This is a genomic window from Streptomyces sp. Wb2n-11 (genome assembly GCF_001049855.1).
GTDB lineage: Bacteria > Actinomycetota > Actinomycetes > Streptomycetales > Streptomycetaceae > Streptomyces > Streptomyces altiplanensis.
The window spans coordinates 2,325,050-2,380,778 of the sequence record NZ_CVPB01000001.1; the positions used below are offsets into that span (position 1 = coordinate 2,325,050).

52 protein-coding genes, 2 pseudogenes and 1 riboswitch (1 of these 55 only partly in view) are annotated in these 55,729 nt (G+C 71.6%); of the genes and pseudogenes, 22 read left to right on the forward strand and 32 right to left on the reverse strand.

Annotation, left to right across the window (positions count from 1 at the left end; genetic code table 11):
- Positions 1-314: 314 nt before the first annotated feature.
- The 4 genes from BN1555_RS10225 to BN1555_RS10240 all read right to left on the reverse strand — a co-directional run bounded on the left by BN1555_RS10225 (position 315) and on the right by BN1555_RS10240 (position 7,316).
- On the reverse strand, positions 315-3,536 hold the full coding sequence (locus BN1555_RS10225) for an SAV_2336 N-terminal domain-related protein (RefSeq protein WP_093799087.1): 3,222 nt from the start codon (positions 3,534-3,536) through the stop codon (positions 315-317).
- Positions 3,537-3,543: 7 nt separating this feature from the next.
- Positions 3,544-4,575, reverse strand: a complete 1,032-nt coding sequence (locus BN1555_RS10230; RefSeq protein WP_093799088.1) for an AAA family ATPase — start codon at positions 4,573-4,575, stop codon at positions 3,544-3,546.
- 160 nt (positions 4,576-4,735) lie between these two features.
- On the reverse strand, positions 4,736-6,844 hold the full coding sequence (locus BN1555_RS10235; protein WP_255305966.1) for a VMAP-C domain-containing protein: 2,109 nt from the start codon (positions 6,842-6,844) through the stop codon (positions 4,736-4,738).
- 7 nt (positions 6,845-6,851) lie between these two features.
- Entirely contained in the window at positions 6,852-7,316 is a 465-nt protein-coding gene (locus BN1555_RS10240) for a CU044_2847 family protein (protein WP_093799089.1), read from the reverse strand.
- 136 nt (positions 7,317-7,452) lie between these two features.
- Between BN1555_RS10240 and BN1555_RS10245 the strand changes: the two genes are divergently transcribed.
- Positions 7,453-7,635 (forward strand): DUF6104 family protein, encoded by a 183-nt coding sequence (locus BN1555_RS10245; RefSeq protein WP_003961784.1) that lies wholly within the window; start codon positions 7,453-7,455, stop codon positions 7,633-7,635.
- A 9-nt stretch (positions 7,636-7,644) separates the two neighbouring features.
- Here the strand turns inward: BN1555_RS10245 and BN1555_RS10250 are convergent, their stop codons facing one another.
- On the reverse strand, positions 7,645-8,511 hold the full coding sequence (locus BN1555_RS10250; protein WP_093799090.1) for a hypothetical protein: 867 nt from the start codon (positions 8,509-8,511) through the stop codon (positions 7,645-7,647).
- Positions 8,512-8,661: 150 nt separating this feature from the next.
- Between BN1555_RS10250 and BN1555_RS10255 the strand changes: the two genes are divergently transcribed.
- Entirely contained in the window at positions 8,662-9,564 is a 903-nt protein-coding gene (locus BN1555_RS10255) for a DUF4097 family beta strand repeat-containing protein (RefSeq protein WP_107081071.1), read from the forward strand.
- A gap of 1 nt (position 9,565) precedes the next feature.
- Complete coding sequence (locus tag BN1555_RS10260; protein WP_093799091.1) at positions 9,566-10,594, forward strand: PadR family transcriptional regulator; 1,029 nt, start codon at positions 9,566-9,568, stop codon at positions 10,592-10,594.
- Between the two features lie 94 nt (positions 10,595-10,688).
- Here the strand turns inward: BN1555_RS10260 and BN1555_RS10265 are convergent, their stop codons facing one another.
- The 8 genes from BN1555_RS10265 to BN1555_RS10300 form a co-directional block, all read right to left on the reverse strand.
- On the reverse strand, positions 10,689-10,967 hold the full coding sequence (locus BN1555_RS10265; protein ID WP_093799092.1) for a hypothetical protein: 279 nt from the start codon (positions 10,965-10,967) through the stop codon (positions 10,689-10,691).
- A 16-nt stretch (positions 10,968-10,983) separates the two neighbouring features.
- The gene (locus tag BN1555_RS10270) at positions 10,984-12,114 is read right to left on the reverse strand and encodes a WXG100 family type VII secretion target (protein ID WP_255305970.1); all 1,131 of its coding nucleotides are present in this window, start codon (positions 12,112-12,114) and stop codon (positions 10,984-10,986) included.
- Between the two features lie 71 nt (positions 12,115-12,185).
- Positions 12,186-12,593 carry a hypothetical protein gene (locus BN1555_RS10275; RefSeq protein WP_093799094.1) on the reverse strand — a complete coding sequence of 136 codons (408 nt, stop codon included), beginning with the start codon at positions 12,591-12,593 and terminating at the stop codon, positions 12,186-12,188.
- Positions 12,594-12,733: 140 nt separating this feature from the next.
- Positions 12,734-13,285, reverse strand: coding sequence for a Clp protease N-terminal domain-containing protein (locus BN1555_RS10280; protein ID WP_093799095.1), 552 nt, complete (start codon positions 13,283-13,285; stop codon positions 12,734-12,736).
- Positions 13,285-13,494 carry an RNA polymerase sigma factor sigma-70 region 4 domain-containing protein gene (locus BN1555_RS10285; protein ID WP_093799096.1) on the reverse strand — a complete coding sequence of 70 codons (210 nt, stop codon included), beginning with the start codon at positions 13,492-13,494 and terminating at the stop codon, positions 13,285-13,287. Before BN1555_RS10285 ends, BN1555_RS10280 begins: the two co-directional genes overlap by 1 nt.
- A gap of 32 nt (positions 13,495-13,526) precedes the next feature.
- Positions 13,527-14,930 carry a cellulase family glycosylhydrolase gene (locus BN1555_RS10290; protein WP_093799097.1) on the reverse strand — a complete coding sequence of 468 codons (1,404 nt, stop codon included), beginning with the start codon at positions 14,928-14,930 and terminating at the stop codon, positions 13,527-13,529.
- Between the two features lie 84 nt (positions 14,931-15,014).
- Entirely contained in the window at positions 15,015-15,986 is a 972-nt protein-coding gene (locus tag BN1555_RS10295; RefSeq protein ID WP_176710012.1) for a zinc-binding dehydrogenase, read from the reverse strand.
- Positions 15,987-16,151: 165 nt separating this feature from the next.
- Positions 16,152-17,387 (reverse strand): NAD(P)-dependent malic enzyme, encoded by a 1,236-nt coding sequence (locus BN1555_RS10300; protein WP_093799098.1) that lies wholly within the window; start codon positions 17,385-17,387, stop codon positions 16,152-16,154.
- 523 nt (positions 17,388-17,910) lie between these two features.
- On the opposite strand from BN1555_RS10300, the gene BN1555_RS10305 reads away from it, so the two are divergent.
- From BN1555_RS10305 to BN1555_RS10315, 3 genes are read left to right on the forward strand one after another with little or no spacing between them, the layout of a single operon-like run.
- Complete coding sequence (locus BN1555_RS10305) at positions 17,911-18,867, forward strand: ABC transporter substrate-binding protein (protein ID WP_093799099.1); 957 nt, start codon at positions 17,911-17,913, stop codon at positions 18,865-18,867.
- A gap of 45 nt (positions 18,868-18,912) precedes the next feature.
- On the forward strand, positions 18,913-19,884 hold the full coding sequence (locus BN1555_RS10310; RefSeq protein WP_093799100.1) for an amino acid ABC transporter permease: 972 nt from the start codon (positions 18,913-18,915) through the stop codon (positions 19,882-19,884).
- Between the two features lies 1 nt (position 19,885).
- Positions 19,886-20,647 carry an amino acid ABC transporter ATP-binding protein gene (locus tag BN1555_RS10315; protein WP_093799101.1) on the forward strand — a complete coding sequence of 254 codons (762 nt, stop codon included), beginning with the start codon at positions 19,886-19,888 and terminating at the stop codon, positions 20,645-20,647.
- A gap of 63 nt (positions 20,648-20,710) precedes the next feature.
- On the opposite strand, the gene BN1555_RS10320 is transcribed toward BN1555_RS10315, so the two are convergent.
- Positions 20,711-21,481 carry a class I SAM-dependent methyltransferase gene (locus tag BN1555_RS10320; protein WP_093799102.1) on the reverse strand — a complete coding sequence of 257 codons (771 nt, stop codon included), beginning with the start codon at positions 21,479-21,481 and terminating at the stop codon, positions 20,711-20,713.
- 86 nt (positions 21,482-21,567) lie between these two features.
- Between BN1555_RS10320 and BN1555_RS10325 the strand changes: the two genes are divergently transcribed.
- A complete protein-coding gene (locus BN1555_RS10325; protein WP_093799103.1) occupies positions 21,568-22,197 on the forward strand; it encodes a CGNR zinc finger domain-containing protein in 630 nt (209 codons plus the stop codon).
- Here the strand turns inward: BN1555_RS10325 and sodX are convergent.
- Positions 22,101-22,526: a nickel-type superoxide dismutase maturation protease gene (gene sodX, locus BN1555_RS10330; protein ID WP_093799104.1), complete on the reverse strand. Its 426-nt coding sequence runs from the start codon at positions 22,524-22,526 to the stop codon at positions 22,101-22,103. The genes BN1555_RS10325 and sodX overlap by 97 nt on opposite strands.
- Before the next feature lie 144 nt (positions 22,527-22,670).
- Here sodX and sodN point away from each other — a divergent pair, with 144 nt between their 5' ends.
- The gene (gene sodN / locus BN1555_RS10335) at positions 22,671-23,066 is read left to right on the forward strand and encodes a superoxide dismutase, Ni (protein WP_093799105.1); all 396 of its coding nucleotides are present in this window, start codon (positions 22,671-22,673) and stop codon (positions 23,064-23,066) included.
- 490 nt (positions 23,067-23,556) lie between these two features.
- On the opposite strand, the gene BN1555_RS10340 is transcribed toward sodN, so the two are convergent.
- The 3 genes and pseudogenes from BN1555_RS10340 to BN1555_RS10350 all read right to left on the reverse strand — a co-directional run bounded on the left by BN1555_RS10340 (position 23,557) and on the right by BN1555_RS10350 (position 26,914).
- A complete protein-coding gene (locus tag BN1555_RS10340; protein ID WP_255305971.1) occupies positions 23,557-24,837 on the reverse strand; it encodes a winged helix DNA-binding domain-containing protein in 1,281 nt (426 codons plus the stop codon).
- 143 nt (positions 24,838-24,980) lie between these two features.
- Complete coding sequence (locus tag BN1555_RS10345; protein ID WP_093799106.1) at positions 24,981-25,862, reverse strand: SDR family oxidoreductase; 882 nt, start codon at positions 25,860-25,862, stop codon at positions 24,981-24,983.
- A gap of 93 nt (positions 25,863-25,955) precedes the next feature.
- Positions 25,956-26,914, reverse strand: a pseudogene (locus BN1555_RS10350) (DMT family transporter).
- A gap of 92 nt (positions 26,915-27,006) precedes the next feature.
- Here BN1555_RS10350 and BN1555_RS10355 point away from each other — a divergent pair.
- Positions 27,007-27,645, forward strand: a complete 639-nt coding sequence (locus BN1555_RS10355; protein ID WP_255305972.1) for a TetR/AcrR family transcriptional regulator — start codon at positions 27,007-27,009, stop codon at positions 27,643-27,645.
- 367 nt (positions 27,646-28,012) lie between these two features.
- Here BN1555_RS10355 and BN1555_RS10360 read toward each other — a convergent pair whose 3' ends face one another.
- Both BN1555_RS10360 and BN1555_RS10365 read right to left on the reverse strand, forming a co-directional pair.
- A complete protein-coding gene (locus BN1555_RS10360) occupies positions 28,013-28,762 on the reverse strand; it encodes a DUF6304 family protein (protein ID WP_255305973.1) in 750 nt (249 codons plus the stop codon).
- 10 nt (positions 28,763-28,772) lie between these two features.
- Entirely contained in the window at positions 28,773-29,390 is a 618-nt protein-coding gene (locus BN1555_RS10365; protein ID WP_093799107.1) for a dihydrofolate reductase family protein, read from the reverse strand.
- Between the two features lie 140 nt (positions 29,391-29,530).
- On the opposite strand from BN1555_RS10365, the gene BN1555_RS10370 reads away from it, so the two are divergent.
- On the forward strand, positions 29,531-30,106 hold the full coding sequence (locus BN1555_RS10370; RefSeq protein ID WP_093799108.1) for a TetR/AcrR family transcriptional regulator: 576 nt from the start codon (positions 29,531-29,533) through the stop codon (positions 30,104-30,106).
- Positions 30,107-30,120: 14 nt separating this feature from the next.
- Here the strand turns inward: BN1555_RS10370 and BN1555_RS10375 are convergent, their stop codons facing one another.
- The 3 genes from BN1555_RS10375 to BN1555_RS10385 all read right to left on the reverse strand — a co-directional run bounded on the left by BN1555_RS10375 (position 30,121) and on the right by BN1555_RS10385 (position 33,379).
- Positions 30,121-30,711 (reverse strand): GNAT family N-acetyltransferase, encoded by a 591-nt coding sequence (locus BN1555_RS10375; protein WP_093799109.1) that lies wholly within the window; start codon positions 30,709-30,711, stop codon positions 30,121-30,123.
- Positions 30,712-30,838: 127 nt separating this feature from the next.
- A complete protein-coding gene (locus BN1555_RS10380) occupies positions 30,839-31,882 on the reverse strand; it encodes a family 2 encapsulin nanocompartment cargo protein polyprenyl transferase (protein WP_176710265.1) in 1,044 nt (347 codons plus the stop codon).
- An 81-nt stretch (positions 31,883-31,963) separates the two neighbouring features.
- A complete protein-coding gene (locus BN1555_RS10385) occupies positions 31,964-33,379 on the reverse strand; it encodes a family 2B encapsulin nanocompartment shell protein (RefSeq protein WP_093799110.1) in 1,416 nt (471 codons plus the stop codon).
- 254 nt (positions 33,380-33,633) lie between these two features.
- Here BN1555_RS10385 and BN1555_RS10390 point away from each other — a divergent pair, with 254 nt between their 5' ends.
- Together BN1555_RS10390 and BN1555_RS10395 are read left to right on the forward strand one after the other, a co-directional pair.
- The gene (locus tag BN1555_RS10390) at positions 33,634-34,224 is read left to right on the forward strand and encodes an N-acetylmuramoyl-L-alanine amidase (protein WP_176710013.1); all 591 of its coding nucleotides are present in this window, start codon (positions 33,634-33,636) and stop codon (positions 34,222-34,224) included.
- Between the two features lie 22 nt (positions 34,225-34,246).
- A complete protein-coding gene (locus BN1555_RS10395) occupies positions 34,247-35,176 on the forward strand; it encodes a 1-aminocyclopropane-1-carboxylate deaminase/D-cysteine desulfhydrase (protein ID WP_093799111.1) in 930 nt (309 codons plus the stop codon).
- Here the strand turns inward: BN1555_RS10395 and BN1555_RS10400 are convergent.
- Positions 35,155-35,729 (reverse strand): annotated as a pseudogene (locus tag BN1555_RS10400) (Na+/H+ antiporter); the annotation flags it as partial. The gene BN1555_RS10395 and the pseudogene BN1555_RS10400 overlap by 22 nt on opposite strands.
- Before the next feature lie 119 nt (positions 35,730-35,848).
- Between BN1555_RS10400 and BN1555_RS10405 the strand changes: the two are divergent.
- From BN1555_RS10405 to BN1555_RS10415, 3 genes are all read left to right on the forward strand, one after another.
- Complete coding sequence (locus BN1555_RS10405) at positions 35,849-36,109, forward strand: UBP-type zinc finger domain-containing protein (protein WP_093799112.1); 261 nt, start codon at positions 35,849-35,851, stop codon at positions 36,107-36,109.
- Positions 36,110-36,336: 227 nt separating this feature from the next.
- Positions 36,337-36,750: an ATP-binding protein gene (locus tag BN1555_RS10410; RefSeq protein ID WP_093799113.1), complete on the forward strand. Its 414-nt coding sequence runs from the start codon at positions 36,337-36,339 to the stop codon at positions 36,748-36,750.
- A 149-nt stretch (positions 36,751-36,899) separates the two neighbouring features.
- Positions 36,900-37,769 carry an RNA polymerase sigma factor SigF gene (locus tag BN1555_RS10415; RefSeq protein WP_255306390.1) on the forward strand — a complete coding sequence of 290 codons (870 nt, stop codon included), beginning with the start codon at positions 36,900-36,902 and terminating at the stop codon, positions 37,767-37,769.
- 38 nt (positions 37,770-37,807) lie between these two features.
- Here BN1555_RS10415 and BN1555_RS10420 read toward each other — a convergent pair whose 3' ends face one another.
- Positions 37,808-38,239 carry a hypothetical protein gene (locus tag BN1555_RS10420; RefSeq protein ID WP_093799115.1) on the reverse strand — a complete coding sequence of 144 codons (432 nt, stop codon included), beginning with the start codon at positions 38,237-38,239 and terminating at the stop codon, positions 37,808-37,810.
- Positions 38,240-38,312: 73 nt separating this feature from the next.
- Between BN1555_RS10420 and BN1555_RS10425 the strand changes: the two genes are divergently transcribed.
- Both BN1555_RS10425 and BN1555_RS10430 read left to right on the forward strand, forming a co-directional pair.
- A complete protein-coding gene (locus tag BN1555_RS10425; protein ID WP_093799116.1) occupies positions 38,313-39,281 on the forward strand; it encodes a diacylglycerol/lipid kinase family protein in 969 nt (322 codons plus the stop codon).
- A 317-nt stretch (positions 39,282-39,598) separates the two neighbouring features.
- A complete protein-coding gene (locus BN1555_RS10430) occupies positions 39,599-39,856 on the forward strand; it encodes a WhiB family transcriptional regulator (RefSeq protein WP_004937597.1) in 258 nt (85 codons plus the stop codon).
- Between the two features lie 166 nt (positions 39,857-40,022).
- Here BN1555_RS10430 and BN1555_RS10435 read toward each other — a convergent pair whose 3' ends face one another.
- The gene (locus tag BN1555_RS10435; RefSeq protein ID WP_093799117.1) at positions 40,023-41,489 is read right to left on the reverse strand and encodes a sensor histidine kinase; all 1,467 of its coding nucleotides are present in this window, start codon (positions 41,487-41,489) and stop codon (positions 40,023-40,025) included.
- A gap of 324 nt (positions 41,490-41,813) precedes the next feature.
- Complete coding sequence (locus tag BN1555_RS10440; protein ID WP_093799118.1) at positions 41,814-42,860, reverse strand: SIS domain-containing protein; 1,047 nt, start codon at positions 42,858-42,860, stop codon at positions 41,814-41,816.
- A 155-nt stretch (positions 42,861-43,015) separates the two neighbouring features.
- Here BN1555_RS10440 and nagB point away from each other — a divergent pair, with 155 nt between their 5' ends.
- Positions 43,016-43,801: a glucosamine-6-phosphate deaminase gene (gene nagB / locus BN1555_RS10445; protein ID WP_093799119.1), complete on the forward strand. Its 786-nt coding sequence runs from the start codon at positions 43,016-43,018 to the stop codon at positions 43,799-43,801.
- A gap of 89 nt (positions 43,802-43,890) precedes the next feature.
- Here the strand turns inward: nagB and BN1555_RS10450 are convergent, their stop codons facing one another.
- The 4 genes from BN1555_RS10450 to BN1555_RS10465 form a co-directional block, all read right to left on the reverse strand.
- A complete protein-coding gene (locus BN1555_RS10450) occupies positions 43,891-45,417 on the reverse strand; it encodes a glycoside hydrolase family 3 protein (RefSeq protein WP_093799120.1) in 1,527 nt (508 codons plus the stop codon).
- Between the two features lie 9 nt (positions 45,418-45,426).
- Positions 45,427-46,230, reverse strand: a complete 804-nt coding sequence (locus tag BN1555_RS10455) for a carbohydrate ABC transporter permease (protein ID WP_255306391.1) — start codon at positions 46,228-46,230, stop codon at positions 45,427-45,429.
- Between the two features lie 62 nt (positions 46,231-46,292).
- Entirely contained in the window at positions 46,293-47,321 is a 1,029-nt protein-coding gene (locus tag BN1555_RS10460) for a carbohydrate ABC transporter permease (protein WP_093799121.1), read from the reverse strand.
- Between the two features lie 128 nt (positions 47,322-47,449).
- Complete coding sequence (locus BN1555_RS10465) at positions 47,450-48,736, reverse strand: extracellular solute-binding protein (protein WP_093799122.1); 1,287 nt, start codon at positions 48,734-48,736, stop codon at positions 47,450-47,452.
- Positions 48,737-49,020: 284 nt separating this feature from the next.
- On the opposite strand from BN1555_RS10465, the gene BN1555_RS10470 reads away from it, so the two are divergent.
- The 3 genes from BN1555_RS10470 (at position 49,021) to BN1555_RS10480 (ending at position 52,359) form a co-directional block, all read left to right on the forward strand.
- Positions 49,021-49,785, forward strand: a complete 765-nt coding sequence (locus tag BN1555_RS10470; protein ID WP_093799123.1) for a GntR family transcriptional regulator — start codon at positions 49,021-49,023, stop codon at positions 49,783-49,785.
- Positions 49,786-49,945: 160 nt separating this feature from the next.
- Positions 49,946-52,159 (forward strand): carbon starvation CstA family protein, encoded by a 2,214-nt coding sequence (locus BN1555_RS10475; protein ID WP_093799124.1) that lies wholly within the window; start codon positions 49,946-49,948, stop codon positions 52,157-52,159.
- Positions 52,156-52,359, forward strand: coding sequence for a YbdD/YjiX family protein (locus BN1555_RS10480; RefSeq protein ID WP_093799125.1), 204 nt, complete (start codon positions 52,156-52,158; stop codon positions 52,357-52,359). Before BN1555_RS10475 ends, BN1555_RS10480 begins: the two co-directional genes overlap by 4 nt.
- A 54-nt stretch (positions 52,360-52,413) precedes the next feature.
- Here the strand turns inward: BN1555_RS10480 and BN1555_RS10485 are convergent, their stop codons facing one another.
- The gene (locus BN1555_RS10485; RefSeq protein ID WP_093799126.1) at positions 52,414-53,004 is read right to left on the reverse strand and encodes a Uma2 family endonuclease; all 591 of its coding nucleotides are present in this window, start codon (positions 53,002-53,004) and stop codon (positions 52,414-52,416) included.
- A gap of 95 nt (positions 53,005-53,099) precedes the next feature.
- Positions 53,100-53,241: riboswitch (cobalamin riboswitch) on the forward strand.
- Positions 53,242-53,379: 138 nt separating this feature from the next.
- Here BN1555_RS10485 and BN1555_RS10490 point away from each other — a divergent pair.
- On the forward strand, positions 53,380-55,729 hold the 5' portion of the coding sequence (locus BN1555_RS10490; protein ID WP_093799127.1) for a ribonucleoside-diphosphate reductase subunit alpha. Its footprint extends 62 nt past the window's final position; 2,350 of the gene's 2,412 nt are visible here — the first part of the coding sequence; its start codon is at positions 53,380-53,382; its stop codon lies off the right edge, out of view.

The window sequence follows — 55,729 nt, forward strand, 5'->3', positions numbered from 1 at the left end:
GCGCCGCTGTTCAGCGGTTTCCCGGCTCGTCGGTCGTCCACCAGGCTTCCGCCAGCTCCCAGGGCCGGTCGAGCACGCGGCCGACCGCCTCGGCCGTCCCCGGATCGTCCATGACTCGTAAAGTCCGCAGGTCGACGTCGGTGAGGTCGGGCGCGGCCGGAGTCCTTCCGGCGTCCCGCCCCTGGCCGGCAACCACGGTGTTCCTGTGCGACACGCCCGACTCCCTCCCGCCGGCACCCGTCCCGCACGGCCGCAGCGGCTGCCCAGTTCTTCCCGAGACCGGTGAAACAGAAACATGTTCGACTTCACTCCGGTCAACCGGCCCTTACCCCGGTGAACGGCCACCAGGGGGGCGCCAGTCGCCGCCGGTCCGCCCCGGCCGGCCACTGGTCGTCCGTCCGGGCCTCCGCCCCCCGGCCCGGCTCCCGCAGACGGCCGATCCGCTCCCGCGGCGCCCCGGCCTCCGCCCAGTCCACCTCGGCCAGGGACGCGATCAACCGCTGCCAGCGGTCGTGCGCCTGCTCGAACGCCCGGCGCGCGGCCCCGGTACGGCCCATGGACTCCAGTGTGCAGCCCTGGGCGTACAGCGCCCGCGCCGCTGTCCGGGAGCCCGGCCGGGCGCCGTGCGCGCCGTCGGCGTCGCGCTGCGCGTTCTCGTACGCCTGGAGTGCGTCGGACAGCAGTGTCGCGGCCGACACCTGGGCGAGTTCGAACCTCACCCTGCCCAGCGTCAGCCATGCCTGGGCCCGCACCCCTGCGTCCGTCAGCCGCTTCGCGGCCTCCTCCAGCAAGTGGCGGCCCTCGTACAGGTCCGGCAGGAAGCCGACCCGCTGGAAGCGGAGCGCCAGTGCGCTGCCGAGCAGCAGGTTCAGCCGGCTGCGGGCCGGGGAACGGGCGGGCATCGCGGCCAGGGCCTCGCGCAGGACGCTCTCCGCCCGGCCGACGGCGCCCTCGTCGGCCGTCCCCGTCTCGGCGGCGGCGCGGCGCAGCAGCGACTCGCCCCACTCGATGAGGAGTTCGCAGCGCCGGGCGCTGTCGGACGGTGCGAGGCCGGAAGCGGCCTCGTACGCCCGGTCGGCGGCGGCATGGTCGCCCGCCGCGTCGTGCAGCCGCGCCTGGGCGGTCAGGCAGCGCAGGCGCAGCGCCAGGTCCTCGCCGGCGGCCTGTCCTGCGCGGGCCAGGACCTCGGCGGTCTCCGCGTGCGGGGCGTCCGCGGCGCGCAGGGCCTCGGCCAGATCGAGGAGGGCGGGGCAGCGGAGGCCGTCGGGGGCGCCCTCGGCGTCCAGCGCCGCACATCCGGTGCGGAGTTCGCGTACCGCCTCCTCGGCCCGGCGCAGTACGAGCAGCAGCCTGCCCCGGCGCAGGTGCAGCGCCCTGCGGGACCCGGCGGGCCAACCGGAGGCGTCACCGGCGAGCGCGTCCAGGGCCGCCTCCAGGTGGGGTGCGTCGTGCGTCAGCCGCCACAGCGCGTGGTGAACGGCGGCGAGTTCCAGGCGGGCGTCGGCCCGCTCCCGGCTGTCTTCCGGGGCGCGGTCGCGGGCTTCGGCGAGCGTCCGTGCCGCGCGCAGGAGGAGTTCGCCCGCCCGGTCGGTGCCGCGCACGGCCGAAGTCCCGGCTTCCGCGAACAGCACCCGCCCCAGCACGACTCCGGCCCGCGCTCCCCCGGCCGCGTCGCCGGCCGGGGGGCCGGCCGGGGGGCCGGTGTCCGGCCCGCCGCCGTGGGCTCCGGTGCCGCGCAGCGCGGCCTCCGCGCGCTCGCGGGCGCGGCGGAGCAGGGACGGGTCGGCCTGTGCGCGCCACTGGTCCAGGAGGCGTTCGGCCTCGTCCAGCGGTACGGGGGTGACGAGGTCGGGCTGGTAGAAGCGCAGCACCCGGGCCGGGACGCGGGCGAACAGTTCGGGCTCGGCGCCCGCCGCGTCGTCCGCCTCGTCCGGCCCGCCCTCCCCGTCCGGGCGCCGGTCCTGCGGGAGGGCGGGGTCCGGTGCGGCGCCGCGCTCGGAGAGCGTGGCGGCGGCGAGCGCCGAGAAGTTGCGGGCGCCCTTGCCGAAGTTGCGTTCCACGTACGAGGAGCAGTGCTTGAGCACGAGCGCGGCCGCGTCCTGGCCCAGCGAGTTCAGCAGCAGCTCCTGCACCCCGTCCGCGTACACGTAGCAGGGCCGGGAGCCGGGCCCCGGCAGCTGCCTGAGCAACCCGCCGAGCAGCACTTCGGCGAGCTCCATCGGGCCGGTGTCCGGCAGCATGGCGCGCTGCACCAGCTGCATGACGGGCAGGGTGAGGGGCGCCGCCGCGAGGTGGACGGCGAGGCGGACGCCGCCGGGCGACGCGTTCGCCCGGAAGGCGCGCAGCAGTTCGTCCGCGCTGCGGTCGGGCGGGAGGGGCGGTGGCACGGCGGGGAAGGCCCGCTCCTCGGCGGCGGCCTCCGGTTCGGGTGCGTCGGCCCAGGCCGCCCAGCCGCGCACCGTACTGCCGCCTTGGTCGGACAGCAGCCGCGCCCAGGACGCGAACGCCTCGGGGGTCGGCGTGAGCACCGGCACCGGCCTGGCCGTCGCCCCCAGCGGCTCCCACGGCTCCTCGTCCGGAACGAACGCGGTGCGCCCGCCGGACACCGCGGACCGCACCAGGAGCCCCGGCTCGGCGGGCAGTGCGGTACGGGCCCACAGGCGGGGCGGCAGCGGCTGCACGACGGCCAGCGGGGAGCGGCGCGGCCACTGGCGGATGAGCCGCTGGGCGCGGCCCTGCTGCCACAGCGGGCCGACGCAGTCGCTGACGACGAGGGTGAGCCTGCGGCCCGTGGGGTCGTGGAACTGGTCGGCGGGGCGCAGCCGGGTGTGACCGCCGGGCCCCGTCGTGGTGCCGATGAGGGGCGCGCCGCCGGCCCCGGCGTCGTACAGCTGGTGGACCTGGACGTCCCGGAAGACACCGGACTGCTGGCATGCCTGCCGCAGCTCCTCGACCATGCGCTCCCAGACGGCCATCGCGGGCCCGGTGTCCATGAGCAGCTGAATGTCCACGCGGTGGCGGCCGGAGGGGCGCAGCACCGGGCTGATGACACCGGACATGGCGCTGCGCTCGGCCGTGGCGTCCTCGTCGAGGCGCCCGCCGGCGGCCGGGGGCACGGCGGCGGCGCGGTGGCGCAGGGGGCGCAGGGCGCGTTGCAGGCCCAGCAGTCCGGGCAGCGCGGCGGCCGCGGGAGCGCGTACGGGGAACCCTGGCCCGGCAGCCCCGGCAGCCCCGGCGGCGCCCGCGGTCCGGCTCCTGCCGCCGGGTGCGTAGAGCGACACGGGGCCGGGGCCCCGGGCCGGACCCGGCCCGTCGGAGCCGGCGCCGGAATCCGGGCCGGTGCCGGCCGGGTCGGGCCGGGCCGCCCGCCCGGCCCCGTCCGCGTCCCGGTCCTCCTCCGGGGGGCCGCCGGGGACACCCGGCGGCGTACGGTCCGGCGGAAGCCACCGGGCCAGCCAGACGGCGTCCGCGATCTCCTCGGCCGTGGGGTCGAGGCCGCCGCTCCTCAGCCTGCCGACGAGTTCCCCCAGGTCCATCCGGTCCTCACCTCGGGCGGTCGAGCGGCCGCATGAGCATTTCGGCGATGCGTTCCCGCGTGACGCGCTCCGCGCGAGGGGCGTGCTGGGTGAGGTAGAGCGCGTTGAGGAGCTGGTCGGCGGCGATGACCTCGCCCGGTGCGCGGCCCAGGAACCGCTCGATCAGATCCCGTCCCTCGATCGCCGCGTCACTGCCGAGGTGCGCCTCGACCATGGCGGTGAGCTGTTCCTCGCCGGGCGGTTCGAGCTCCAGCTGGATGCAGCGGCGGAGCAGCGCGGCGGGGAAGTCCCGCTCGCCGTTGGAGGTGAGGACGATGAACGGGAAGGTCGTGCAGCGGACCCGGCCGCCGCGCACCGGCACCTTGCGGCCGTCGTCGGTCAGGACGTCCACGACCGGCTCGCGGTCGGCGATGCGCTCCAGCTCGGGGATGGCGAACTCGCCCTCTTCCAGGGCGTTCAGCAGGTCGTTGGGCAGGTCGAGGTCGCTCTTGTCGAGTTCGTCGACGAGCAGCACCCGCGGCTGTTCGGACGGCAGCAGCGCGGTGCCGAGCGGCCCGAGGCGTACGTACGAGCCAATGCTCGAGGGCGCCGAGGGGGCCGGGGCGGCCGCCCCCGGTCCGCCCTGCGCCCGTTCCAGCTGCACGTCCTGGAGGCGGCCGATGGCGTCGTAGCGGTAGAGCCCGTCCTGGAGCGCGGAACGGCTGACGATCGGCCAGCGCAGGACACGGCCGAGGCCGAGTTCGTACGCGACGGCCTGCGCCAGGGTGGACTTCCCGGTGCCCGGGTTGCCCGTCACCAGCAGGGGGCGGCGCAGGTACAGCGCCGCGTTGACCGCGTCGGCCTCGGCGGGCCTGGGGTGGTGGTTCTCCACCAGCCGGCGCTGGACACCGAGTCTGCGGGCGGCGCTCGGGTCGGTGTCCGCGGGGTCGGCGGCGTCCGGTCCCACGGCGGCGAAATCACGCCACGGAGGCGGGCCGGGTAACCGCTGGACTCCGTCGTGCGGCATTCCCGCGCCGCGATAGATCCGCCAGTCTGTCACTGAATTTCACCTCGCGGGTAGGTGGGAACGGAGCCGGATCCGACGGTCGTGCGGCTGTCGGGGCTGCCGAGGTTACCGCTCGAGTCCCGCTCTGCCGACCCGGATTCCGGCCCGGTCCCCGGGAACCGGCCAGGCATTCGAGGCATGCCCTGACGGGTCGTCATGTGCCGGGTCCGGACAGCTGCTGCGGCACCCTCAGCGGCACACCGTCGTACGGCGGGCGGTCGGGCGGGTCGAAAAGTACGGCCATGGAGCCGGCCCAGGCCGCTTCCGCGACCGTGTCGGGTGTCGCGTCGGGGTCCATGGAGATGATGCGCAGGGCACGTATGCGCCGGTGCAGTCCGTCCACGCCGTCGGCGCGTGCCAGCAGTTCGTCGGCGCGCGTCTGGAACTCCCGGCAGTCGCTGTGGTCCCGTCCGCATCTGCGCCACAGTGCGAGCGGGTGCCCGGCGGCGAGCGCGGCGGCCATCGCGTCGAGCCCGTCACCGCTGCCGACGGGCCCGCAGTACACGGGTACGGTGCCGTCCCCCGCGTCGGACAGCCTGGCGTACGCGGCCCTGCGGGACTCCCGGCGGGCGCCGGGGCCGTGTCCGGACGCGGGGACCTCGCCGCGCAGCGGCACGACGGTGAGCGGCCCGCGGACGGCGGCCTTCCAGCGGCGGCGCCATTCGGGGCTCGCGGGGCGGTCGCGGCGCCTGCGGTCCCGTATGACGACGATGCGGCGCTCCCCCAGCGCCATGCTGTGCTCGTCGAAGACCTCGTCCTCGGGCGACAGCCGCCAGGTGTCGAGGGGTTCGTCGAACAGCTCGCGCGGCAGCAGGGCCTCGACCGCCGCGAGGTGCTCCCCGCTGTCCCCGCGGCGCAGGGCGTCGGCGAGCGGTTCGCGCAGGGTCTCGCGGAGGCGGGAGCGGGGCACACCGCGGTCGTCGCCGTACAGCGGGCTGACGGTCCGCCCCTCGTAGAGGAGCTTGACGCGCCACGGGTAGCGGTCGCCGTAGTGCACCGGGTCGATCTCGACGAGCACGTCGGCGCGAGCCTGCCCGGCCGGGCGCTCCCGTACGGACCCGAACGTGAAGCCGGGATCCGAGCCGTCTCCCGGTCCGGGTGCGTCCTCCTCACGGAGGTCCAGGACCTGCGCGATCTCCTCGCGGATCGCCTGGTGCGCCGACTCGCCCTGTGTGGTGATCCACTCGCCGAGTCCGGTGAGAGCGGCCCGGTGGGGGCTTCCGGACCCGTCGCGGTCACGGCCCCGGTCACGGTCCCGGCTCGCGAGGTGCCTGACGACCTTGGCGGCGTACAGCAGCACCGCGTCGACGTCGAGGTCGTGCCCGCCCTCCTGGCCGCGCAGGTCGTACAGCAGACCGGCGCCGTCGCGCCAGGTGCGGGGGTCGTGTTCGATGGGTGACTGGTAATCGCGGTGCAGCACCCGGCGTTTGACGTCGTCCACGAGGGTCATGACCTCGCCGGGCCCGGTGGGCGGCGGCAGTTCGGCGAACCGGCCGAAGAGGTGCGCGCGCACGGCGGGGCCGAACCCGGGGGCGCCCTTGGCCCGCAGGCCGGCCTGCGCCCTGGTCCAGCCGCCGGACGTGGTGCTGCGGAACCGGCGCAGGTGGTGGCGGTCGTGCTCGCGCAGGACGGTGTGGAGGATGCCGCCGCCCGGCAGGTCGTGCAGCTCGCGCAGGGCCGTGATGGGTACGGCGGCCCCCTCGTGCTCCGCGCGCCCCTTGTTCATGCCGATGACGGCGCCGTGGACCAGGTCGACGACGGGGCCTCCCGAACAGCCCTCGACGGGCAGACTGCCGCGCAGCAGCAGCGCCTTGCCGTCGGTGGCGTGGGCCCGGCCGACGCCGTGCCGTATGCCGAGGTCGCCGGTCTCCCTGGACCAGCCGTGCAGACTCACGTCGGCGGGGACGGCCGGGGGCCGCTCGCCGAGCCAGACGCAGGCGGCGTCCCGCGCGTCCGGGACACGGACCAGTGCGATGTCGGGGAACTCCCAGTGGTACGGGGGCTCTTCGGGGTCGGCGGGCCGCGGCTTGGCGAGGACGACCTCGCCCGTGGTCACGCCGCCCTGCCACGTGATGCCCAGTGCGCGCTCTCCCCTCCACACCGCGGCCTCCCCCTTTCCCACGACATGGGCGCAGGTCAGCACCCAGCCGGGGGCGATGAAGAAACCACTGCCCCAGTAGTGGGCGCCGTGCGGGTCATACCCGCCTCCGGGCGCGGCGATGCGTACGAGCGAGGGGCGCACCATTTCGTCGAAGGGGTTCACGGCGCGCTCATGCCGCGCCGGGGGCGGACGGCCGGGGCACGGTCGCCGGCCCTGCGCCCGGCCCCGGCCCCGGATCCGGATCCGGATCCGGTCCCGCGCCCGGGGCCGCACCCGTACCCGGGGCCGTGCCCGCGCCCGGGTCCGCGACCGGTTCGGTCCAGGTCAGGGACACGGATACGGACGCCGTGCCTCCGCCGTCCGCGAGGACCCCGATCACCTTGCCGGACTGCGCGGACAGTTCGATACCGAAGGTCACGGCGACCTCGACGGGGGCGGGGGGGCGCAGCCCGGCGCGCAGCGACTGCACCACGCCCTGGACGACGTCGGTCAGCCCGCCCGCCATGGAGACGACCCGGTCGCCGATCCCGGTGTCCCGGAAGCCGCCGCCCCGGTCCAGTTCCTGCACCTCGCTGACACGGGCCCAGACGACGGTCCCGTCGTCGAGCCGAACCTGTGCGATCCCATTGGCCACAGCGTCCCCCGCTCCCCACGCGATGAATGGTGAAGGTTAATCGCTGCCGGGTACGAGCGCGAGGCCCCGGGGATCAGTGCCTATCCTGGCTTGGAACAACCGCTGTCCATCCCTGTCCACCCCACGGAGCAACACCTTGTACTTCACCGACCGAGGCATCGAGGAGCTGGAGAAGCGGCGCGGCGAGGAGGAAGTCACCTTCGAGTGGCTCGCCGAGCAGCTGCGTACGTTCGTCGACCTCAACCCGGACTTCGAGGTCCCCGTCGAGCGCCTCGCGACCTGGCTGGCCCGCCTGGACGACGAGGACGAGGACGAGTAGCCCCTCGCCTCACCGGTCGCGGGCGGGCGTCCGGCCGGCGCGCATCCGCTCGTACGCCAGGCCCAGCGTGCCCTGCGCCACCAGCACCGCCCCCGCGAACGCCCAGCCGCCGCTGCGCCGCCGCAGGCCCCACAGGGCGAGCGGGACGCCGGCCGCCAGCTGGGCCGCGATCAGCACGCGGATCCCGGGGCCGCGCGTCCAGGGGCCGGCGGGGGAACCGTCCTCGGCCGTGCCCGACTCCGTACGGACCGCGTCGCACCGGCCCTGCCACTCGACCGGTTCCGTGTCCGGCCGCGCCAGCGCCGCCTCCCGCAGCCGGGCGGCCGGTTCGCCGGGGGCCAGGCCCGCGGGGAGCGCGAGGCCCGAGCGGGACAGCACGGCGGCCACACCGAGCAGGCGGCTCCTGGCGTTCGCGTCGGGGTCGGGCCGGGTGAGCGCCTCCAGGGCCTCCATGTCGAGCACCGGATCGAGCCCGAGCCGCGCCGCGAACGTGCGCATCGCCTCGTCCTCGCCCGCCGGCGTGCCGTCCGCCAGCCATACGTAGCCGACCTGGCGCCGGAAACCCGAAGCGAGCGTGAAGCCGGCCCGGTCCGCGTCCCACCACAGGGCGAGGACCGGCCAGCTGACGCCGACGGCGAGCGCCGTGGCCCAGCCCGCCAGCACCCGGTCGACCGGCTCGCCGCCGTCCAGCCACGGCCTGCCCTCGGGTACGAGCACGCTCCACCGCTCCGCGGAGCCGCTCCTGCCGCTCCGGTCACCGGCCGGGGCCAGCAGCAGCTGTTCGCGCAGCAGGCGGGCTGCGGGGCGTACCGCATCGGGCTCGGCCCCGCACAGCAGCAAGGCCCCCGCGGGCCCGGATCCGGATGTCGCGTCCATGCCCTCACGCTAGGGCAATTTGCCCGCATTCGGCGCATATGAGTGAGCTGCCCGCGTCGATGTGCCCCTTGACTTCAGAGGCCCGCGATATATCGTGTTTATTCGTAGACGCGATATGTTGCGTCTGTCCGGTCAGATGGGGAGGGCAGCATGACAGAGCCGACGTGGGCGGTCGCCGAGCCGCGAAAACTCACCTTCGAGGACCCGGTGACGGCACTCAGCGTGCGCATCGTCAACGGGACGGTGAACGTCGTCGGCGTCGAGGAGGGTCCCGCCCGCCTCGAAGTGTCCGGGATCGAGGGCCCGCCGCTGACCGTGTCCCACCGGGACGGCACCCTCACCGTCGCGTACGGGGACCTGCCCCGGCACGACTTCCTCAAGCGGCTCGACCCCGAGAACCGGCAGCGCAGCGCGGTCGTCTCCCTCGCCGTCCCCGCCGGGACCTCCGTCGAGGTCGGCGTGATCGGCGCCGGCGCCGTCGTCTCCGGGATCCGCGGACGTACGACCGTGCGCGGCATCAGCGGCGACACCACCCTCGTCGGTCTCTCCGGCGCCGTCCGCGCCGACACGGTCTCGGGCAGCCTGGAGGCCCAGGGCGTCACCGGCAGCCTCCGCTTCCACTCCGTCTCCGGGAACCTGACCGTGGTCGACGGCTCCGGTTCCTCCGTACGGGCCGACTCCGTCAACGGCGACATGGTCGTCGACGTGGCCCCCGCCGGGAAACCCGCCGACATCACCCTGACCACGGTCTCCGGCGGGGTCGCCATCCGTCTGCCGCACCCGGCCGACGCGACGGTCGAGGCGAACACGGCGAGCGGCTCCCTCTCCAACGCCTTCGAGGGCCTGCGGGTCAGCGGCCAGTGGGGCGCGAAGAGGATCACGGGCAGGCTGGGCACGGGCGACGGCCGGCTGCGCGCGACGACCGTCTCCGGCGCCATCGCCCTGCTGCGCCGCCCGCCGGCCGGCCAGGACCCGCACGGCGCGGAGACCGACGGCGCCCCACCCGCGGACACCCCGCCCACCCACACCCCGGCCGACAAGAAGGTGCTCTGACATGCCTCCCGTCTTCGCCCACGGCCGTCTGCGCCTGTACCTCCTCAAGCTGCTCGACGAGGCTCCGCGCCACGGTTACGAAGTGATCCGCCTCCTGGAGGAGCGTTTCCAGGGCCTGTACGCCCCCTCCGCAGGCACCGTCTACCCGCGCCTCGCCAAACTGGAGGCCGAGGGCCTGGTCACGCACGCCACCGAGGGCGGCCGCAAGGTCTACTCGATCACCGACGCGGGCCGCGCCGAACTGGCCGGCCGCGGCGGAGAACTGGCGGACCTGGAGCTGGAGATCCGCGAGTCGGTCTCCGAGCTGGCCGCCGAGATCCGCGACGACGTACGCGGCGCGGCGGGCAACCTGCGCCGCGAGATGCGGGCCGCCGCGAGCGAGACCCTGCGCGACGCCGCGTCGCAGCCCAAGGGGAGCGGCCGCGAGGGCGCGTTCGGCGACGGGCTGGGCGACAGCGAGGCGTGGCGCGCGGCGAAGGAGGAGCTGCGCAGGGCGAAGCAGGAGTGGAAGGAGCAGGCGCGCCGCGCGAAGGACGAGAGCCGCCGCGCCCGCGAGGAGGCGCAGCAGGCGCGCCACCAGGCCCAGCAGGCCCAGGAGAAGGCCCAGGAGCAGATGCAGCGGATCGCACAGCGGGTGCAGGAGCAGGTGCAGGACCACTTCGCGCGGGGCGACTGGCCGAAGGGGGTGCGGGAGGGTCTCGCCGAGATCACCAAGGAGTTCGGTTTCTTCGGCGGCCGGCCGCAGCCCGGACCGGAGCGGGACGCGGCGCCGGGCGCCGGGCCGGTCACGGAGCCCGCCGAGGCCGAGGCCGCGCGTACGGACGCGCCCGCGGAGCCCGAGTGGGCCCAGGAGCCCCCGTCCGGCGACCCGGCCCGCGACCTGGAGCGCCTCCTGGACCGCTTCCGCGACGACATCCGCGACGCGGCCCGCGACCGGGGCGTGACGGATGACCAGCTCCGCGAGGCACGCCGCCACCTGTCCACGGCGGCGGCCCACATCGGCGCGGTCCTGCGGAGCCCGGAGGTCTAGGGCGCTTCCCGCGCGCCCCCCTCGTGCTCCTCGCGGGCGCCTTCCTCCGGGCCGTGGCACGGCCCGGAGGGGAAGCCCCGGGCGGCCGGCACGGCTAAAGCAGCTCGATGGCGGCGACCAGCGGGAGGGGCGCGACGGCCAGGACGAGGGCCGCCGTCGCGAGCCCCGGGCGGATGTCGCGCTTGGCCCGGAAGCCGAGGAACGCCGTGAGGGGCGGCAGTACGCACAGCACGAGGAAGCTCCAGTGCCAGCCCTCCTCCCCGGCGAGGAAGAACAGGAGCGCCAGGTACGCGGGGACGGTCACGAAGGCCCCGAGGCGGACCTTCGAGAGGAACGTCTCCAGGCTGTCGATGTCACCGTACGGGAAAGGCATGCGGGGTCCGTCCTCCCTAGACCGCGGCGTGGTCGTAGCCGCTGGAGGCTACCTCGGGGAAGCCGTCCGCCGCCGAGAAGCCGTTCACCGCCGCGGACATCACCAGGCCGAGCGCGGTCAGGGCCATCTGCATCTGGTTGAAGCTCTGCGCCGCGTCGGACCACATCTTCATGATCCGCAGCGCCTGCGCCGCGGCCAGGGCGAACATGGCGGCCGACGCCACCTGCCCACCGACCGGAATCAGGTTGGCGGCCTGGGCGGCGGCCAGGTTGACCAGCCAGGTGACCAGGGCGTCGCAGAACATGACCATGAAGGACTTCAGGAACTCGGCGAACTGGAACGCCAGTTGCGCCGCCTGCTTGTAACTGGTCTGCAGGGAGTCGAAGGTGTCCTTGAACTCGGCGAGTTTCTTCGTGAACTCGTCGAAGTACACCCGGGCGGCGTCCGAGGCGTTCCCGTTCCAGGTCAGGGCGGCGTTCCCGGTGCCCTTCCGCAGGTTCGCGGCCACCGCGTCGCAGAACCCGCCGAGGCTTCCCCATACGTCGGCGCAGTCGTTGTACTTGTTCCAGTCCCCGAGGATCCAGTTGTTCAGCTCGCCGAAGGGATCGAAGCCGAAGAGCAGCTTGGACGCCTCGACCGCCATGGCCGAGGGGCTGCCGAGGTCGAGGATGCTGCCGAGGGTCTTCTGGACCGGGTTCATGCTGTACTCGTCGGCGTGCCCCTGGCCGTACTGGACCAGCGGGTTGCCGCTTTCGGACGGCGTCTTCAGGAGGTCCGCGGCGCTGCTCGCGTCGGAGAAGTCGCCCGCGTTCCCGCCGTCCGGCGGGGAACCGGCTCCCTTGGACCCGGGGAAGGTGGCGTCCATCTTCGACGCCTCACCCCGGTCCGTCTCGCGGTAGTACTTCGCGGACTTGGACAGTTCCTGTGCCGAGGAGCCGAGAACCCTCTGCGCTTTCTGCAGAGCCTTCCTGGCTTCGCTCACGTACCTGTCGTGGTCGCCCGCGACCAGGTCCCAGAGCTGTCCGCCCGCCACCTTGTCGATCTGCGCGTTGCCCGTGAACGCGACAGCCTGCGTACTGCCGTCGGCGGCGCGTCCGACGAGCTTCGAAAAGCCGTCGATCGCGCTCGGCTCCACCCGAAAGCCCACCGTCTGCTCCTGCCCCTGGAAGGTTGGTGTGTGAGGGGGGCGCCGTCCCGCGCCCCGCGGCCGTCCGCCGCTCAGTACAGCGACCAGCCCCGGCCGTCGTGGCGGGACTTCTTGCCGCCGTCGCCCGGCGCAGCGCGACGCTCCTCGTCGATGCGGTTCTGCTCCTCGGCGATGCTCCGCTCGCCCTCGGCGGCGAGCGCCTCGCGTTCGGCCTCGGAGAGCGCCGCCCACCTCTCGGCCATGGGTGCCGCCTGCGCGACGAGCTGGTCGGAGTAGGCCGACACGTTCACCGCGTCCCGCAGGCCCGAGCGCCCCGAGAGGACTTCCCGGGCCATCTCCCTGAGGGCCTCACCGCCCCGTCCCGAGGCGAGCTCCTCCAGGGACTTGCGCAGCACTCTCGCCTGCGCGGGGTCCTGCCCGCTCATCTCAAGGAATTCGGATTCGTCGACCCGCCTGGTCGACTCCGGCCCCTCGGCCACGTGCCCTCCCGGTGCGTGGGTCACAACCTGTCCTGCTGACGTGCGGGTACGAAGCTACCCACTCACCGGCCACACCTCGAATGCGCTGCCGTCACAGAAGTGTCACAGGGCCCGTCCGCCGGACGGGCCCGGGGTGCTTCCTAAGCCGCCTCCGACAGCGCACGCTCCACCGCGCCGTACGTCGCGCCGTACTCCGTCAGTACGTCGGCCACCGGGCCCGGCTGCGTGGTCAGCGCCAGCAGCAGGTGCTCGTCGCCGATGTGCCGGTCGCCGCGGCCCAGCGCGACGCGCAGGGACTTCTCCAGTACGTCCTTCGCCTGCCGCGTGAAGGGGCGGCGCCCCGTCAGCAGGCCCCGTCTCGGACCGCGTCCGGCCCGCATCGCACCCTCGCCGTGCGCCTCCTCCACCTTCGAGACGATCTCCACGACGTCGATGCCGATCCCGGCGAGCGCCTCCTGGTCGGCCTTCGAGAGGCCGCCCCGGCGCCGCGCCTCGGCCAGCGCCCGTGCCACCGCTTCCCGGCGCCCGGTGATCCCCAGCGAGGTGAGGACGGAGGACGAGCGCGTGCCCTCCTGATCCAGCAGGGCCAGCAGCAGGTGCTCCTCGGTGACCGAGTCCGCGTCCGCCCGTTCCGCCCGGGTGACCGCGCCCTTCACCACGCCCCGGGCACTCTTCGTGAACCGCTCGAACATCAATGCCTCCCGTGCTTCTTGTGGACGGCCTGCCGGCTGACGCCCAGCTCGGACGCGATCTCCTGCCACGACCAGCCCTTGGCGCGGGCGCTTCTCACTTGCACGGCTTCGAGCTGCTCCAGCAGCCGCCGCAGTGCGGCGACGGCGCGCAGCCCGACCCGGGGGTCGTGATCGCCCGCGCGCTCGGCGAGATCCGTTGCGTCGGTCATGCATGTCAACTTACGTTGACGCACCGGGGTTGTCAACCATGGTTGACGCCACGGGGGGGGCGGGGACCGGCCGGAGCGACCGTCACGGAGATCCGCGCGCCCGGCCGGGCGTGGACACTCTCCCCTCGCACCCACGCCGCCCCGGTCGCCTCCACCCGCCAGTCACGGGCGCGCGACGGCAGCGACAGCTCGGTGACGCCGCGCCCCGAGGCGACGTACGACAGGCGGTAGGTGCGGGTCGCGGGGTCGTACGACTCCCCGCGCACCCGGCCGGCGACGGCGGGCGCGTACGGCGACGCCGTCTGCTCCTTGTTCGTACGGAACCCCCCCGCCCCGTCCACCGCGCAGTAGCCGCCGCCGTAGCACCACACGTAGCCCGCCCAGCCGGAGCTGTAGCGGTTCATGGAGGCGAGCGCCTCGCGGTGGAAGCGCCCCATGTTCGGGAGGGAGTTGTTGAGCGGGCCCCACTCCCCGACGACCACCGGAATGCCGTGCTCCTTCGGGTACGCCGTCACCGCGGCCTCGTACGACTCGATCCAGCCGGCCGCCGGGTCGTAGTCGGCGCCCGCCTCCATCGCGGTGTTGTAGAAGTGCGGGGCGTACACGACCCGGGGGTCGTCGATCCTCCCGAGGCCGGTCTCCACCCCCTCGCCCACGATCGGCGTCGGCTCGACGAACACCCAGGTGTCGCGGTCGACCGAACGCACCGCGTCCGCCAGCCGGTTGTGCATCGGTGTGATCTGGTCGCGCTCGATGCGGCGGGCGGCCGCGGGAAGGTCCTCGCCCTCCCTCAGCTCCCCCATCGGCTCGTTGATCAGGTCGTACCCGAGCACCGCCGGATGGTCCTCGAACCGGTCGGCGAGGACCCGCCACATGGCGGCCTGCGCGCGCTGGAGGTCCGGGTCCTCGTAGAGGTGGGTGAAGGCGCGCTGCACGGCCGGCTGGAAGTACTCGGAGAACCAGTCGTCGGGGCTGGGCGTGAACGGCAGCCCGTCGGTGCGCGTCGCCCACTCCGGGATGCCGCGGTGGCCGAAGGCGGGGCCGAAGACGTCCTGGTGGGCGTCGATCAGCACCTGGACGCCGTACTTCCCGGCCCAGTCCAGGATCCGCTCGATCCTGCGGAGGTACGCAGCGCTGTACTGCCCGCGCCGGGGCTCCAGGTCGTCCCAGAAGACGAGGAGGCGGGCGAAGTTGAAGCCGCGGGCGTTCAGGTCGCGGAAGTGCTTCTCGGTGATGGCGGAGAGCGCCTTGTCGCCGCGGTTCGCCTTGTCCTCGACGTTCCAGCCGCGCAGGGTGAGGACGCGCCCGCGGTCGTCGGTGAGCCGCGGGATCCCGTCGCCGCTGCCGCTCCCCCCGCCGGGGCCATGTTCGCGCGCGCCGGCCGCCGGGGCGAGGGCCCCGGCGACCAGCGCGACCGTACAGACAACTGCGCCCATTTTGCGGACAGTTCGCACAGGAAACCCTCCGGCACCACGTCGTCGTCGCGTGCCGGAGAGCACATCAGCAGAACCGGCGCCCCATCAAGGGGTCGTCAGCACGATCTTCCCGAAGAGGTCGCCGCCCGCCATCCGCTCGAAGCCCTCGCGGGCGCGGTCCAGGGGCAGCACCTCGTCGATGACCGGGCGTACGCCCGTCGCCGCGCAGAAGGAGAGCAGGTCCTCCAGCTCGTCCTTGGAACCCATCGTCGAGCCGACGACCCTGAGCTCCAGGAAGAAGATCCGGTTGAGCTCGGCGGACGGCGGGTTCGGGCCGCTCGTCGCCCCCGAGATCACCAGCGTGCCGCCGGGCCGCAGGGACTTCACCGAGTGCGACCAGGTGGCGGCGCCGACGGTCTCGATCACCGCGTCCACCCGCTGCGGCAGCCGCGCGCCCGGCTCGAACGCCTCCACCGCGCCCAGCTCGACCGCCCGCTTGCGCTTGGCCTCGTCGCGGCTGGTGGCGTACACCCGCAGGCCCGCCGCCCTGCCGAGCACGATCGCGGCGGTCGCGACACCGCCGCCCGCACCCTGGACGAGGACACTGTCGCCGGGGCGTACGCCGGCGTTGGTGAAGAGCATCCGGTACGCCGTGAGCCAGGCGGTCGGCAGGCACGCGGCCTCCGTGAACGACAGCTCCCTGGGCTTGGGCAGCACGTTCCACGCCGGGACGGTGACCTGTTCGGCGAAGGTGCCCTGGTACTTCTCGGTCAGGATCGACCGCTTCTCGCGCGGCCCCACGCCGTGCCCGGTCTCGCCGATGACGGAGTGCACGACGACCTCGTTGCCGTCGGCGTCGATTCCGGCGGCGTCGCAGCCGAGGATCATCGGCAGGGCTTCCTCGCCGAGCCCGACGCCGCGCAGCGACCAGAGGTCGTGGTGGTTGAGGGAGGCGGCCTTGACGGTGACGGTGGTCCAGCCGGGCTTCGCCTCGGGCGCCGGGCGTTCGCCCAGTTCGAGGCCGTTCAGCGGCTGGTCGCGGTCGATGCGGGCGGCGTAGGCGGCGAACATGACCATGACGATAGGGCGGCCCGCCGCGCGACGGAACCACGCACGGGTGTGACACGCGTCGCTCACACGAGCGGGGGCAGGGTGTGGAGCACCCGCACGCCCCAAAGGCGAGGGCCGTGCCGCGCCCCCTCACGGGGACACGGCACGGCCCGTCACAGGCGGAGCCGGTGGCTACCGTCGCGCGACACCCTCCGCGCGAGCCGCCGCCGCCACGGCCGCCGTGACGGCCGGAGCGACGCGCTCGTCGAAGGGGGACGGGATGACGTAGTCCGCGGCCAGCGCGTCGCCGACGACGTCCGCCAGCGCGTTCGCCGCCGCGATCTTCATGCCTTCGGTGATGCGGGAGGCCCGCACCTGGAGCGCGCCCGCGAAGATCCCCGGGAAGGCCAGGACGTTGTTGATCTGGTTCGGGTAGTCGCTGCGCCCGGTGGCGACGACCGCCGCGTACCTGTGCGCGACGTCCGGGTGGACCTCGGGGTTCGGGTTGGCCATGGCGAACACGAACGACTGCGGCGCCATCGAGGCCACCGCGGGCTCCGGCACCGTACCGCCGGAGACGCCGATGAAGACGTCGGCACCGGCCAGCGCGGACTCCAGCGAGCCGGTCAGCCCGGCCCGGTTCGTGATCTCGGCCAGCTCCCGCTTGACGTCCGTCAGGTCCTCGCGGTCCCGGCTGACGATGCCCTTGCGGTCCGCCACCGCCACGTCACCGAGCCCCGCCGCCAGCAGGAACTTCGCGATGGCGACCCCGGCCGCACCCGCGCCCGAGATCACCGCGCGAAGGTCGCCGAGCGTACGGCCGGTGAGCCGGGCGGCGTTGCGCAGCGCGGCCAGGGTGACCACGGCGGTGCCGTGCTGGTCGTCGTGGAAGACCGGAATGTCCAGCTCCTCCTGGAGCCGGCGCTCGATCTCGAAGCAGCGCGGCGCCGAGATGTCCTCCAGGTTCACACCCCCGAAGGACGGGGCGAGCCGCACGACGGTCTCGATGATCTCGTCCGTGTCGGTCGTCGCGAGCGCGATCGGGACCGCGTCCACGCCGCCGAACTGCTTGAAAAGAATCGCCTTGCCCTCCATGACGGGGAGCGAGGCCTCGGGTCCGATGTCGCCGAGCCCGAGCACCGCCGTACCGTCCGTCACGACGGCCACGACGTTCGACTTCCACGTGTAGTCGTCGACGAGCTCGGGCTTCTCGGCGATCGCGCTGCACACCTTGGCGACGCCCGGCGTGTACGCGAGGGACAGGTCGTCCTTGTCGCGCACGGGCACGGTCGCCTGAATGGCCATTTTGCCGCCGCGGTGCAGGGCGAAGGCCGGATCGAAGGGCTCCTCCGGAGCCCCTTGCGCACCGCTGTCCGCACTGCGGTCCGTACTGCTGTCGCTGCGAGGATTGACGATCTCCGCTGCCATGTGTCTGACCCCTTAAGTCTTCATCAATTGAGGGTGGCCGCTCCTGGTTGAGGAGGGGTGGGCGGGCACCGCGTCCGTTCCCTGCGCCGGCGGTTGGCCCGCCTTGACAGGGAGGAGGTACGTACGCGCGGGCGCGCCGCACACGCGCCCTGAGCCCCGGATGAGGGGTGTAAACGTCTTTTCTACCTGACCGAAGGCACCGCCGACGAGCCCGTATCGCTCAAGTGTGACGACTCATACACGCATGTGCGGACAAGTCCGTTTGGCGACACAATTAGCATCCACATGGCGAGACGGACCGGAAATTCTCCGGCCAGAAGGGCAGTAGCCAACAGAAGATCCGGCCTTGATGTACCGGCCTGTTGGGATTCGGAGGTCACCCGTTACCCGATTTTGACATGACTCAGCACCTGAATGGGCTAGTCCGAATGGCAAGATGCCGGTAATCGCACAAGGTCGAGACACCCGAAGGTGTGTGCCCGACCGCTCGGCCACTCCCTTTTTCCCGCCGGAGGAACCAACCATGACCGCAAGCTCCACCCCTCGCTCGGCCGCCAGGAAGTCCCGGATTGCCGCGGTCGGCGCGTTCGCGGTCGCCGGCACGATGCTGCTGACCGCCTGCGGTGATCAGACCGGCTCGGGCTCGGGTACCAAGGAGACCAAGGGCACGAAGTCGTCCAGCGCCCCCCTCTTCGACAAGCTGCCGAAGAAGTACCAGGACGCCGGAAAGATCAAGGTCGGTACGGACGCCGCCTACGCTCCGATGGAGTACGAGGAGGGCGGCAGGATCGTCGGCATCGACCCCGACATCGCCGCGGCCCTCGGCAAGGAGCTCGGCGTCGAGTTCGAGTTCACCAGCGGCACCTTCGACGGTCTCATCACGTCGCTGAACACCGGCCGCCAGGACATCGTCATGTCGGCCATGAGCGACACCAAGGCCCGCCAGGAGGGCCTGGACGACAAGGGCAAGAAGGCCGGCAAGGGTGTCGACTTCGTCGACTACTTCGAGTCGGGCGTCTCGCTGCTGGTCAAGAAGGGCAACCCGGAGAACATCAAGTCCCTCGACGACCTGTGCGGCAAGAAGGTCGCCGTCCAGCGCGGCACGATCTACGAGGACACCTTCAAGGACCAGGCCAAGAAGTGCGGCAAGAAGAAGCTTGAGATCGCGTCGTTCGACACCGACGCCGAAGCGCAGACCCGCGTGAAGATCGGCGGCGCCGTGGCCGACCTCAACGACTACCCGGTCGCGGCCCACATCGCGAAGACCGCGGGCGGCGGCAAGGACTTCGAGGTCGCCGGTGACCAGATCGGCGCCGGCCCGTTCGGCATCGCCGTCAACAAGAAGAACACGGAGCTCCGCGACGCGCTCAAGGCAGCTCTGGACGCGATCATCAAGAACGGCGAGTACGAGAAGGTCCTGGAGAAGTGGGACGTCAAGGACAGCGCCGTCACCGAGGCAACCATCAACGCCGGCAAGTAGATCACGGCGTTTCCCGCCTCAAGCGTTCACTGAAGGGCAGTCACTGTGACTGACAAGTTCGACAAGGCGCCCGCCGAAGAGCCCCCCGAGGACTCCCCGGTCGCCAAGAGTGCAGCCACCACCGCTGCCACCGCTCCCCCCGAGCAGATCAAGGCCATCCCGGTCCGCCACTGGGGCCGCTGGGTCTCCGGCGTGATCGTGGTCGCGCTGCTCGGCGCGCTGGCCTACGCCTTCGCGCAGGGCAACGTCCGATGGGACACGGTCGGGGACTTCATCTTCGACGACCGCATCCTGGGCGGTATGGGCCGCACGCTGCTGATCAGCGTGCTGTCGATGGCCATCGGCCTCGTACTGGGCGTCGTCTTCGCCGTCATGCGGCTGTCGAAGAACCCCGTCACCGGCGCGGTCGCCTGGCTGTACATCTGGTTCTTCCGCGGCACTCCGGTCTTCGTGCAGCTGCTGCTGTGGTTCAACCTCGGCCTCGTCTTCGAGTACGTCAACCTCGGGCCGGTCTACAAGGACGAGATGGTCGACGTCATGACGCCGTTCATGGTCGCCCTGCTGGGCCTGGGCCTGAACGAGGGCGCGTACATGGCCGAGATCGTCCGGGCCGGCATCCAGTCGGTCGACGAGGGCCAGACCGAGGCGGCGCACGCGCTGGGCATGAACAACAGCAAGACCATGCGGCGCGTGGTGCTGCCGCAGGCGATGCGGGTGATCGTTCCGCCGACCGGCAACGAGTTCATCAACCTGCTCAAGACGTCGTCCCTGGTGGCGGTCGTCTCGTACGTCGACCTCACGCGAGCGGCACAGAACATCGGCTCCACGTCGTTCGCCGTGATGGAGCTGCTGCTCGTGGCTTCGGTCTGGTACCTCGTACTGACCAGCATCTTCAGCGTCGGCCAGTTCTACCTGGAGCGGCGTTACGCACGGGGTTCGCTGCGGACACTGCCACCCACTCCGTGGCAGAAGGTCAAGGCGAACATGCTGTCCCTCACCAGCCCCAGGGGGGTATGACATGACCGCCATGGTGAAGGCCGAGGGCGTACACAAGTCCTACGGTGCCGCACACATCCTCAAGGGCATCGACCTGGAGGTCGCCCCCCGTGAGGTGTTCTGCCTGGTCGGCCCGTCCGGCTCCGGCAAGTCCACGTTCCTGCGGTGCATCAACCACCTGGAGCAGATCAACGCCGGCCGGCTCTCGGTCGACGGCCGGCTCGTGGGCTACCGCGAGAAGGGCGACAAGCTCTACGAGCTGAAGGACAGCGAGGTCGCGGCGCACCGCCGGGACATCGGCATGGTCTTCCAGCGCTTCAACCTCTTCCCGCACATGACGGCGCTCGAAAACGTCATGGAGGCCCCGGTCCAGGTCAAGGGCGAGGCGAAGGCGGTGGCCCGTGCGCGGGCCGAGCGTCTGCTGGACCGCGTCGGCCTGGCCGACAAGGCCGGGAACTACCCGTCGCAGCTCTCCGGCGGCCAGCAGCAGCGCGTGGCGATCGCCCGCGCGCTGGCGATGGAGCCGAAGCTGATGCTCTTCGACGAGCCGACGTCGGCGCTCGACCCCGAGCTGGTGGGCGACGTGCTCGACGTGATGCGCGGTCTCGCCGAGGACGGTATGACGATGATCGTCGTCACGCACGAGATGGGCTTCGCCCGCGAGGTCGGCGACGCGCTGGTCTTCATGGACGACGGCGTGGTGGTCGAGGCGGGCAACCCGCGCGACGTCCTGACCAACCCGCAGCACGACCGCACCAAGGCATTCCTGTCGAAGGTGCTGTAGCTGAACACGAGAGGGCGGTACGGACCGGATGGTCCGTACCGCCCTCTCGCGTGTCTGTCCCCGCTACTTCACGGCCAGCACCAGCACGTCCGAGGGCGAGCGCCACACGGCCCGCGCCTCCGCGAACCCGCCGGTCTCGCGCAGGGTCCGCGCGTGCCACTCGGCGCTCGGGGTGTCGCCGTCGGCGTGCTCGCCGTAGATCTCGAACCGCTTGGCGGTCGGCTCCGCGAGTACGGGGTCCTTGGCGGCCAGGGCCCACCACTCGGCCCAGTCCACCGCGCCCCCGGCCTTGGCCCGGTCCATCTGCGCGTGGCGGTGGGCCCGCTCGGCCGCGTTGATGCGCGGGGTGGTCCCGTCGATCATGTGGTCGGCGTTCATGAAGACGCCGCCGGCCCGCACCAGGCCGCCGAGCTGCCCGTACAGGGTGGTGAGCGGATCACTGTGCAGCCAGTGCAGCGCGGTGGCCGTGAGGACGGCGTCGTACGACTCGTGCGGCAGCGCACGGGTCCACTCCGGGTCCTTCAGGTCGGCCGTCACGAAGGTGACCCGCTCGTCCCCCTCGAAGTACCCCTGGGCGATGGCGAGCAGTGCCGGGTCGAGGTCGACGCCCGTACTGGTGGCCTTCGGGAACCGCTTGAGCAGCCGGTCCGTGATACTTCCCGTACCGCACGCCAGATCCAGCACCCTCGGCTCGGGGCCGACCAGCGCCTCGACCATGTCCAGCATCACCCGGAACCGCTCCTCGCGGTCGGGCATGTACCACTCCTGCTGCCGGTCCCAGCTCTCCTGCCAGGCCGCCCAGTCGGTTCCCGCCGCCGCGTCCGTCTCCGCCATCAGAACTCCTCCACTCCATTCCGTAATACCCTCGAAGCAGAACCACCCATTACGCAGACTTTAGACCGCCCCCGTAAGGACTACAAGTGGAACTGGCCTATTACTCGGACTATGCCGTGCGCCTGGTCAACAGCGAGGAGCCGGCCCGCAACAAGGACACCCTCACGTCGGTGGAGGCGGTCCGATCCCTCTTCGGCGGCAACACGTCGGCGGGCCGCCGCGCCACGGACGCGGACGTCACCCGCTTCCGGTCCGTACGGGCCCGCCTGCGCGCGGTCTTCGAGGCCGCGGACGCGGGCGACGAGACGCTCGCCGTCGACCTGCTGAACTCGCTCCTGCTGGAGTTCCCGGTCAGCCCGCAGATCTCCGGCCACGGGACGCTCAAGGAGGACGGCCGCCCCGACTGGCACATGCATCTCGCCGACCACCCGTCCAACGTGACCGCCGGTTACGCCGCCATCGCCTCGATGGGTCTCGCCTTCCACCTCACCGAGCACGGCGCGGACCGCCTCGGCCTGTGCCAGGCGGCCCCGTGCCGCAACGCCTATCTGGACACGTCCACCAACCGCTCGCGCCGCTACTGCTCCGACCGCTGCGCGACCCGCGCCAACGTCGCCGCCTACCGCGCGCGCAAGCGCCTGGAGACGGAGCGGTCGGCGAGCACGGGGCGCACGGCCGACACCAGCCAGGACAGCACCACCCCGACCGACCTCTGACGCCCGGCCCGGATCGGCCGGTACCGCGCCCGTACCCGCCCCAGCACCAGCTCGGCCGGCACCGCGCCGAAGGCCCGGCTGTCCACGACCTCGGCGTCCGGGTTGTCGCCGAGCACCCACCAGCCGGCGTCACGCCGCTCGGCCAGCCGCTTCACGATGAGCAGGTCCTGCTGGAGGGGGTGGCGCAGTACGGCCACATCGCCCGGCCGCAGCGTCGCTCCGTAGTGCACGAGCAGCTGATCGCGGTGCAGCAGCGTCGGCACCATGGAAAGGCCCGTCACCTCGGCCACCCCGAACCTCGCGGTCGGTTCCTGCCCCTGATCCACCATCCGGCACCTCCCGGTCCGATCCTCCACCGGTCCCATACTGACCCTGGACTTTTGACCTAAGCCCATGGGGGCACCCGCGAAAAGCCCTCCCCCACGGAGTAATGTCGCCCCTGAGAAGACGATCACGAGGAAGGAAGCTCTTACATGCTCTCCCGCCTGTTTGCCCCCAAGGTCAAGGTCAGCGCACACTGCGACCTGCCCTGCGGCGTGTACGACCCGGCCCAGGCCCGCATCGAGGCCGAGTCGGTCAAGGCCACGCAGGAAAAGATGCAGGCCAACGATGACGCGCACTTCCAGGCGCGCGCCACGGTCATCAAGGAGCAGCGCGCGGAGCTCGCCAAGCACCACGTCTCGGTGCTGTGGAGCGACTACTTCAAGCCCCCGCACTTCGAGAAGTACCCGGAGCTGCACCAGCTCGTCAACGACGCCCTCAAGGCACTCAGCGCCGCCAAGGCCTCGACCGACCCGGCGACGGGCCAGAAGGCGCTGGACTACATCGCCGAGATCGACAAGATCTTCTGGGAGACCAAGAAGGCTTGACCGGGCCCGGGCCGCCCGTCCCGCGCCCGCGCGGGACGCAGCGCCCACCCCTGTCCGCACCCGGTCCGCGGGCCGCCGTCCACGGCGGTCATGACGGAGCGGGTGCGGTCTTCTTTTTCCCGGCCGCGGGCGGGCATGGACCCGCAGTGTGATGACGGCGGACACATGGCCGGGTACGAGCTGGACCTGCTTCACGTTCGTCCCGCCTGCGATGAGGGCAGGCTCTTCGCGGCCCCGCACCTGCCCTGCCTTGCCCCGTACAGCCGCCGAACGGCACGAGCCACAGGCGGGAGCAGCCGAGGAAACCCCCCGCCACCTCCGGACGGACCACCGGCAGACCGCCGAACCGGCCTTGGCGGACCCCACCCGACGCGCCCTGTCCGGCCACGTCCTGCCGTCTCGACGAGCCCGGTCCGGAAGCCGTCGGGCAACGCCTTGAGTCGGATCAGGCGGTGATCGGGTGCCGGCACCCAGCGGCATCCAGCCGCGCTCACCGATGAGCGGCCGGCACTGCCGCGAGGCCCTCTTGCAGGTCCTTGACGAAGTACTCGGGAACCTCCAGTGACGGGAAATGCCCCCCGCTTCCGGGCGACCCCCATCGGACGATCTGCCGGTACCGCTCCTGCGCCCAGCCGGGAACCTGCCGGCGAGGACCGTGGTGATATTGCCTCCCCAGTCGCCGCCGTGGGCTACGAAGGTGCTGTAGCCGAGCCTTCCCATCAGTTCCACCCATGCGGCCGCGATCTTTTCGGTTCCCCATCCGGTGGTGGCCGGCTTGTCGCTGCAGCCGAATCCCGGTACGGCCCACGTCCTCCAGGTAGCGGCGGACGATCTCGCCCGCCCCGTCCTGTGCCCAGCCGCCGACGATCCGGCCGTTCCACCACACGGAGGGGCCGATGTTGCCCGCGCGGTCGAAGAGGCGGGGTGCGTGCCCGCCGAGGTACCAGTCGCGTGCGTGCCAGCCCATCGGGGTCGAGTCGAGGGCGGGCAGCAGCGCGGCCCACGGCGCGGGGGCGGGCGTCGGTTCGAGGTCGTCGGGGAGCAGCAGGCCGGTGCCGCCGCCCTCCAGGTCGGTCTCGACCGGGCGCAGTCCGGCCGGGACCCGCTTGACCTGGGTCTTGGTCCACCCGGTCCACCAGCGCAGATCGTCGGCCGTGCCGGGGCCGAAGGTGCGCAGCCAGCGCCTGGCCAGGTCGGTCTCGGCTTCCCGGGTGTCCAGTTCGGCCAGGCCGTCCGGACACCACCGGGTCAGGGGTGACCAGCGGTACTGGTGGGACGTCCACGATCCACCCGGCCGACCCCGTACCGCCAGCCCTTCGGCGGCGAGCAGGAGCAGCAGACGGCTGGCGACCTTCTGGCGGCCCTCGTACGCCTTGCCCTTCGACAGCACGATCTCGGTGCCCAGCCGGGGGTCGGCCGCCGCCAGTTCCGCGGCCGTGACCTCACCCCCGGCCTCCAGCGCCGCCAGCGCCGCCCGCTCGGCTCCCGCGAGCCACTCCTCGGTGCCGGCCGCGTCGGCGGCGACGCCCGTGGCGGCCAGGAGCTCCAGCAGCTTGCGGCGCTCGCGCGCGGCCACCGCGCGCGAGCAGGCCGCCTGGACGACCGGGGCGACGTCGAGGGAGGTGACGAACACCGTGCGGCGCATGCCGAGCAGCCGCAGCAGCGAGCGGTCCTCGTACAGCGCGCGTTCGACGTCCGCGACGCCGCCCGCCCTCATCCGTACCAGTGCGCCGAGATGGACGGACGACGGATCGGTGCCGTGCAGCGCCACCGGTCGCGCGCGACCTCCACCGGGTCGTCGGACCTTGCCTCCACCGCCAGCCGGTGCCGCCACGCCAGACGTGCCCTGCGCTCGGCCGTGTCCACCCGCGTCCGCGTTCGCATGGGACCGGACCCTAACGGACCCGGCCGCCCCTAATCGAGCAAGTGCCGGTAGCTGCCGGGGTTTTCGCGGAGGAACTCGGCGAAGTCGGTGGCCGGACGGCCGGTCAGGCGGGGCACGGCGTCGGATACGGCCTCCATCTCGCCGTTCGCGATGGCCTCGTACGACGACACCCAGCCCTCGACCTCCCACGGCTCGGCGCCGTACACCGCCCGCGAGGCGTACGCCTCCTCACGCGTCTGAGGTACGTAGGTGACCGGGCGTCCGGCGGCCCGGCTCAGCTCCGCCGCGATCTCGGCGAACGACAGGGCCCGGGGGCCGGTCAGGTCGTACGTGGCGCCTTCGTGACCGCCGCGGCCCTCGACCTCGGCGAGGAGTACGGCGGTCGCCGCGTCCGCGATGTCCTCGTGCGCGACGGCCGAGACGCGGCCTTCACCGCCCGGACCGCGGATCACGCCGTCCTTCCCCGCCATGGCGGGGAAAGCGGCCTGGTAGAAGCTGTCGCGCAGGAAGGTGTGGGGCACGCCGGTGGCACGGATGTGCTGCTCGGTGTGCCAGTGGTCGCGGGCGAAGGTGAACGTCGCGTCCGGTGCCGCTCCCAGGAACGACACGTACACGATCCGCTCGACGCCCGCCGCGACGGCCGCGTCCACAACGCTCCTGTGCTCGCGCACGCGGTCGGCGCTCTCGTGCGCGGAGACGAGGAAGAGCGTGCGGGCACCGTCCACGGCGGCGCGGACCGCCTGTGCGTCGCCGTAGGAGGCGGGCGGCGCCTTGACCGCGCCGGGCAGGTCGGGCAGCCGGGAGGGATCGCGGCCGAGGAGCCGCTGGGAGATGCCGGCGCCGGCGAGACGGCGTGCGACGCGGCCGCCGATCCCACCGCTCGCTCCGGTGACGGCGATGGCTGGAATCATGAGGATGTCCTTTGCTGCTGATTGCGCTTCCGCCGGTACGGCGGCGAACCGCCGGGCACGCCGGGCGGCGGTGGTGGCCGCCCCCTTACAGCGTCAATGGACTTCGGCCGGGGAGCATTCCTTCGCACGGTGACGGGCACCGTCACCATCACCGTCGCCACCTCCGCCCTTGCCTCCGCCTCCGCGTCCGTCTCCGTGTCCGCTCCGGACGATCACAACGGCGGCCAGGCCGGCCACCAGTCCCACGGCGGTCTGCGCGCCGAAGGGCTCGCCGAACACCAGGGCGCCCCAGACCGCGGTGACCGGTGCCATCAGGAACATGAGCGTGCTGACCGCGGTCACCCCGGAGCGCCGCAGGACCAGCCGGTACAGGCCGTACCCCCCGAGCGTGGCGAGCACCACGAGCCGGCCGACCGCCGGCCAGAACGACGGTTCGGCGGGCGGCAGCGCGGCGCCGGCGGCCGTGGCGAGGGCGGTGAAGAGGACGGCGCTGGTGGCGCAGTGGACGGTCATCGCCACCGAGGGCGCGGCCGGTGTACGGGAGCGTCCTTCCAGGAACGTCGCCGCGACCAGGGACAGCATGCCGAGGAACGGAATCGCGTACGCCCATGGAGCGACGCCTTCAGTGGCCCCCGCGTCGGCGTGACCATCGCCACGCCACTCACGCCGAGGCGCAGACCGAGCCACTGCCGTGCCGAGACGTACTGGTGCAGGAGCGGGCCCGCGAGAGCTCCCGCGACCAGCGGCTGGGTGCCGTCGCTCAGGGCGGTGGTGCCGCTGGAGACGCCCCGCTGGATCGCGTAGTAGACGGTGAGCGGGTAGCCGCTCCGGGAGAGCGCGCCGATCACCGACTGGCGCAGCAGGTCGCGGGCGGTCGGGCCGCGCCACGCGGTTCTGGTGGGGGTGACGGCGACCGCGGCCAGGACGGCGGCCGGCCGCAGGAAGCGCCACATCAGGATGGTCACCGCGTCGGCGCTTCCCGCACCGAGCCTGGCTCCGATGAACCCGGAGCTCCAGCAGAGCACGAATGCGCCGGACAGCGGAACGTTCACAGGAGCCACCACCTCTCGCGGGTATACAGGACGGTCTACCCCCACGGGGCGGCACTATACAGATCGGTATAGTGGGTGGATATGGTGGGGACATGAGCAGCAGCACCGTGAAGCCCCGCCGCATCGCCATGACCCTCGGCGCGCAGCGCGCCCTGGACGCGGCTTCGCGCCTCTTCTACGAGCGCGGCATCCACGCCGTGGGGGTCGACCTGATCGCCGCGGAGGCGGGCGTCACCAAGAAGACGCTCTACGACCGCTTCGGCTCCAAGGAGCAGATCGTCGTGGAGTACCTCGCCGCCCGGGACGAGCGCTGGCGGGCCTTCCTGGTCGAGCAGCTGGAGTCCGTACAGGATCCCGCGGACAGGATCCTGGCCGTCTTCGACGCCTCGCGCACGTGGGCGCGCGAGAGGAGCCCCAGGGGGTGCGGCATGGTCAACGCGCGCGCCGAGATCAGCGACCCGTCCCACCCGGCGTACGCGATCATCACCGGCCAGAAGAAGTGGATGCTCGCCCTCTTCACCGACCTCGCCCGGGGCGTCGGCGACAACCGGGGCGCAGGCAGCAATCGGGGCAAGGACCGGAGCGGAGACCGGGACGGGGCGGCCCGGCTGGGCGGCATCCTCACGCTGCTCCACGAGGGAGCGCTCGTCACACACGGCCTCGGCGTCCTCGAAGACCCCTTCACCCATGCCCGCGAGGAGGTGGAGCGCCTCGTCGGGGCCGGCGCGTAGCCCGGGGCGAGGCGCCACCAGCCGTCAGGAGAACGGCCTTGCGGGTACGGGGGCACCGTCCTGCCGGAACGGGAAGAGCCGACCTTCCGGACCGACGGCGACCGCCTCGGGGCCGGCCCGCCCACCCCGAGGACCGAGACCGTCGTCGACGGCGGGGCCGCTCCCCGGTCGGCGGTTTGGCCGACGGCCCGGTCGACGCACACGTCCGTTCCGCCCCTTACCGGGCCGGGGCTCCACCCCAGGCCCCGGACAGGCTCGACGGGGCCACTGCGGCAGTTCGGCAGGGCCACTGCGGCAGCTCTGCCCCTCCGGCCGCTCGATGACCGGGGTCACGGGGCCGGGGCCCCGGAAGGACACCCGCACCCGCCTAGCCTGCCGCCTCCGCGGCCAGGGGGTCCGACGGCCCGCAGCCGGACACCGCCCCCGCGGCTTCCTCCCGCACACACGGGAACGCACCGCGGTACCCCGTCCCGGGCCCCCGCGCCGGCCTGCGTTCGAAGTCCGGGCAGGCCCACGTCTCCTGGACGAAACCGGAGCGCAGGTCCCACAGATCGAACAGCTCCCGCTCGCCCCCGACCGCCCGGTACTCGTCCTTCGTCCTGCGGAAGCAGGCCAGGTTGCCGAACAACCCGCTCCCCGAGGGGTGGTAGTCGGAGAAGGCGCAGGAGATGCAGGCCCTCAGATACGCACCGGCCGGCAGGCGCCGCTGAATCACCGTCAGAGCGCGCTCGAAGTCGTTCTCGGCGCGCTCCGACGCGTACACCGCGCCGTCGAAGTGCAGCGCCAGTGCCAGGTGTTCGCGGTCGATGCCGCCCGAGGGAAGCGGCCGCCCGAGGGCGAGCAGACAGCTGAGGACGGCGCGGTGGACCCGCCCGTCGGCGTACACGGGTATCGGGATGTCCCACTCGAACACACAGTCGCACAACGAGCCGCCCGACAGGGTGAACCCCGCGCCGTCCGCCGGCAGCGCGGCCACCGGGTCGAGCGCGTCGAAGCTGTCACCCTCGAAGCCGACTCCCCTGATGCGGGTGCGCAACCGCTGTCCGTCCGCCGCGAAGGTGACGGCGACCGAACCCTCGCGGTCGCGGTACCAGCCGGCCCATGGCTCTCCTGTCATGACCCGGACTTTAGCCCGTACGTGCGCGGTCCCCCGAACAGCCCTGCGCCTGGCGCTTCTTGCTGTACGTCAGGACAATCGTGCCGTTGTCGAAGGTACGGGTCGATTCGAGCGCGAAGTCGAACACGCGGAACTCGGCGGAGAACACCGGGACGCCCGAGCCGGTCACGATCGGATAGACTTTGAGGACCAGCTCGTCGATCTCCTCCAGCAGCTGCGCGGCCAGATTCGCCCCGCCCGCGAGGTAGACACCGAGACCGTCCTCCTGCTTGAGCTCCCGTACCTTGGCGGCGACATCACCGGAGACGATCTCGACGTCGGGGTCGGGCGGCGTGGCGATGCTGCGCGACACGACGTACTGGCGCAGGTGCTTGTACGGGCTGGTGATCCCGGCCTCCAGGGCCGCGTCGTACGTGGCACGCCCCTGGAGCATGGTGTCGAAGTGCCTGTTCTCCAGCTCGTCGACGCCGAAGTGCCGGCGCAGGTGGGTCGGGAGGCAGTCGGGGTACTCGCCGACGAGGAAGTCCTTCAGGAAGGACTCGCCGATCGGATAGAAGTCGAAGGCGCCGCCGGGCGCCGCGATGAAGCCGTCGATGGACATGCCGACGTAGTACGTGAGCTTGCGCAAGCCGATCCTCTGGTGGGAAGACGTGGGGCACGGGAGGGTGGTGGGTGCTGCGCTTCCCGCCCACAACCACTACGGATAGAGTGCTCCACCTGTAGTGGTTGCGCAAGGCCCTTTTCGAAAAGGGAGTGGGGAGGTGCCCGATGGCCCGTAATCCGGAGCGAAGGACCGCGCTCGTCGACGCCGCGATCGAGGTGCTGGCCCTCGAAGGGGCGCGTGGGCTGACGTTCCGCGCGGTCGACGCCCGGGCCGGCTGCCCGGCCGGTACCGCGTCCAACTACTTCACCGGACGCGACGACCTGCTGACCCAGGCGGGGCGCCACATCCATGTACGGATGACCCCCGACCCGGCCCGGGTCGCCGAGGCCATGCGCCCCGCCCCCTCCCGCGCACTGGTCACCGAGCTGATGCGCTGGCTCGTGCAGCGGCAGGCGGACGAGCGCACCGGTTGCCTGGCCATGCTCGAACTGCGCCTGGAAGCCACCCGGCGCCCCGCGCTGCGCGCGGAGCTCACCGCCGCCGTCCGCGCCGCCCTCGACGACAGCGTCCGCTTCCACCTGGACGCGGGCCTGCCCGGTGACGCGGACGACGTGCTGGTGCTGTGCCTGGCCATGACCGGCCTGCTGCTCGAAGTCCTCACCCTGCCCGAGGTGCTCCCGGAGGACGAACTGAGCACGCTGGTGGAGAAGATCGTCACCCGCTCGCTGCCACCGAAGTGAGGGCCGCGGAACGGCTATGCGGCCGGCTCACGCCACATGGGCCACAGGTGAGGACCGTCCGGCAGGTCGACCGTACGGCCGGTGAAGGCGAAACCGAGACGCTCGTACAGCCTGCCGCTGCGCGCGCTGCTCGCTTCCAGATAAGCGGGTACGCCGTCGCGGTCGCAGCGGTCGAGGACGGGTTGGATCAGCGCGGTGCCGAGCCCTTCCCCCTGCCGGTCCGGGGAGACGGCGATGAGCAGCAGGTACTCGTGCGCCCGGTCGTGCGGGTGCACTTCGCCGGTCAGCCGGCCGACGATCTCGGCGCGCTCGTTGTCCGGATCGGCGGTCTCCCGCATCCGTGCCGGCGTGTCGTCCTCCTCCGGCGGGCCGGCCGGCACCTGGAGCCAGAGGGCCGTGGCGGATCCGTCCTCGGTGACGTCGACCCGCCCCTCGCGCAGTGCCACGTCGAGGAAGACACCGAGGAACGTGCCGTGCACCCGACCGCGGTGCTCACGGTCGGGGAAGACCCAGCTGCTCACCGGGTCTTCCATGAAGGCCGCGTCCAGCAACCGTACGAGCGCCTCGCGGTCGCTCTCCCCCGCCTGTCGTATCTCCACGCCCACAGTCCGGCCTCTCTTCTCCAGGATCAGGATCTGAACTGACGCAACCACCCTGACAGATCCTGGAGTTGAGGCCGACGGGCGCCCGCGGTCCCCCGCAGGCGCCCGTACCGCCCGGCGGCGTCGCCGGTCAGCGTGTCCTGCGGGTGACGAACTCGGCGAGCGCGAGCAGGTCTCCCGCCGCCCCCAGGTCGGGCACCGCGCGCGACAGATGGTGCACGGCCCGGCCCATCCGGTCCGCCGCCTGGCTCTGCGCCCAGTCCCGGCCACCCGCTCGGTCGACGGCGTCCGCCGCGCGCCGCACGGCGTCCCCGTCCAGCGGCCCCGCGTAGAGAGCGGCGAGCTCGGCGGCGGCCTCGGTGTCCGAGGCCAGCGCCGCCACCACCGGCAGCGACTTCTTGTGGGCGACCAGATCGGCGCCCGCCGGTTTGCCCGTGTGGGAGGGGTCGCCCCAGATCCCGATCAGGTCGTCGATGAGCTGGAAGGCCAGGCCCGCCTCGCGCCCGAAGGCGTCCATGGCCGCGACCTCCTCCTCGCCGGCGCCCGCGTAGAGCGCGCCGAGCGCGCACGCGCAGCCGAGCAGGGCTCCGGTCTTGGCCTCGGCCATGGTGAGGCACTCTTCGAGCGACACCTCCCGGGGCCCGCGCCGTTCGAATTCACAGTCGGCCTGCTGCCCCGCGCACAGTTCGATGACGCAGGCGGCGAGCCGCGCCGACGCACTGGCCGCCACCGGGTGCGGATCCTCGGCGAGCAGCCGCAGCGCGAGGGCGCACATCGCGTCCCCGGCGACGATCGCGTCCGGTACGCCGAACACCTTCCAGGCGGTGGGCCGGTTCCTCCGGGTCGGGTCCTCGTCGATGACGTCGTCGTGGAGCAGCGTGAAGTTGTGCGCGAGTTCCACGGCCGCCGCCGCCCGCACGGCCCGGCGGGGGTCCCCGCCGAGCGCCTGGGTGGCGGCGAGGACGAGAGCGGGCCTGATCGCCTTGCCCGCCTGCCCCGCGGCCGGGGTGCCGTCGGCCTGTTCCCAGCCGAAGTGGTACATCGCGATCCGGCGCATGGACTCGGGCAGGCTCTCCACGCCCGCGCGCAGTTGGGGGTTGACGGTACTGCGGGTCCGTTCGAGGAGGGCCGCCGCCTCGTGCCCCTCGGTGGCGGCCGCCTCCGCTCCGGTCATGGTCACGGTCACTTCCTCCAGCAGTGCTTGCACGGTGCCCCCGGCCGGGGGCACGGACCGCCGCCCGGCCGGGTGCCGGGCTCAGTGCCACCTGCCGATCTCGACGTTCTCCAGGACCCCCAGCGCGTCCGGCACCAGCACCGCCGCCGAGTAGTACGCCGTGACCAGGTACGAGATGATCGCCTGCTCGTCGATGCCCATGAAGCGCACCGACAGGCTCGGTTCGATCTCGTCGGGGATGCCGCTCTGATGGAGCCCGACGACACCCTGTTCGGCCTCGCCCGTACGCATGCAGATGATCGAGGTCGTACGGGCGTCACTCACCGGGATCTTGTTGCACGGGAAGATGGGGACACCGCGCCAGGTGGGCACCCGGCTGCCGCCGATCTCGATGCTCTCCGGGTTCAGACCGCGCTTGTTGCACTCGCGCCCGAAGGCGGCGATGGCGCGCGGGTGAGCGAGGAAGAGCTTGGAGCCGCGTCGCCGCGACAGCAGCTCGTCCATGTCGTCCGGGCTGGGCACGCCGTCGTGCGGCTGGAGGCGCTGCCCGTAGTCGCAGTTGTGGAGCAGCCCGAACTCGCGGTGGTTGATCAGCTCGTGCTCCTGGCGCTCGCGCAGCGCCTCGACCGTGAGCCGCAGCTGCTGCTCGGTCTGGTTCATCGGCTGGTTGTAGAGGTCCGCGACCCGGCTGTGGACCTTCAGCACGGTCTGCGCGACGCTCAGCTCGTACTCGCGCGGCGCCGCGTCGTAGTCGACGTACGTGTGCGGGACGACGGCCTCGCCGACATGGCCCGCCGACAGATCGATGGGCGCCTCGCCGTATTTGTTGGTGCGCTGGCGGGGCAGCGACCGTACCTGCGTGAGGTGGTCGCGCAGCGACTCCGCGCGGTCGGCCAGCCTCAGCACGTCCTGCCGGGAGAGCGTCAGGACGGTGCACGCGGTCACGGCGCGGACCGTGTACCCCCAGGTGCCCTCCTGCTCGACGAGTGCCTGGTCGCCGAAGTGCGCCCCGTCGGCGAGGACTCCGAGCACCGCCTCGTCGTCGTACGCCCCCGCCGCGATCTTCTCGGCCCTGCCGTGCGCCAGCAGGTAGACCGTGTCCACGGTGTCCCCGGAGGCGGCGATCACGTCACCGGCCGCGAACTCCCGCTGCTCGCACCGCTGCGCCAGCTCGCCGAGCACCGCCTCGTCGCCGAAGGTGCGCAGCGCGGGCAGCTCGCAGAGCTCGGCCGGGATGACCTGGACGCGCTCCCCTGTCTGCACGAACGTCACCCGCCCGTCGCCGACCGAGTAGTTGAGCCGGCGGTTCACCCGGTACGTGCCGCCCTGGACCTGGACCCACGGCAGCATCCGCAGCAGCCACCGCGAGGTGATCTCCTGCATCTGCGGGACGGACTTGGTGGTGGTGGCCAAGTTCCGTGCGGCGGCCGTACCGAGACTCTGCTGCTGCGGTTGTGCCTGCTCTTCCCGGGTCCCGGAACCTGCCTCGACCGACATCTGTCTCCCTCTCGACCATGAGCTGACCTGCACCTGGAAGACTTCCAGGACGAAGGGTCACCGCGCCATCACACAAACGGATGTGACTAGATCACCGGTGGGCTGGGCATGCCGCGCGGTAGAGGAGCGGCAGAGGAACTGACCGAATCGGCTCGTACGTGGCCCGAACGGATAGCCCTAGCAGCCGAGTTCGGGTACAAGCAAGTACAAGCATGCGGTACGAGACGATCCGCATCTCACATAAGGAGGCGGTCATGGCCACACCCATGTCCGCGAGCAGGTTCCTCGACGTACTGAGAGACGAGGGCATCACCGTCGTCCAGGTCGGCGACTGGCGTACGCACAACCGCAACCACAAAGGCCCCTGGGGACCGGTGCACGGCGTGATGATCCACCACACCGTCACCTCGGGCACCTCCAAGACCGTCCGTATCTGCCGCGACGGCTACTCGGGCCTCCCGGGCCCGCTCTGCCACGGTGTGATCGCCAAGAACGGCACCATCCACCTGGTCGGGTACGGCCGTGCCAACCACGCGGGCATGGGCGACGACGAGGTACTGCGCGCCGTGATCGCCGAGCGGGCGCTGCCGCCCGACAACGAAGCCAACACCGACGGAAACCGGCACTTCTACGGCTTCGAGTGCGAAAACCTCGGCAACGGCAAGGACCCGTGGCCCGAGGCGCAGCTCGAAGCCATCGAGCGGGCGTCGGCGGCGATCTGCCGGCACCACGGGTGGAACTCCCGTTCCGTCATCGGCCACCTCGAATGGCAGCCGGGCAAGATAGACCCGCGCGGCTTCTCGATGAACACGATGCGCGCACGCATCCACGACCGCCTCACGTGACGCCGGTGGCGACAATGGGTGCATGACCCAGGAAGCGCTCGACCTCTCCCGCCTGCGACCGCGGCTGCCGTCGCCGCTGTGGCAGGCCGAGGACGAGCGCTTCACCCGACGCGGCGTACGGCTGCTGCTCAAGCGCGACGACCTGATCCACCCGGACCTGCCGGGCAACAAGTGGCGCAAGCTGGAGCCGAACCTGCGCGCGGCGGCGGGCCGTACGGTACTGACGTTCGGTGGCGCGTACTCGAACCACCTGCGGGCCACGGCCGCGGCCGGCCGCCTGCTGGGCTTCCCGACGGTCGGCGTCGTACGGGGCGACGAACTGGCCGGCCGGCCCCTGAACCCCTCCCTGGCCCGCTGCGCGGCGGACGGCATGCGGCTGCACTTCGTGGACCGGGCGACGTACCGCGCGAAGAACGACCCCGAGGTGCTCACCGCCCTCGTGGCCGAGGCCACCGCGACCGCTGCGCGGGACCGCCTCCCCGTCCACGTCGTCCCCGAAGGCGGCAGCAACGCCCTCGCCGTGCGGGGGTGCACCGCACTCGGACGGGAGCTGCGCGGCGTCGCCGACGTCGTCGGGGTCGCCTGCGGCACCGGCGGGACCACAGCCGGACTCGCCGCCGGACTCGGCCCCGGACAGCGCGTCGTCGGATTCCCGGTCCTCAGGGGCGGCTTCCTCGGCGAGGAGATACGGGCGCTCCAGCACACGGCCTTCGGCGCCCCGGCCGGCGACTGGACGCTGGACGACCGCTTCCACTGCGGCGGCTACGCCCGCACCACCCCGGCACTCGAAGCGTTCGCCGCGGACTTCGAAGACCGGCACCGGATCCCCGTGGAGCGGCTCTACGTCGCCAAGATGCTGCACGGGCTGACCACGCTCGCCGCCGAGGGCGCCTTCCCGCCCGGCACCACCGTCGCAGCCGTCATCACGGGTCAGCCGGAATCCGTGCGGTAGGCCGCCGCCTCCTCCAGGTCCAGCCTGCGCGTCAGACTGCGCAGCGTCTCGTCGTCGACGCGCCGCCGGTCGCGCAGTTCCACGAAGACCGCCCGCTCGGCGGCGATCATCTCCCCGGCGAGACGCCGGTACATGGCGTCCGCCGATTCCCCGGTCTCCTCGTTGACCGTGCCCAGCCGTTCCAGACGGCGTTGCGACGTCTCTCCAGAACGGCCCGGAGCCGGTCCGCGAGCGGCTGCGGCAGTGCGTTGCGCCGGTCGGCGAGCAACTCCTCCAGCCGCGCCTCGGCGGCCGAGGACGCCTCGCTCTGCGCCTGCGCCTCGGCGAGCGTCTCGGCGTACACGTCACGCGGGGGAAGCTTCAGCAGACGGATCAGCGGCGCGAGGGTGAGGCCCTGTACGACCAGGGTGGCGATCACGGTCGTGAAGGTGAGGAAGAGGACGAGGTTCCGCGCGGGGAACGGTTCGCCGTGGTCGACGGTCAGCGGGATCGAGAAGGCGATCGCGAGGGACACGACGCCGCGCATGCCGGCCGCGACCAGCAGCAACGGTGCCGGCACGGGCGTCCTGCGGGCGGCTCCCGCGATCACCGCGCTTCCCGCGACCAGCAGTGGCAATGCGTCCATGGGTTTCCCCCCGCCCTCGTCCGCCCCTACGCCGTAACCTGGCCATCATGACCGAGTGCCCGCACGTCGCCACGCTGCCGGACCCCGAGCCGGCCCCGCTGAGCGGCACCTGCCCGGAGTGCCCGGCGGTCGGCAGCCACCCCGTACAGCTGCGGCTGTGCCTGGTGTGCGGCCATGTGGGGTGCTGCGACTCGTCGCCGCACCGGCACGCGTCAGGGCACTTCGACGAAACGGGCCATCCGGTGCTGCGCAGCTTCGAACCCGGCGAGAACTGGCGTTGGTGCTTCGTGGACGGTTCGATCGTCTGACGTGTGGGTACGTCAATCCGGCGCCGGTACTTTCCAATTGGGCGCCGCACACCCCTAGCCACTGTACGTACTCATATGCTTACCATGAGTGACCATCTCGGACGGGGGTCCGGCGACACGGCAGAATGGATCGCGATAGCGTCACCGGCGAACGACGTACCGCGTGGCTCCGGGGGGACGCTCCCTCCCGGGCCCCCGAAAGAGCTTGTGCCACCTTGGAGGTGAGGGTGTCCCAGATCGCAGGCGAGCCCGGGACCCAGGACTTCGTGGAAGTCCGGCTGCCCGCTGCAGGTGCCTATCTGTCCGTGCTGCGTACGGCCACGGCCGGACTCGCGGCGCGCTTGGACTTCACTCTCGACGAGATCGAGGACCTGCGCATCGCGGTCGACGAGGCCTGCGCGATCCTGCTCCAGCAGGCCGTGCCGGGCTCCGTCCTCAGCTGTGTCTTCCGGCTCGTCGGAGACTCACTCGACGTCACGGTCTCGGCTCCCACCACCGACGGACGCGCACCGGAGCGCGACACCTTCGCCTGGACGGTGCTCTCGGCGCTGGCGGGCAAGGTCGACTCCACGGTCGCCGAGGACCGTACGGTCACCATCAGCCTGTACAAACAGCGCGGCGCGGGACCCGGGCCGGCGTGAGGAACGGGGACGGGCCGGTGTGGAACGAGGAGCTCAGCCCACAGACGCCGACGGGAGGGCGCGCGGCCGCGGCCGGACAGGCCGGGTCTGCGCCCGCACCTGCGGACATTCCTGAACAGCAGGCCCGGCCCCACCCGGTCGACGGACCGGTGGCCGACGGGCCGGCGAACGGCCCGGTGGGCACGGTGGCGGCGGAGCAGGCAGAGCGGGCGGGCCATATGAGCGAGCACGGACAGCACTCCACGCAGCACGGACGCCACGATCCGAACGACCGCAGTGGTGCGCGTGCGCTGTTCATCGAGTTGCGCGGGCTGCCGGACGGATCGGCCGAGAAGGCGGAGCTGCGCAACCGGCTGGTGCGCATGCACCTCCCCCTGGTCGAGCACCTGGCGCGCCGCTTCCGCAACCGCGGCGAGCCGCTCGACGACCTCACCCAGGTCGCCACGATCGGCCTGATCAAGTCGGTGGACCGGTTCGACCCGGAGCGCGGCGTCGAGTTCTCGACGTACGCCACCCCGACCGTCGTCGGTGAGATCAAGCGGCACTTCCGCGACAAGGGCTGGGCCGTCCGGGTGCCCCGGCGCCTCCAGGAGCTGCGCCTGTCGCTGACGACGGCCACGGCCGAGCTCTCCCAGCAGCACGGCCGGTCCCCGACCGTGCACGAGCTGGCCGAGCGCCTGGGCATCTCGGAGGAAGAGGTCCTGGAGGGGCTGGAGTCCGCCAACGCGTACAGCACGCTGTCGCTGGACGTCCCCGACACCGATGACGACTCCCCGGCGGTCGCGGACACCCTGGGCGCCGAGGACGAAGCGCTGGAGGGCGTCGAGTACCGGGAGTCGCTGAAGCCGCTCCTCGAAGGCCTCCCACCGCGCGAGAAGCGCATCCTGCTGCTGCGTTTCTTCGGCAACATGACGCAGTCGCAGATCGCGACGGAGGTCGGCATCTCCCAGATGCACGTCTCCCGGCTGCTCGCGCGCACACTGGCCCAGCTCCGCGAGAGGCTCCTGGTCGAGGAGTAGTCCCCGCGACCGTACGGCCGGCCGGGCGTCCCGCGGCGTTACGCGTCGCGGGGGCCGCGGATGCCCAACGCCCGGTTCGTCTCGGGGTTGACCAGCAGGACCAGCGAGGCGACGGCCACCACCGCGAGGGCGATGCCGGCCGGGATCAGCAGGGACCCTTCGGAGCGCAGCAGGGTCCAGGCCACCGGCAGCGCCATGAGCTGCGTGATGATGGCGGGCCCGCGGCTCCACGCGCGGCGCTTGAGCAGTCCGCGCGCGGCCAGCAGCGGCAGCAGCGCCAGGGCGATCAGCGTCACACCGCCCATCTCCGCCTGCTCGGGCCTGTCCGGACTGCCGAGCAGCCCCATCACGAGCATGTACACACCGCCGACGACCAGTGCCAGGCCCTCCAGCGCGGCGAGCGCCGCCGCTGCGGTCAGCCGGGCGGGGCGGGGGTCTGCGACGGGTGCGGGAGTCTGCTCGTTGCTCACCCTTGCAGCGTAACCGCCCGCCTCGGCGGACCAGGTCTGGGCCAGGTTCCCCCTACTGGGTAGTCTGGCGCGCATGCGTGCACTCCTCGTGGTCAATCCGGCAGCTACCACCACCAGTGCGCGCACCCGCGATGTCCTGATTCATGCCCTTGCCAGCGAGATGAAGCTGGAAGCCGTGACGACCGAGTACCGCGGGCACGCCCGCGACCTGGGCCGGCGGGCCGCGCAGAGCGAGGACATCGAGCTGGTCGTGGCGCTCGGCGGCGACGGCACCGTGAACGAGGTCGTCAACGGCCTCCTGCACGAGGGCCCGGATCCGCGGCGGCTGCCGCGCCTGGCCGTCGTCCCCGGCGGCTCCACGAACGTCTTCGCCCGCGCCCTCGGCCTGCCCAACGACGCCGTCGAGGCGACCGGCGCCATCCTGGACGCGCTGCGCACCCGCAGCGAGCGCACGGTCGGCCTCGGTCTGGCGGCGGGTACCCCGGGAACCGAGGACGAATCGGTGCCGGCCCGCTGGTTCACGTTCTGTGCGGGCTTCGGTTTCGACGCGGGAGTGATCGGCAGGGTCGAGCAGCAGAGGGAGCGCGGAAAGCGTTCGACGCACGCCCTCTACGTGCGCCAGGTGATACGCCAGTTCCTGATGGAACCGCACCGCCGGCAGGGCCTGATCACCATGGAGCGCCCCGGCCGCGACCCGGTGGAAGACCTCGTGCTGTCCATAGTCTGCAACACCGCTCCCTGGACCTACCTGGGCAATCGTCCGATGTACGCGTCCCCGGAAGCCTCCTTCGACAAGGCGCTCGACGTGCTCGGACTGAGCAAGCTGTCCACCCCCGCCGTGGCCCGTTACGCGACCCAGTTGCTGACCTCGTCGCCCGAGCGCGGACCCCACGGCAAGCACGCGGTGACGCTGCACGATCTGACCGACTTCACCTTGCATTCGAAGGCGCCCCTCCCCTTCCAGATGGACGGCGACCACTTGGGGCTGCGTACGAGCGTGACGTTCACAGGCGTACGCCGTGCACTGCGTGTGATTGTGTGAGCGGAAGGCGCAAAAGTCCTTTAACTCGAACGTACGGGCTGGGTTACACCCCTTAGAAGTACGGCTGTGACCTACCCGACACCGAGGAATCAAAAAAAACTTCCCGGAAGGGGTTGTATCCGCCGCCGAGGTTTGGGAATCTCTACATGGCGATCGGGACGGCCCGCAACACCAGCCTCCACTGAAAGCCAGAACCCCTCCTTGCACACAGGACCCACACCAGGTAACTGGCAGTCGGCTCTTCACTTGCGGAGGGATTCGTGAAAGCGTTCACATTCACAAGCACCAGCACGTAATACCAAGGAGAGGTAGCAGCCATGGACTGGCGTCACAACGCCGTTTGTCGTGAGGAAGACCCGGAGCTGTTCTTCCCCATCGGCAACACCGGTCCTGCGCTGCTGCAGATCGAGGAAGCCAAGGCCGTCTGCCGCCGCTGCCCCGTCATGGAGCAGTGCCTGCAGTGGGCGCTCGAGTCCGGCCAGGACTCCGGCGTCTGGGGTGGCCTCAGCGAGGACGAGCGCCGCGCAATGAAGCGCCGTGCCGCCCGCAACCGGGCGCGTAACGCGACCGCCTGAGCCACCACCCCGCACGAGCCTCAGCTTGGCGGCGCGTACAGCGCGTACGTACCACCCGCCCCGAGCCGCAGCGCGCAGTACCCCCCGATGCGCATAGCAACGTGAGCTTTGAGCCCTGGACCGTTCTTCGGTCCGGGGCTCGCCGCTTTTCCGCCCCGGCCCGGCGTTACTTGTCGGCGCGTACGGGTACGTCGAGTACGACCCGGGTGCCGCGCCCGGGGGCCGGGACCATGTCGAAGGTCCCGCCCAGTTCGCCCTCGACCAGCGTCCGTACGATCTGCAGGCCCAGGTTGCCGGTCCGCTTCGGGTCGAACCCCTCGGGCAGTCCGCGGCCGTCGTCCTGAACGGTGATCAGCAGCCGGGCGTCCCTGCGGTCGCCGCCGCGCACGGCGGCCACCTCGACCGTCCCCCGCTCCCCCGGCGCGAAGGCATGCTCCAGCGCGTTCTGGAGAACCTCGGTGAGGACCATCGCCAGCGGCGTCGCGACTTCGGCGTCGAGTATGCCGAAGCGGCCCGTACGGCGGCAGTCGACCTTGCCCGGCGAGATCTCGGCGACCATCGCGATCACCCGGTCGGCGATCTCGTCGAACTGGACGCGCTCGTCGAGGTTCTGCGAGAGCGTCTCGTGGACGATCGCGATCGAGCCGACGCGGCGCACCGCCTCGTTGAGCGCCTCGCGGCCCTGTTCGGAGTCCATCCGGCGCGCCTGGAGCCTCAACAGGGCCGCCACCGTCTGGAGGTTGTTCTTCACCCGGTGGTGGATCTCCCGGATGGTGGCGTCCTTGGTGATCAACTCCCGCTCGCGCCGACGGAGTTCCGTGACGTCGCGGCACAGGACGAGCGAACCGATCCGCGTTCCCTTGGGCTTGAGCGGGATCGCGCGCAGCTGGATCACCCCGCTGTCCCCCTCGACCTCGGTCTCGCGCGGGGCGTAGCCGCTGGCCAGCTTGACCAGGGCTTCGTCCACCGGGCCGCGGGACGGGGCGAGTTCGGCGGTGGCCTGGCCGAGGTGGTTTCCGACCAGGTCGGAGGCGAGGCCGAGACGGTGGTACGCGGAGAGGGCGTTCGGCGACGCGTACTGGACGATGCCGTCCGCGTCGAGCCGGATCAGCCCGTCGCCGGCACGCGGCGAGGCGTCCATGTCGACCTGCTGGCCGGGGAAGGGGAAGGCCCCGGCGGCGATCATCTGGGCCAGGTCGGAGGCGCTCTGGAGGTACGTCAACTCCAGGCGGCTGGGGGTGCGTACGGTCAACAGGTTCGTATTGCGGGCGATGACGCCGAGGACACGCCCTTCGCGGCGTACGGGAATCGACTCGACCCGGACCGGGACCTCCTCCCGCCACTCCGGGTCGCCCTCGCGCACGATCCGGCCCTCGTCGAGGGCCGCGTCGAGGAGGGGGCGGCGGCCGCGCGGGACGAGGTGGCCGACCATGTCGTCCTGGTAGGAGGTGGGGCCGGTGTTGGGCCGCATCTGCGCGACGGAGACGTAGCGCGTCCCGTCGAGGGTGGGAACCCACAGGACGAGGTCGGCGAAGGAGAGGTCGGAGAGCAGCTGCCACTCCGAGACCAGCAGATGGAGCCACTCGAGGTCGGTCTCACTCAGAGCGGTGTGCTGGCGGACGAGGTCGTTCATGGAGGGCACGTGTGCGAGCGTACCTTCGCTCGGGCGACCCCATGGCCACGGCGCCGGCCGGGACCCTCAGCCCGCCCGGCACCGCAGCCCGGAGTCTTTCCCCAGCCCGCGAGGGGCTGGGGTATCCGCTGGCCGGCGGGTGTGCGGTCCCGCCCGGCCGTCGAGAGGTCCCGGTGCAGTCAGGGCAGAGAGCGCCGGTACCTCGTTCCGCCTTCCTGTGCGGGGAGGGCGGAGGCTTTACCTGTGCATTGTGGACTAGACCATTCTTCCTGTCCATGCATGTGCGTCACCCATTCTGCAGGGCTTCCCGCCGGACGCGCCGGATCAGTGCGTCTCCGTCACCTTCGCCAGGGCGCGCGGGTGGTCAGGGTCCTGGCCCCGGGCGATCGCCACTTCGTACGCCAGGAGCTGGAGCGGGAGGATTTCCAGGATCGGCTGGAGCTCCTCGGCGACGCCTTCCATGGAGAGTACGAAACCGGCCGAGGCCTCGTCGACCCGGGCCCTCGGTCCGACCACCATCAGATCGGCGCCGCGGCCGCGCAGCCGGTCCAGGACGGGCTGGAGGGCCTCGCCGCCCCTGCCCGCCGTGACGACGGCGATGACCGGGGAGATGTTGTCGACCATGGCGAGCGGGCCGTGCAGCAGGTCGGCGCCGGAGTAGGAGAGGGCGGGGATGTAACTCGTCTCCATGAGCTTGAGCGCCGCCTCCTTGGCCGTCGGGTAGCCGTAGCCGCGCGAGGTGACGACCATGCGCTCGGCGAACCGGTAACGGCCGGCCAGCCGCCTGACCTCCTCCCGGCGGGCCAGGATCCGGTCGGCGAGGTCCGGCAGGGCCGCCGCGTCCCGCCCGTCGCCGCCCCGCAGGCCCTCGACGAGGAGGTGGAGGGCGAGGAGCGAGGCGGTGTATGTCTTGGTGGCGGGCAGGGCCTTCTCCGGGCCCGCCAGGATGTCGATGTGGTGCTCACTGACCGCCGCCAGCGGCGAGTCCGCGTTGTTGGTCACGGCGAGCGTGATCGCGCCGGCCTCACGGGCCGCCCTGGCGGACGCCACGAGGTCGGGCGAGCCGCCGGACTGGCTGACCGTGACGACCAGGACGTCCCTGAGGTCGGGCCGCGCGCCGTAGGCGGTCGTCGTGGACATGGAGGTCAGGCCGCAGGGCAGGCCGAGCCGGATCTCCAGCAGGTACTTCGCGTAGAGCGCCGCGTTGTCGGACGTACCGCGGGCGGCGAGGAGGACGAAGCGCGGGCTCTTCGCCGCGATGGTCCGGGCCGTCCCGCGGATCTCCGGCGCGCCCGCTCCGAGGATCCGCCGCAGTACCGCGGGCTGCTCGGCGATTTCGACGGACATGATCCTGCCCGGCTGTTCGACCATGCTGAATGCCTCCAAAAGGTGACGATCGGCGCGTCTCAGTCGACCATGGAAATACGGGCCCGCGCATGGCGAAGACCACCCGGCACACGCCTCCGCCTCTGCTAGATTGGTCTATACCACATGACGGATCCCCTTCTCAGATCGGCAGGCTCAGCGTGGAAGTTGTCATCGTTCCGGACGCCAGGACCGGCGGCGAGCTCATCGCGGCGAGCATCGGCCGGCTGCTGGGCCACAAGCCCGACGCGCTGCTCGGCGTGGCCACCGGTTCGTCCCCGCTGCCCATCTACGAAGCCCTGACGGCCAAGGTCCGCGCGGGCGAGGTCGACGCGTCGCGCGCGCGGATCTGCCAGCTCGACGAGTACGTCGGGCTGCCCGCCGGGCACCCCGAGTCGTACCGCTCCGTCGTGCTGCGCGAGGTCGTCGAGCCGCTCGGCCTGACCGAGGCGTCCTTCATGGGCCCCGACGGCTCCGCCGAGGACATCCAGGCCGCGTGCGAGGCGTACGACCGCGCCCTCGGCGAGGCCGGCGGCGTCGACCTCCAGCTGCTCGGCATAGGCACCGACGGGCACATCGGCTTCAACGAGCCGTGCTCCTCGCTGGCCTCCCGCACCCGGATCAAGACGCTGACCGAGCAGACCCGCGTCGACAACGCGCGTTTCTTCGAGGGCGACATCGACCAGGTGCCCCACCACGTCATCACGCAGGGCATCGGCACCATCCTGGAGGCCCGCCACCTGGTGCTGCTCGCCACCGGGGAGGGCAAGGCCGACGCCGTGGCGCAGACCGTCGAGGGCCCGGTCGCCGCACTGGTGCCGGCCTCCGCGCTCCAGCTGCACCGGCACGCGACGGTCGTGGTCGACGAGGCCGCGGCGTCCAAGCTGAAGCTCGCCGACTACTTCCGCGCGACGTACGCGGCCAAGCCGGTCTGGCAGGGCCTGTAGGACTTCCCCCCGGGGGATTGCCCCGGGGCTCCCCCTGGATACGGCGGAGTGCCGGGATCCCCCCGGATCCCGGCACTCCGCCGTACCGGTCAGACGCCGGCGACGACCTCGGCGGCGGCCCGGCCGCACACCCGCGCGGCGCCGTGCGTCGCGATGTACAGGCCTCCGCGCGGCTGCGCCTGCGGCACGCCCATCTCCACCACGACGGTGTCGGGCCTGGCAGCGGTCAGCGCCTCCAGCGCGAGGGCCATCCACGGGTGGCGGTGGACGTCGCGTACGACCGCGACGATCCGGCGGCCTTCCGCGGCCCCGATCACCTGCTCCGGCGTGGAGTTCCCGCTGTGATAGGTGCCCGTCGTGGTGCCCGGCAGCAGGCGCGCCAGCTCGGCGGCGACCCCCCACGGCGTCTCGTCGCCGACGGCGATGTTGGCGACGGGAGTGAAGGCCGCGACGTACGGGGCGGAAGTGACGGGAGTAAAACCGATGCTCCGTGTGATCCGCAGCGCCCTGCGCGCGGCCACCAGGCCGATTCCGGTGCCAGTGCCGGGCGCGGTCCCCTCCTGTGAAGCCGTGCCCGGCCCCGGAGCCCCCCAGGCCCCCCTGCTCCGCCGCGTCCAGCCCGCGAGCGCGCGCACGCGCGCCGCCGCGTCGGCAAGCCGCTCCTCCGGCAGTACGCCGTCCCGCACGGCCGCGACCAGCGCGTCGCGCAGCCTCAGCACGGTCCCGTCGTCCGCCAGCCCACCGCCGACGCAGATCGCGTCGGCGCCGGCGGCGATCGCCATGACGCTGCCGAGCTCGATGCCGTACGTCGCGGAGATGGCCTGCATCTCCATGCCGTCGGTGATGATCAGCCCGTCGTAGCCGAGCTCCTCGCGCAGCAGACCCGTGAGGATCTGCGGGCTCAGAGTGGCCGGACGGGCCGGGTCGAGCGCCGGGAGCAGGATATGCGCGCTCATGACAGATTTGGAACCCGCGGCGATCGCCGCCCGGAAAGGCACCAGCTCACGGGCGTGCAGTGTGTCCAAGTCCACGTCGATGCGGGGCATCGCGTGGTGCGAGTCGACGGCGGTGTCGCCGTGGCCCGGGAAGTGCTTGGTGCAGGCGGCGACACCGGCGGCCTGGAGGCCCTCGACGTACGCCGCGGTGTGCCGCGCCACGAGCTGCGGGTCGGCGCCGAAGGAGCGTACGCCGATGACCGGATTGCCCGGGTTGGAGTTGACGTCGGCGGACGGCGCCCAGTTGAGGTTGACGCCGCACTCGGCCAGCCGGCGGCCGAGTTCACGGGCGACGTCCCGGGTGAGGGCGGTGTCGTCGACGGCGCCGAGGGCGAGGTTGCCGGGGAACGAGGAGCCGTGGCGGACCTCCAGACGGGTGACGTCGCCGCCCTCCTCGTCGATCGCGACGAGCACGTCGTCGCGTTCGGCGCGCAGTCGCGCGGTGAGCGCGGCCAGTTGTGCCGGGGACGCGATGTTGCGCCCGAAGAGACCGACGGAGGTCAGGCCCTCACCGACCCGGCGCAGCAGCCAGTCGGGGGCGGCGGTGCCCTGGAAGCCGGGCTGGAGGACGGCGAGAGCGTCGCGGGTGAGGGTGTCGGTGCGAGGAGCGAGAGTGGTCATGATCGCGCGTTATCCCTTCACTGCACCGGCGGTCATGCCGCCGACGGCCCGGCGTTGGAGGAAGAGGAAGACGACGAGGACGGGGAGGGCGAACAGGGAGGAGGCTGCCATCGTCGCGCCCCAGTCGCTGCCGAACGCCGTCTGGAACTGCGTCAGCCAGAGCGTCAGCGTCTGGGCTTCCTTGTCCTTGTTGAGGATCAGGACCATGGCGAATTCGTTCCAGGCCGTGATGAAGCCGAAGAGCGAGGTGGACATCAGGCCCGGCGCCAGCAGGGGGAAGACCACCTTGATGAAGGCCTGGCCGCGGTTGCAGCCGTCGATCAGCGCGGCCTCCTCCAGTTCCACCGGGACGGCGGCGATGAAACCGCGCAGGGTCCAGACGGTGAAGGGCAGGACCATGACGAAGTAGATCGCGGTGAGGAGCGGGATGCTGTTCAGCATGTCGCCGTCCCGGGCGATCAGGTACATCACGATGACCATGACTTCCCAGGGCGCCATCTGAGCCATCATCACGGCCAGTACCAGGCCCTTGCGACCCCGGAACTTCATCCGGGCGATGGCGAAGCTGGCGGCCAGGGCGACGACGAGGGCCAGGAAGACCGCGCCGACGGTGACGGTGACGCTGTTGAGGACGTACGTCCAGAACAGGTCGACGCCCGTCGCCTTCGTGTAGTTGTCGAGGGTCGGCGTGAAGAGGAAGACCGGGTCCTTGGAGAGGATCTCGCTCTGGGGCTTCAGCGAGGACGAGAACATCCAGTAGACCGGGAAGAGGAAGACCGCCGCCAGAGCGAGCGCGAGGAGGTTCTTGCCGATCGCGGACGGACGGACGGGCCGTCTGTTGCGGCGCGGCGCACGGAGATCAGAGGACACGTTGCTCACTGCTCCTCCTCCTGCTTCAGGATCAGGCGGAAGTAGAAGGACATGATGGCGGCCAGCATCACGATGGTCAGCACGGAGACCGCCGCGGCGACGCCGTAGTGGAACTGGCCCTGGCCCTCGATGTAGGCGAAGACCGGCAGGGTCTCGGACTCCCGGTCGGGGCCGCCGGCGTTCATCGCGTACACCTGCGTGAACGCCTTGAAGACCCAGATGATCTCCAGGAAGGTGGTGATCAGGAAGAACGGCTTCAGGCTGGGGAAGACGACTGCCCAGAAGGTCTGCCAGCCGGTCGCGCCGTCCATCCGCGCCGCCTCGTACAGCTCGTTGCCGATGGTCGTCAGGCCCGCGTACATGTTGAGCGCGACGAACGGGATCGAGCCCCAGACCACGAGCACGGTGACGATGGTGAGGGTCGCCATTCCGGTCTCGAACCAGTTGTGCTGCTCGTAACCGGAGACGCCCAGGGTGCGCATGATCCAGTTGGCGATGCCGAACTGCTCGTCGAAGAGCCACTTGAAGACGGTGACGGAGGCGACGATCGGCATGGCCCAGGCGGTGACCAGGGCCACCGACAGCACCAGCCTCATCTTCTTGCCGAGGCGGTTGAGCAGGATGCCGATGAGCGAGCCGATGCCCATGATCAGCACGACGTTGGCCGCGGTGAACAGGAGGGACCGGACGGCCACGGTCCAGAACTCGGAATCCGTGAGCAGGTCCGTGTAGTTGGCGAAGCCCGCCCACACGGTCTCCCGGGTGATCAGCTCCCTGCGTCCGACCTCCTGGAAGGACAGGATCAGGTTGCGGACGAGGGGGTAGAGCAGCAGCACGGCGCCGGAGACGACCGCCGGTGCCAGCAGCAGGTACGGGAACAGCCCGGCGGGCAGCGATCGTCTGCCTCTGCCACGAGGAGGCTGGGGGACTTTCCTGGATCCGGAGGCGGGCGGTGGAGTCTGTGACTTCCCGGCCGCCTTTCCGGGGGCGTCCTCCAGTGCGGAGGCCGCCACTCCCTGGGAGTGCACGGTCATGGTCTTCTTCCTCGCGGTTCTGGGCACCCGCGCCCAACGGGTCTGCGGCCCACGCGGGGCCGCCGTCGCTGCATGCCCGGGTGGTGCGGTCGGCGACGGGTGGCCGCCGGCCGCACCACGGGATACGGCTACTCCTGGCCGAGACGCTCGGTGATGACCTTGTCGGCCGCTTCACCGGCCTTCTTGGCGTCCTCGCCCTTCAGGACCTTCGTCATGTAGTCCTTGATCGGGTTCGGCTCGGTCTCGACGTTCGCCCAGCCCGGCGTGACGGGCGTGACCTCGCCGACGGACGCGGACTTCGCCATGGCCTCGGCGAACGAACCGGCCTCCGGCTCGAACTGGGCCGCGTCGTTGTTCGGCAGCAGCGCGCCGGCGGTGGCCTTCGCGTACTTCGCCATCTGGTCCTTGCCGGCGGCGAGGGCCAGCCACTCCTTGGCCAGGTCCTTGTTCTGCGAGCGCTCGGCGACGGCCAGGTTCGAGCCGCCGAGGAAGACGCTGCCCGGCTTGTCGGCGGTCTTGCCCGGGATCGGGAAGTAGCCGAAGTCGGCCTTGTCGCCCGCCTTCTCGATGGCGGCGATCGCGCCGCCGGCCTCCCAGCCGAGACCGATCCAGGACGCGACACCGCCCTTGGGGACGATGTCGGTCGACTGCTGCGGCGTCGCCTCGTCCTTGTCCTTCGGAGCCGTGGAGAACGACTGGAGCTTCTTGTAGAAGTTCATGGCGGAGGCCGCCTCGGGGGAGGACAGGGCGCCCTTCCACTGCTCGCCGTCCCGGGCCGCCAGGTCGCCGCCCTCGTCCCACACGAAACCGGCGTAGACGTACCAGCTCTGACCCGGCAGGTAGAGCGGCTGGATCTTGCTGTCGGACTTCTTGATCTTCTCCAGGCCGGCGACCCACTCGTCGCGCGTCTTCGGCGGCTTGACGCCCGCCTTCTTGAAGATCTTCTTGTCGTAGATGACCGCGCGGCTGGCGGCGTACCACGGGGCGGCGTAGAGCTTGCCGTCCAGCTCGGCCGCGGGGACCATCCCCTTGTTCCAGCCCTCGTAGCCGAGGTCGGCCTTGTCGTCGGTGAGGTCGGCGAGGCCGCCGGTGACCGCGTAACCGGCGGTCTGGGTGTTGCCGAGCTCCACGACGTCCGGCGGGGTGTCCTCGGAGAGGGCCGTGGTCAGCTTCTCCTGGATGCCGTTCCACTGCTGCTTCTCGACCTTGACCTTGACACCCGGGTGCTTGGCCTCGAACTCCTTGTTGACACCGGCCATCCAGTCGTCGGGAGCCGAACCGTCCATCACCCAGACCGTGACCGACTTGCCGTCTCCGGACGACTTGCCGCCGGAGCCGCCGTCGTCCGAACCGCACGCGGCAATGCCGACCATCATGCCCGCGACGCCTATCGCCGCGACGAGCTTGCGCTTCACGCCATCACTCCTCAGGGATGCCTGCAACCCCCTGCCCACCGCGAAGACTTACGCCGATGTACTGCCCGGGGTCGGGTTCTGGTCTTTAATGGTTTAGACCAGTACCGGGAGCTTGGCCTAGACCTTTAGGGGTGTCAAGGGTGTATAAGAAGGGCTCTCGCGTCCGTTATCGGACCGACACCTGAGGAAGGGCGTCGCCCCGTGACGAGGCCGTGCCACCATGTGAGCCGCGACAGTCGGAGGAGCCGGTGACGGCAGCAGCACAGAAGTCGGGAAGGCGGGGCATGGCCACGGACGGGGGCGGCACGGAGACCGAGGGCACAGCGCCGGCACGTACCGCGCGCGTGCCCAAGTACTACCGGCTCAAGCGGCATTTGCTGGACATGACCGAAACCCTGCCGCCCGGGACCCCGGTACCGCCGGAGCGGACCCTGGCCGCCGAGTTCGACACGTCGCGCACGACGGTGCGCCAGGCGCTCCAGGAGCTGGTCGTCGAGGGCCGCCTGGAGCGGATCCAGGGCAAGGGCACCTTCGTGGCCAAGCCGAAGGTCTCACAGGCGCTGCAACTCACCTCGTACACCGAGGACATGCGGGCGCAGGGCCTGGAGCCCACCTCCCAGCTCCTCGACATCGGTTACGTCACCGCCGACGACACCCTCGCCGGACTGCTCGACATCAGCACGGGCGGGCGGGTCCTGCGGATCGAGCGGCTGCGGCTCGCGAGCGGTGAGCCGATGGCGATCGAGACGACGCACCTGTCGGCGAAGCGCTTCCCGGCCCTGCGCCGCTCGCTCGTCAAGTACACGTCGCTCTACACGGCGCTGGCGGAGGTGTACGGCGTCCACCTCGCCGAGGCCGAGGAGACGATCGAGACCTCGCTGGCCACCCCGCGCGAGGCCGGGCTGCTCGGTACGGACGTGGGCCTGCCGATGCTGATGCTGTCCCGGCACTCGATCGACGGGAACGGCGAGCCGGTGGAGTGGGTGCGCTCGGTCTACCGCGGCGACCGCTACAAGTTCGTGGCCAATCTGAAGCGGCCGACGGACTGACACGGCGGCCGCCGTCCGGGCGGCGTTCTGGTACGGCTCTGACCTGCGGTGGTCGGGCCGTGTCCGTACCGATATGCGGACAGGGGGTTACGGACGGCGGTCACAGCACCTAGATTTCGCGCACGTTACGAGTAGAGATCGCGCGAGGGGACGGATCGTCATGCCGGAGTCGACATCGCCAGCCGAGAGGCAACGGGCCCTGTCCCCGAAGTCCATCGCCGTATGGGGCGCCGTGGCCCTCGTCGGCGCCATCGCCTGGGCCGTGCTCGCCCTCTCGCGCGGTGAAGAGGTCTCCGCCGCCTGGATGCTGGCGGCGGCCCTCGGCTCGTACGCCATCGCGTACCGCTTCTACTCGCGCTTCATCGCCCACCGCGTCCTGAAGGTCGACAAGAACCGGGCCACCCCCGCCGAACGGCTCGACAACGGTGTCGACTTCCACCCCACCGACCGCCGCGTGCTGTTCGGCCACCACTTCGCGGCCATCGCGGGCGCGGGCCCGCTGGTCGGCCCCGTACTCGCCGCGCAGATGGGCTACCTGCCCGGCACGATATGGATCATCGTCGGCGTCATCCTCGCCGGCGCCGTCCAGGACATGGTGACGCTCTTCTTCTCCACCCGCCGCGACGGCCGTTCGCTCGGCCAGATGGCGCGCGACGAGATCGGGCCGTTCGGCGGCGCGGCCGCCCTGGTCGCGGTCTTCGCCATCATGATCATCCTGCTCGCGGTGCTCGCCCTGGTCATCGTGAACGCGCTCGCGCACTCGCCGTGGGGCGTGTTCTCCATCGGCATGACCATCCCGATCGCCCTCTTCATGGGCGTCTACCTGCGCGTCCTGCGCCCCGGCCGGGTCAGCGAGGTCTCCGTCATCGGCGTCGTGCTGCTGCTGCTCGCGATCGTCTCGGGCGGCTGGGTCGCGGAGTCCTCATGGGCGGACACGTTCACGCTGGAGCCGGGCACGCTCGTCATCTGGATGATCGTGTACGGCTTCCTCGCCTCGGTCCTGCCGGTGTGGCTGCTGCTGGCCCCGCGCGACTACCTCTCCACCTTCATGAAGGTCGGCACCATCGGGCTGCTCGCCCTCGGCGTCTTCATCGCGCTGCCGACGATGAAGATGCCCGCGGTCACCGACTTCGCGACCAGTGGCACGGGACCGGTCTTCGCCGGCTCGATGTTCCCGTTCGTCTTCATCACCATCGCCTGCGGCGCGCTCTCCGGCTTCCACTCCCTGGTCTCCTCGGGCACCACCCCGAAGATGGTCCAGAAGGAGACGCAGATCCGGATGATCGGCTACGGCGCGATGCTGACCGAGTCGTTCGTCGCGGTGATGGCGATGATCACGGCGTGCATCATCGACCCGGGCCTGTACTTCGCCATCAACTCGCCGGTCGGCGTGGTCGGGGACAGCGTCCGGGCGGCGTCCGAAGCGGTGACCAACCTCGGCTTCTCCATATCCCCGGAGGCCCTGGCCCAGGCGGCGAAGGACGTCGAGGAGCAGAGCCTGCTCTCGCGCACCGGCGGCGCGCCGACCTTTGCGCTCGGCATGTCGGAGATCTTCTCCGCGGTCGTCGGCGGCACCGCGATGAAGGCGTTCTGGTACCACTTCGCGATCATGTTCGAAGCGCTGTTCATCCTCACGACGGTGGACGCGGGCACCCGCGTCGGGCGCTTCATGCTCCAGGACATGCTGGGCAACGTCTACAAGCCGTTCCGCGAGGTCAGCTGGAAGCCGGGCGTCTGGTTCGCCAGCGCGGTCGTGGTCGGCGGCTGGGGCTACTTCCTGTGGGTCGGCGTGCACGACCCGCTGGGCGGCATCAACCAGCTCTTCCCGCTGTTCGGCATCGCGAACCAGCTGCTGGCCGCCGTCGCCCTCGCCGTCTGCACCGTGCTGCTCGTCAAGTCCGGCCGCCTGAAGTGGGCGTGGGTCACCGGAGTGCCGCTCGCCTGGGACGTGGCGGTCACGCTCACCGCCAGCTGGCAGAAGATCTTCTCGGACGACGTGAAGGTCGGCTTCTTCGCCCAGCGCGACAAGTACCAGGCGGGCATCGACTCGGGCCAGGTGCTGCCGCCCGCCAAGAACATGGACCAGATGCACACCGTCGTCACCAACTCGACGGTCGACGGCGTGCTGTGCGCGCTCTTCGCGGTCCTCATCGTCGTGGTGCTCGCGGACGCCGGCCGGGTCTGCCTCAAGGCCGTCCGCGCCCCCGAGAGCGTCAAGCTCCATGAGGCGCCGTACGTCGAGTCCAGGCTCGTCGCCCCCGCCTCGATCATCGCGACCAAGGAGGAGAAGGCCGAACTGGCCGCGGCCGGCGTCGGTCCGGAGGGCGGCACCCGCAAGGAGGCCGCGGCGGCCGGCGCGGGGACCCCCGAATGACCCTGACGGGCGTGCGCCGCGCGGCGGGCCGGATCCGCTGGTACGTCCGCGAACTGACCGGCGAGGCGACGTACGACCGGTACGTGGCGCACGCGAGGTCCTGCGACCCCGAGGCGCCGGTCATGTCCCGGCGCGCGTTCGAACGCAGCCGCACGGACGCCCGGGAGGCGGACCCCCGCGAGGGCTTCCGCTGCTGCTGAGCGATTTCCACGGGCCGCCGCGTCCCCTTCGGGGGGCGCGGCGGCCCGTCGTCGTCAGCGCACCCACTCCTTCAGCGCTTCGGTCTCCAGGGTGATCCCCACCGGGCCGGGCAGCGCCACGGGCTTGCCGAACGGGACGATGTGCGCGTTCTCGTACCGGACTCCGTCGGGCTCGCTGTAGACCGTCACCTCGCAGGCGTCCCGGTCGATGAGCAGGTAGACCGGGATGCCGGTCTCGGCGTAGGCGCGGGGCTTCTCCACCCGGTCGCGCTGGTCGGTGTCGGTGTCGGTGTCGTACGAGGTGACCTCGACGGCCATCAGCACGGAATCGGGATCGGCCCACTCCCCCTGCCCGACGAAGGCGCCGCTGGGCGCGAGAGAACCGTCGGGCCGGGCGCGGCCCTTCCGGTATGCCTGCACCTTCAGTCCCTGGTCGGGATAGAGCCACAGCTCGGGCCGCGACTGCATACAGATGCGCGTCAGCCACTCGATGATCCGTCCGTGGTCCCCGTCCGGCACAACCCTGCTCCTCAGCCTCCCGTCGATGAGTTCCAGCCGCACGCCCTCGGTCGTGCGGGCCAGTATGCGCGTGGCCTCGTCGAACTCTTCGGGGAACAGGTGGGGCCGGTCGGCGGTCGCTGCCATGGGGCGTACCTCCTTGTGCTCACGACGATAGCGGAGCGCTGTGACAGCCGCCCTCACACTTCCCGGGTGACACAACATGTGGGGGCCGCATCATCCAACGGCCCCCACATGTATGCTCGTGCTCGCTGTCGCCGCAGGGGAATCCGGTGCGAATCCGGAACTGTCCCGCAACGGTGTGATCGGTGCGCTTTTGCGCACCCAGGAGTCCGAGGACCTGCCGACGGCGTATCCGGCTCGACCGAACCGGATACCGACACGTCCGGGCCTCGCGGTTGGGCCGGTGGACGCTACGCGGTGTGCCGCCCTCAGGGGTGACGTGTGCCCGTACGCCCCCCGTTCCCCGCCGGCCCCGAGCCGAGCGAGGGAGAGCACCCCGTGACCATCGCGCCAGCCGATCCGGCAACTGCCACGGAGCCGACGGGTTCAACGGAGTCGGCGCAGTCGCCCGACGGCCCCGGGACCGCGCTCCTGCGGACCCTCACCGACCTGACCGCCGACCTCCCCGACACCGACCCGGGCAGAGTCGCCGCGGCCGCCCTGCGCGGCCGCAACGCGGCGTCGGACGCGGCCGAGTTGCGGGGACTCGCCACCGACGCCGCCGCCGGGCTGATCTCCGAGGACCCGGCGTACTCCCGCCTCGCGGCCCGGCTGCTGACCCGCACGATCCGGGACGAGGCGGCTACGCAGGGCGTCCGCACCTTCTCCGAGTCGGTCTCCGTCGGCCACCGCGAGGGCCTGATCGCCGACCGTACGGCCGAGTTCGTGTCCGCCCACGCGGCCCGCCTCGACGCGCTGGTCGACCCGGCCGCCGACGACCGCTTCGGCTACTTCGGCCTGCGCACGGTCTACAGCCGCTACCTCCTGCGCCACCCGATCACCCGACAGGTGATCGAGACCCCGCAGCACTTCATGCTGCGCGTGGCGTCCGGTCTGGCCAAGGACGGCTCCCCCGCGGCCGCCGACGAGGTCGCCGCGCTGTACCGCCTGATGAGCCGCCTGGACTACCTGCCGTCCTCGCCGACGCTCTTCAACTCCGGTACGCGCCACCCGCAGATGTCCTCCTGCTACCTGCTGGACTCGCCGCTCGACGAGCTCGACTCGATCTACGGCCGCTACCACGAGGTCGCGCGCCTCTCCAAGCACGCGGGCGGCATCGGCCTCTCGTACTCCCGCATCCGCGCCCGCGGCTCCCTGATCCGCGGCACCAACGGCCACTCCAACGGCATCGTCCCCTTCCTGCGCACCCTCGACTCGTCCGTCGCCGCCGTGAACCAGGGCGGCCGGCGCAAGGGCGCGGCCTGCGTCTACCTGGAGACGTGGCACGCGGACATCGAGGAGTTCCTGGAGCTGCGCGACAACACGGGCGAGGAGGCGCGGCGTACGCACAACCTGAACCTCGCGCACTGGATCCCCGACGAGTTCATGCGCCGCGTCGACGCGGACACCGACTGGTCGCTGTTCTCGCCCTCCGACGTCCCCGAGCTCGTCGACCTGTGGGGCGACGCGTTCGACCGGGCGTACCGCAAGGCAGAGGCGGACGGCCTGGCCCGTACGACGATTCCCGCGCGCCAGCTGTACGGACGGATGATGCGCACCCTGGCGCAGACCGGCAACGGCTGGATGACGTTCAAGGACGCGTCGAACCGTACGGCGAACCAGACGGCGGAGCCCGGCTCGGTGGTCCACTCCTCGAACCTGTGCACCGAGATCCTGGAGGTCACGGACGACGGGGAGACGGCCGTCTGCAACCTCGGCTCGGTCAACCTCGGTTCGTTCGTGACCGGGAACGGCGACATCGACTGGGAGCGCCTGGACGAGACCGTCCGTACGGCCGTCACGTTCCTCGACCGCGTCGTCGACATCAACTTCTACCCGACCGAGCAGGCAGGCCGCTCCAACGCCAAGTGGCGTCCGGTGGGCCTGGGCGCGATGGGTCTCCAGGACGTCTTCTTCAAACTGCGTCTGCCCTTCGACTCCCCCGAGGCCCTCGCCCTCTCCACGAGGATCGCCGAGCGCATCATGCTCGCCGCGTACGAGGCGTCCTGCGACCTCGCCGAGGTCAGCGGCCCGCTCCCGGCCTGGGAGAAGACCCGCGCGGCGCGCGGCGTCCTGCACCCCGACCACTACGGCGTCGAGGTCACCTGGCCCGAGCGGTGGGACGCGCTGCGCGCCCGTGTCGCCAAGACCGGAATGCGCAACTCCCTACTCCTCGCGATCGCTCCGACCGCGACCATCGCGTCCATCGCGGGCGTGTACGAGTGCATCGAGCCGCAGGTCTCCAATCTCTTCAAGCGCGAGACGCTCAGCGGTGAGTTCCTCCAGGTCAACGCCTACCTGGTGGAGGACCTGAAGAAGCTCGGTGTCTGGGACGCCCAGTCCCGCGAGGCGCTGCGCGAGTCCAGCGGCTCGGTGCAGGGCTTCAGCTGGATCCCCGAGGAGGTGCGGACGCTCTACCGCACCGCGTGGGAGATCCCGCAGCGCGGCCTGATCGACATGGCGGCGGCCCGTACGCCGTACCTCGACCAGTCGCAGTCCCTGAACCTCTTCCTGGAGACGCCGACCATCGGGAAGCTCTCCTCGATGTACGCGTACGCCTGGAAGAAGGGGCTGAAGACGACGTACTACCTGCGCTCGCGCCCCGCGACCCGCATCGCCCGGGCCGCCGGCTCCGGCGCGACGGCCGCGGCGCCCGCCACCCCCATCCCCGTACAGCAGGCCACCGCGC

Coding starts and splice junctions, on each gene's coding strand:
- BN1555_RS10405 (WP_093799112.1), top strand. CDS start 35,849: ATGACCGAGTGCCCGCACGTCGCCACGCTGCCGGACCCCGAGCCGGCC.
- BN1555_RS10485 (WP_093799126.1), bottom strand. CDS start 53,004: ATGGCAGCGACCGCCGACCGGCCCCACCTGTTCCCCGAAGAGTTCGAC.
- BN1555_RS10480 (WP_093799125.1), top strand. CDS start 52,156: ATGACCCTGACGGGCGTGCGCCGCGCGGCGGGCCGGATCCGCTGGTAC.
- BN1555_RS10430 (WP_004937597.1), top strand. CDS start 39,599: ATGGACTGGCGTCACAACGCCGTTTGTCGTGAGGAAGACCCGGAGCTG.
- BN1555_RS10425 (WP_093799116.1), top strand. CDS start 38,313: ATGCGTGCACTCCTCGTGGTCAATCCGGCAGCTACCACCACCAGTGCG.
- BN1555_RS10380 (WP_176710265.1), bottom strand. CDS start 31,882: ATGACCGGAGCGGAGGCGGCCGCCACCGAGGGGCACGAGGCGGCGGCC.
- BN1555_RS10255 (WP_107081071.1), top strand. CDS start 8,662: ATGACAGAGCCGACGTGGGCGGTCGCCGAGCCGCGAAAACTCACCTTC.
- BN1555_RS10460 (WP_093799121.1), bottom strand. CDS start 47,321: ATGACCGTGCACTCCCAGGGAGTGGCGGCCTCCGCACTGGAGGACGCC.
- BN1555_RS10305 (WP_093799099.1), top strand. CDS start 17,911: ATGACCGCAAGCTCCACCCCTCGCTCGGCCGCCAGGAAGTCCCGGATT.
- BN1555_RS10360 (WP_255305973.1), bottom strand. CDS start 28,762: ATGACAGGAGAGCCATGGGCCGGCTGGTACCGCGACCGCGAGGGTTCG.
- BN1555_RS10390 (WP_176710013.1), top strand. CDS start 33,634: ATGGCCACACCCATGTCCGCGAGCAGGTTCCTCGACGTACTGAGAGAC.
- BN1555_RS10475 (WP_093799124.1), top strand. CDS start 49,946: ATGCCGGAGTCGACATCGCCAGCCGAGAGGCAACGGGCCCTGTCCCCG.
- BN1555_RS10385 (WP_093799110.1), bottom strand. CDS start 33,379: ATGTCGGTCGAGGCAGGTTCCGGGACCCGGGAAGAGCAGGCACAACCG.
- BN1555_RS10265 (WP_093799092.1), bottom strand. CDS start 10,967: ATGCCTTTCCCGTACGGTGACATCGACAGCCTGGAGACGTTCCTCTCG.
- BN1555_RS10440 (WP_093799118.1), bottom strand. CDS start 42,860: ATGGTCGAACAGCCGGGCAGGATCATGTCCGTCGAAATCGCCGAGCAG.
- BN1555_RS10285 (WP_093799096.1), bottom strand. CDS start 13,494: ATGACCGACGCAACGGATCTCGCCGAGCGCGCGGGCGATCACGACCCC.
- BN1555_RS10435 (WP_093799117.1), bottom strand. CDS start 41,489: ATGAACGACCTCGTCCGCCAGCACACCGCTCTGAGTGAGACCGACCTC.
- BN1555_RS10300 (WP_093799098.1), bottom strand. CDS start 17,387: ATGGCAGCGGAGATCGTCAATCCTCGCAGCGACAGCAGTACGGACCGC.
- BN1555_RS10290 (WP_093799097.1), bottom strand. CDS start 14,930: ATGGGCGCAGTTGTCTGTACGGTCGCGCTGGTCGCCGGGGCCCTCGCC.
- sodN (WP_093799105.1), top strand. CDS start 22,671: ATGCTCTCCCGCCTGTTTGCCCCCAAGGTCAAGGTCAGCGCACACTGC.
- BN1555_RS10370 (WP_093799108.1), top strand. CDS start 29,531: ATGGCCCGTAATCCGGAGCGAAGGACCGCGCTCGTCGACGCCGCGATC.
- sodX (WP_093799104.1), bottom strand. CDS start 22,526: ATGGTGGATCAGGGGCAGGAACCGACCGCGAGGTTCGGGGTGGCCGAG.
- BN1555_RS10355 (WP_255305972.1), top strand. CDS start 27,007: ATGAGCAGCAGCACCGTGAAGCCCCGCCGCATCGCCATGACCCTCGGC.
- BN1555_RS10280 (WP_093799095.1), bottom strand. CDS start 13,285: ATGTTCGAGCGGTTCACGAAGAGTGCCCGGGGCGTGGTGAAGGGCGCG.
- BN1555_RS10250 (WP_093799090.1), bottom strand. CDS start 8,511: ATGGACGCGACATCCGGATCCGGGCCCGCGGGGGCCTTGCTGCTGTGC.
- BN1555_RS10395 (WP_093799111.1), top strand. CDS start 34,247: ATGACCCAGGAAGCGCTCGACCTCTCCCGCCTGCGACCGCGGCTGCCG.
- BN1555_RS10345 (WP_093799106.1), bottom strand. CDS start 25,862: ATGATTCCAGCCATCGCCGTCACCGGAGCGAGCGGTGGGATCGGCGGC.
- BN1555_RS10225 (WP_093799087.1), bottom strand. CDS start 3,536: ATGGACCTGGGGGAACTCGTCGGCAGGCTGAGGAGCGGCGGCCTCGAC.
- BN1555_RS10450 (WP_093799120.1), bottom strand. CDS start 45,417: ATGACCACTCTCGCTCCTCGCACCGACACCCTCACCCGCGACGCTCTC.
- BN1555_RS10470 (WP_093799123.1), top strand. CDS start 49,021: ATGGCCACGGACGGGGGCGGCACGGAGACCGAGGGCACAGCGCCGGCA.
- BN1555_RS10260 (WP_093799091.1), top strand. CDS start 9,566: ATGCCTCCCGTCTTCGCCCACGGCCGTCTGCGCCTGTACCTCCTCAAG.
- BN1555_RS10320 (WP_093799102.1), bottom strand. CDS start 21,481: ATGGCGGAGACGGACGCGGCGGCGGGAACCGACTGGGCGGCCTGGCAG.
- BN1555_RS10295 (WP_176710012.1), bottom strand. CDS start 15,986: ATGGTCATGTTCGCCGCCTACGCCGCCCGCATCGACCGCGACCAGCCG.
- BN1555_RS10315 (WP_093799101.1), top strand. CDS start 19,886: ATGACCGCCATGGTGAAGGCCGAGGGCGTACACAAGTCCTACGGTGCC.